Source organism: Arthrobacter sp. sptzw42 (assembly GCF_059089685.1).
This window is the reverse complement of sequence record NZ_JBNHEX010000006.1, coordinates 1-57671: the sequence shown is the minus strand read 5'-3', so window position 1 is coordinate 57671 and position 57671 is coordinate 1. Positions and strand designations below refer to the sequence as shown.

Below are 57671 nucleotides of genomic sequence, written 5' to 3'. Positions count from 1 at the left end.
GCCCTCCGCAGGGACGGGCAGCCCCCTTCCCAAGGAGCTGGCAGCGGCCCTCAAGCGCGACAGCTCCGGCCTGGTGGCCGCCGTCGTGCAGCAGTTCGATACCAACGAGGTGCTCATGCTGGGCTGGATGGATGACGAGGCACTGCACCGCACCATGACCAGCGGCCGCGTCACCTTCTACTCCCGTTCCCGCCAGGAGTACTGGCGCAAGGGAGACACCTCCGGGCACGTGCAGTGGGTTAAGTCCCTGGCCATGGACTGCGACGGCGATGCGCTGCTGGTGCGCGTGGACCAGGTCGGTGCCGCCTGCCACACCGGCACCCGCACCTGCTTCGACGGCAGGGACCTCGCAGTCACAACAGGCCAGGCAGTCTGACCTTCATCCGCACGCTGCTGCGGAGCGCGGGGGAGGGCTGGCCAACCCCGCAAGCACACCAACAGGCGCCGGCTCGGCCGGCCCCTACTAGAACAGGCGGAACAGCATAACCATGCAGGACCTTGGAATCATCACCCCGGGCCTTGAGGAGTTCCGGGAACTTGCCGCCCACAGCCGCGTCATCCCCGTGCGCCTCAAGGTACTTGCCGACGCCGAGACCCCCATCGGTTTGTACCGGAAGCTCGCGCAGGGTCAGCCCGGAACGTTCCTGATGGAGTCCGCTGCAGTGGGCGGTGCATGGTCCCGTTACTCCTTCATCGGCGCGAGGTCCCGGGCAACACTGACCACCAAGGACGGAAACGCGCACTGGCTGGGCGAGCCCCCGGCAGGCGTCCCGGTGGAGGGCAGCCCAGTGGATGCTGTCCGTGACACCATCGAGGCGCTCCGCACCGAAAGGTTCGACGGCCTGCCGCCCTTCACCTCCGGCCTGGTGGGCTTCCTCGGCTGGGAAACAGTGCGGCACTGGGAACGCCTGGTGAGCCCGCCCGAGGATGACCTGCAGCTGCCGGAAATGGCGCTGAACCTCGTCACGGACATGGCCGTGCACGACAACGTGGACGGCACGGTGCTGCTGATCGCCAACGCCATCAACTTCGATGACAGCTCCGAGCGCGTGGACGAGGCCTGGCACGACGCCGTGGCGCGGGTCAAGGCCCTCCTGGCCAAAGTCAGCACGCCCGTGGCGCAGCCCGTCTCCGTGCTTGCGCCGGCCGCGCTGGACTTTGCCTCCAGCGTTCAGGAGCGCTGGGACGAAGCCGAGTATTTGGCCGCCCTGGACCGCGGCAAGGAAGCCATCGTTGACGGCGAGGTGTTCCAGGTGGTGATTTCCCGCCGCTTCGAGATGGAGTGCCAAGCTTCCGCACTGGACGTCTACCGGGTGCTGCGCAACACCAACCCCAGTCCCTACATGTACATCTTCAGCCTTGAGGATGCCGAGGGCCGGGAGTACTCCATCGTCGGGTCCTCGCCGGAGGCCCTCGTCACCGTCACCGGCGAAGAAGTCATCACGCACCCCATCGCAGGATCCCGCCCGCGCGGCAGGACGGTGGAGGCGGATAAAGCACTCGCTGAGGAGCTCCTGGCGGACCAGAAGGAACGCGCCGAACACCTGATGCTCGTGGACCTTTCCCGCAACGACCTTTCCAAGGTATGCGTGGCCGGGACCGTTGACGTCACGCAGTTTATGGAGGTGGAGCGTTTCAGCCACATCATGCACCTCGTCTCCACGGTGGTGGGCCAGCTCTCACCGCGAGCTAAGGCGTACGACGTCCTGAGGGCCACGTTCCCGGCCGGGACACTGTCCGGAGCGCCGAAACCCCGCGCCCTGCGGCTCCTCGACGAGCTCGAACCGCACCGCCGCGGCATCTACGGCGGCGTTGTGGGATACCTCGACTTCGCCGGGGACATGGACATGGCCATCGCCATCCGCTCGGCCCTGCTCCGCGGCGGACGGGCTTATGTCCAGGCCGGCGGCGGCATCGTGGCCGACTCGGTCAACCCGACGGAAGCCCTCGAAACCGTGAACAAGGCCGCGGCGCCGCTGCGGGCCGTGCACACCGCGGGCTCCCTGCAGAACATTTCCGCCGATTCATTGCCGGGCAGGACAGAATCCTGATGCAGGACCAGGACCAGGACAAAGGCCAGGCAGCAGGGCAGCCAACCGGCCGGAAGCCCTCCGGCACCCGGGCCTGGGCACGCAAGTCCACGCTGGTGCTGCTCGTAGCCGTCCTGGCGCTGGCCGTTTTCGGCACCACCACCCAAACGTGGATGACTGTCACGCTGGACCCCAACCAGGTGGGCCAGGCCGGCGCCGCGCAAACGGCACTTGAGGTCCAGGGCAGCAAGGCCGCCACCGCCGTTACCGCGCTGGCCCTGGTAGCCCTGGCGGGCGGGCTCGCCGCAGCAATCGCAGGCAGGATCGCCCGGTTGATCATCGCCGGCATCATCGTCCTCGCATCGGCAGGGATTGTTGCCGCCGCGGCCACCGTTCTGGCCAATCCGCTGGCCGCAGCCCAGGGGGCCATCGCGGCCGCCACCGGGATTACAGGCAGCAAGGCGGAGGTGGCCGTCACCGCTTTCCCGGTGTTCGCCGTCGTTACCGGCTGTCTGCTGGCCCTGGCAGCCCTGCTCATCATTCCCGCCGGGCGGCACTGGAAAACCAGGACCAAGTACGACGCACCTGCCGCGGGCAGCACCGCCGCCGCGGCAGGTCCGGTGGACGAAATTGACAGCTGGGACCGGCTTTCCCGTGGCGATGACCCTACCTAAGCCGGTGCAACGCCGTCCGGCGCACGCGGGCAGGCCGCCGATACCCGGCCACCGGCCAATAAATGGCAGAATGTAAGCAGTATCCACCCTGAGGAGATTTTCCATGAGCAAAGCACCTGCATCCGTATCCAAGTCAGGCACCCGCACCGTGGCCCCCGGCGCCATTGACCACAGCCAGGAACTCGGCCACGGGAACAGCCCCGCGGCCTGGACCTGCGTCATCGTGATGCTGGTGGGCGCACTCATCGCTTCGATCGCCTTCGTGATCGCCAGCACTCCCATCTTCATCGCCGGCATCGGCGTGATGGTGATTGGCCTCATCCTCGGCTACATCATGCGCAAGGCAGGCTACGGCGTCGAAGGCAGCAAGCTGAAGAACTCCGGCCACTGATGGCAACTGTTCTCGATGACATCAATGCCGGTGTCAGGGAGGATATGGACGCGCGGAAACGCCAGGTTTCCCTCGCTGAACTGAAGGACCTGGCCCAGGCCGCGGCACCTGCCCGCGATGCCTGGGCTGCGCTCGGCGGGCCCTCCCCGTCCCGGGAACAGCTGAAGGTCATTGCGGAGATCAAACGCCGCAGCCCCTCCAAGGGCCACCTCGCCGCCATCGGCGATCCGGCGTCCCTAGCGAAGCAGTATGCCGACGGCGGCGCCTCCGTTATCAGCGTGCTCACCGAACAGCGCCGCTTCAACGGCGCACTCGCAGACCTGGACGCCGTGCGTGCCGCGGTTGACGTTCCGTTGCTGCGCAAGGATTTCACGCTCGACGAGTACCAGATCTGGGAAGCGCGCGCACACGGGGCCGACCTGATCCTGCTGATCGTGGCAGCGCTCTCCGACGCACAGCTCGCCGAGTTCTCCGCGCTTAGCCACGAGCTGGGCATGAACGTCCTCGTGGAGACCCACACCGAGGAGGAAATCGAGCGGGCCGTCGCAGCCCGCGCGCGCATCATCGGCGTCAACGTGCGGAACCTGAAGACGCTCGACGTCGACCGGTCCGTTTTCGCCTCCCTGGCAGGCCAAATTCCCGCCGAAGCCCTCGTGGTGGCCGAATCGGGGGTCCGCGGCGTGGACGACGTCACGCACTACGCCGCCAGCGGCGCCAACGCAGTCCTCGTGGGCGAGGCGTTGGTCAGCCACTCCACCCCGCGTGAGCGGATTGCTGAATTCACGGCGGCAGGGGCCGCCGCCATCGCTGCCCGCCGCTGACCGGAGCGCCCCTGCACACCCTGTGGGCAGGGGCTGTTTGCCGCCCGGCGTATTCTGTTCCGGCACCGCTGCCGGAACCTCACACACTTACTGAATGAACAACTTCGAACAGGACGGGTCTGATGGTTGACGCACCCTCAGCGAACGCTGACAACAATGCCGCGGAAGCATTCCTGCAGGGCGGCTCCCTCAAGCATGCTCCGGGACCCTACTTCGGCAGCTACGGCGGACGCTGGATGCCGGAGTCCCTGATCGCCGCCTTGGACGAACTTGAGGAAACCTTCGACAAGGCGAAAGACGATCCCGAGTTCCGGGCCCAGATCACGGACCTGAACAAGAACTACTCCGGGCGTCCCTCACTGCTGACCGAAGCCAAGCGCTTCTCGGAGCATGCCGGGGGAGTCCGGATCTTCCTCAAGCGCGAGGACCTCAACCACACCGGTTCGCACAAGATCAACAACGTCCTGGGCCAGGCGCTGCTGGCCAAGCGCATGGGCAAGACCCGCGTCATCGCCGAAACCGGTGCCGGCCAGCACGGGGTGGCCAGCGCCACCGCCGCCGCCCTGATGGGCCTGGAATGCGTGGTGTACATGGGCGCGGAGGACTGCCGGCGCCAGGCGTTGAACGTAGCCCGCATGGAGCTCCTCGGTGCCACCGTCATTCCGGTCACCAGCGGCTCGCAGACCCTCAAGGACGCCATCAACGAGGCCCTCCGGGACTGGGTGGCCAACGTGGACCACACCCACTACCTGCTCGGCACTGCTGCCGGCGCACACCCCTTCCCCGCAATGGTCCGCTACTTCCATGAAGTGATCGGTGAGGAAGCCCGTGCCCAGATCCTGGAACAGGAGGGCAGGCTCCCTGACGCCGTCTGCGCCTGCATCGGCGGCGGCTCCAACGCCATCGGCATCTTCCACGGCTTCCTTGACGACCCGTCCGTGAAGATTTACGGCTTCGAGGCCGGAGGCGACGGCGTCGAAACGGGCAGGCATGCCGCCACCATCACGCTAGGCAAGCCCGGGGTCCTGCACGGCGCCCGCTCCTACCTCATGCAGGACGACGACGGCCAGACCATCGAGTCCCACTCCATCTCCGCCGGCCTGGACTACCCGGGCGTCGGCCCGGAGCACTCCTACCTTGCCGACATCGGACGGGTCAGCTACGAGCCCATCACGGACAGCGAAGCCATGGACGCCTTCAAGCTCCTGTGCCGCACCGAAGGCATCATCCCGGCCATCGAGTCCTCCCACGCGCTGGCCGGCGCCATCAAGGTGGGGCAGCGGCTTGCTGCCGAAGCCGCAGCCGGCGGCGGGACTGCGGAGGACAAGATCGTGATCGTGAACCTCTCCGGCCGCGGCGACAAGGATGTGGCCACCGCAGCCGAATGGTTCGATCTGTTGGACAAGGACTCCGCCGAGGCGGAAATCGGCAAAGAGGGGGAGCAGCTGTGACCACTGCACAGACCATCAGCAAGTCAGCGGCGGCCATCGACAAGGCCCGCGCGGAAGGCCGCGCCGCGCTCATCGGCTACCTTCCCGCCGGGTACCCCAGCGTGGAGCAGACCATCGCCGCCGGCATAGCCCTGGCGGAGAACGGTGCCGACCTCATCGAAATCGGCATCCCCTACTCCGACCCCGTCATGGACGGCCAGGTTATCCAGGCCGCCACCACCGAGGCGCTGGCCAAGGGCTTCACCGTGCGCCAGGTCTTTGACGTGGTGGCAGGCATCACCAGCAAAACCGACGCTGCCGTCCTGGTGATGACCTACTGGAACCCGGTGGTCAGGATGGGCGTGGACGAGTTCTCCCGGCGCCTGTCCGAAGCCGGGGGAGCCGGGCTCATCACCCCGGACCTCATCCCGGACGAGGCAGCCGAATGGATGGAAGCTTCGGACAAGTACGGCCTGGACCGCGTGTTCCTGGTTGCGCCGTCCTCCACCACCGAGCGCATGCAGCGGACCGTTGACGCCAGCCGCGGCTTTGTCTACGCCGTGTCCATCATGGGCGTCACCGGCGCGCGGACCTCCGTCAGCACCGCGGCCAAGGACGTTGTGGCCGCCGCGCACGCCGCCGGCGCCCGACGGGTCTGTGTCGGGCTGGGCGTGTCCAACGCCGGGCAGGTCCGGGAGATCGCCGCCTACGCTGAAGGCGTCATCGTGGGCACGGCCATCGTGGCAGCCATCCGCGACGGCGGCGTGGACGCCGTCGCTGCCCTGACCAAAGACCTCAGCACCGGACTGACCAGGGAAGAAGCCTAACCTCATGCAGACGCTCCTTTCCGCGGCCGCGATGGTGCCCGCCAGCATCCCCAGCCCTGACTGGTCCGGCTTCGACATTCCCCTGCCCTGGGGGACGCTGCGCATCCACGCTTACGCGCTGTGCATCCTGGCAGGCATCGTGGTGGGCCTGTGGCTGACCTCGGCCCGCTGGGCCAGGCGGGGCGCACCGGAAGGCAGCGTCTGGGACATCGTTGTTTGGGCGATTCCCTTCGGCATCATCGGCGGCCGCCTCTACCATGTGGTGTCCTCACCGGACGCGTACTTCGGCCCCGGCTTCGACGGCACCGGGGACCTCTCCCTGATCCCGCAGATCCAGCGGGGCGGGCTCGGCATCTGGGGCGCCGTTGTCCTGGGCGTCGTGGGCGCGTGGATCGGCTGCCGCCGCAGCGGCGTCAAGCTCAGCGCCTTCCTGGACGCCGCAGCACCCGGGCTGCTGCTGGCCCAGGCCGTGGGGCGCTGGGGCAACTACTTCAACCAGGAACTGTTTGGCGGCCCCACCACCCTGCCGTGGGGGCTGCAAGTCGACGCCGACAACGCCAACTTCCCTGCAGGAGTCCCCGCCGACACCCTGTTCCACCCCACGTTCCTCTACGAATCGCTGTGGAACCTGGCCGGCGTCGTGATCCTCCTTGCCCTGGACCGGAAGTTCAACTTCCGCCGCAGCAGGCTGTTCTGGCTTTACGCGATGTACTACACCCTGGGCCGGGTCTGGATCGAAGCCATGCGGATCGACGACGCCGAGCAGATCTCCCTCTTCGGCATCACCACCCGGCTGAACGTCTGGACCAGCATCTTCGTTTTCCTGGCCGCCCTTGCCGCGTTCATCCTGCTGGGAAGAAAGAAGCGGACGGAATCGGAGAGCGTGTACCTGCCGGGCCGGGAGCCGGTGGAAGACCTGGACGGCCGGCCGAACGCCGGTGCAGTGACAGCCGCGGGCAGTCCAGTCCGTGATACGGACTCCGTTGTCTCAGATAGTGAATCGCGTGATAATCTCCCTGATAACCAAAGCGGTTCCCGGCATGCTTCCGTCCCCGCGGAACAAGCCAAGGCTGCGCCGGCGGGCCGCAAGCCCGGACAGGACGCAACCGCTGCCGGAAGTTCCGGCAGCACGGCCACAGGAACCGCGCCGGAAGCCGGCACTACCAAGTAGCGCGCAGGCCAGGCAGGGCAGCGGAGCCACCGCTCGAAGCGCCCAATCACCACAGCGTCGTGGCAGCGGGGCCACCCTGGACAGCATAGAGCTGCTGTCCGGTGTTGCCCGGGGCAGGGGCCTGCTTAACTGTTAGTTCAGCAGGCCACGCTGACCTACAATTTCCAGTAATCAACACTTTGTTGTGCCCATAACCGCGGCGCCGCACGAGTGGGGCCAACGTTGTCCCTTCCATACGCACGATCAGGAGGAAGGACGTCTCCCATGACCCAAACTCTTCACACTCCCAGCTGGTCTGAACCGGATCAGCCGGAGGCTGCCATGTCGCCGTTCAAGCGTTTCGCAGCCCTCCCGGAGGCAAGCGGGCTGTACAACCCGGAGCAGGAGAAGGACGCCTGCGGTCTTGCGATCATCGCCACCCTCCGCGGCGAGCCCGGCTATGACATCGTGGACGCCGCCCTCACCGCCCTGCGCAACCTCGAACACCGTGGTGCCGTGGGCGCGGACGAAGGCACCGGTGACGGTGCCGGGCTCCTGATGCAGATCCCGGATGAGTTCTTCCGCGCGGTCACCGAGTTCGAACTTCCCGCCCCCGGCCAGTACGTGGCCGGTACCGCTTTCCTCCCCGCCGAACAGCGGGAGGCCGACGCCGCCAAGGCAGGCATCGAGGGCCTCGCCGCTGACGAGGGCCTCAAGGTCCTCGGCTGGCGTGAGGTGCCCATCGTCGCCGACCTCGTCGGTGCCATGGCACGCGCCTGCATGCCCTACTTCTCCCAGCCCTTCCTGGCGTCCGCCACCGGCGAAGAACTGGACCGCAACGAGCTGGACTCCCGCGCCTGGCGGATCCGCAAGCGCGCGCAGAACAAGTTCGGCGTGTACTTCCCGTCCCTGTCCTCCCGGACCATCGTGTACAAGGGCATGCTCACCACCGCCCAGCTCGAGCCGTTCTACCCGGACCTCTCGGACAAGCGCTTCAAGACCAAGCTCGCGATCGTCCACTCGCGCTTCTCCACCAACACCTTCCCGTCCTGGCCTCTGGCCCAGCCGTTCCGCACCATCGCCCACAACGGTGAGATCAACACCGTCAAGGGCAACCGGAACTGGATGCGCGCCCGCCAGTCCCAGCTCGCCAACCCGCTGCTGGGGGACTCGCCGGAAGAGCTGTACCCCATCTGCACCCCCGGGGCCTCCGACTCCGCGTCCTTCGATGAGGTGGCCGAGCTGCTGTGGCTTTCCGGCCGCCCCATCACGCACTCGATCATGATGATGATCCCCGAGGCGTGGGAAAACCACGCCACCATGGACCCGGCACGGCGTGCGTTCTACGAGTACCACTCGCTGCTGATGGAGCCTTGGGACGGTCCGGCGGCTGTGTCCTTCACCGACGGCAACCTCGTCGGCGCCACCCTGGACCGCAATGGCCTGCGCCCCGGCCGCTACTGGATCACCGAGGACGGCCTGATCGTCTTCGCCTCCGAGGTGGGCGTCATCGACGTCGAGCCCTCCAAGGTGGTCAAGAAGGGCCGGGTGTCCCCGGGCAAGATGTTCCTGGTGGACACCGGGTCCGGCCGCATCATCGACGACGAAGAGGTCAAGGCCGAAGTCGCTGCCGCCAACCCGTGGGCGGAATGGGTCAAGGACAACCTGATCGACCTCAACGACCTTCCCGAGCGCGAGCACGTGGTCCACACGGCCGCGTCCGTGAACATCCGCCAGCGCACCTTCGGGTACACCACCGAAGAGCTGAAGATCCTGCTCGGCCCGATGGCCCGCACCGGCGCTGAGCCGCTGGGCGCCATGGGATCGGACACCCCGGTTGCCGTGCTGTCCAAGCGTCCGCGCCTGCTCTTCGACTACTTCGTGCAGTCCTTCGCGCAGGTCACCAACCCGCCGCTGGACGCCATCCGCGAAGAGCTGGTCACCTCGCTGACCTGTGCCATCGGCCCCAACGGCAACCTCCTGGACACCAAGCAGGTCCGCCAGCCCCAGATCCAGCTGCCGTTCCCGGTGATCAACAACGACCAGCTCGCCAAGATCGCCAACATGGAGGACGCCGAAGGCTTCCGCGTAGCCATGAAGGTCCGCGGGCTTTACCGCCCCGAAGGCGGCGAGAACGCCCTCCGCGCCCGGCTCACAGAAATCTGCGAGCAGGTCTCCGGCGCCATCAACCGCGGTGTCCAGTACATCGTGCTCTCCGACCGTGACTCCAATGCGCAGTGGGCGCCCATCCCGTCCCTGCTGCTGGTCAGTGCCGTACACCACCACCTGCTGCGCAGCGCCAACCGCACCAAGACCGCTCTGGTGGTCGAGGCGGGCGACGTCCGCGAGACGCACCACGTGGCGGTCTTGATCGGCTACGGCGCCTCCGCTGTCAACCCTTACCTGGCCATGGAATCCGTGGAGCAGCTGATTGCTGCCGGCGACGTCACCGGCGTCACCCCGCAGGACGGCGTCTACAACCTGATCAAGGGCCTGGGCAAGGGCGTCCTGAAGATCATGTCCAAGATGGGCATCTCCACGGTCGCGTCCTACACCGGCGCCCAGACGTTCGAAGCGCTCGGCCTGGGCCAGGAGCTGGTGGACGAATTCTTCGCCGGCACGCACTCGCAGCTTGGCGGCGTAGGCCTGGACGTTATTGCCGCCGAAGTCTCGGCGCGCCACCAGATGGCGTACCCCGAGGGCGGCATTGAGCAGCCGCACCGCCCGCTTCTGGGCGGCGGCGAATACCAGTGGCGCCGCGACGGCGAGCCCCACCTGTTCAACCCGGAGACTGTCTTCCGGCTGCAGCACGCCACGCGTGAGCGCCGCTACGACATCTTCAAGGCCTACACCAGGGGAGTGGACGATCAGTCCACCAACCTGATGACCCTCCGCGGCCTGCTCAAGTTCAAGAACGAGCGTCCTGCCGTTCCCCTCGAGGAAGTGGAGCCGGTCTCCAGCATCGTCAAGCGGTTCTCCACGGGTGCCATGAGCTACGGCTCCATCTCCCAGGAGGCCCACGAGACGCTGGCCATCGCCATGAACCAGCTGGGCGGCAAGTCCAACACCGGTGAGGGCGGGGAGGACGTGGAGCGCCTGCTCGATCCCAAGCGCCGTTCCGCGGTCAAACAGATCGCTTCCGGCCGCTTCGGCGTCACCAGCCTGTACCTGACCAACGCCGATGACATCCAGATCAAGATGGCGCAGGGTGCCAAGCCCGGCGAAGGCGGCCAGCTGATGGCGCAGAAGGTCTACCCGTGGGTGGCCCGCACCCGCCACTCAACACCCGGCGTCGGGCTGATCTCCCCGCCCCCGCACCACGACATCTACTCCATCGAGGACCTCGCCCAGCTCATTTACGATGCCAAGCGCGCCAACCCCTCGGCCCGGGTACACGTCAAGCTCGTGTCGGAAGTGGGGATCGGCACCGTGGCGTCCGGCGTGACCAAGGCGAAGGCCGACGTCGTACTCGTCTCCGGCCACGACGGCGGAACGGGCGCCTCGCCGCTGAACTCGCTCAAGCACGCCGGTGTCCCGTGGGAGCTCGGCCTGGCCGAGACGCAGCAGACGCTGATGCTTAACGGCCTGCGCGACCGCGTGGTGGTGCAGGTGGACGGCCAGCTCAAGACCGGCCGCGACGTTGTGATCGCCGCTTTGCTGGGCGGCGAGGAGTTCGGCTTCGCCACCGCCCCGCTCGTGGTGGAGGGCTGCATCATGATGCGCGTCTGCCACCTGGACACCTGCCCCGTGGGCGTGGCCACCCAGAACCCGGAACTGCGGGCACGCTTCAGCGGCAAGCCCGAATTCGTGGTCAACTTCTTCGAGTTCCTCGCCGAGGAAGTCCGCGAAATCCTGGCAGAGCTGGGCTTCCGCAGCCTCGAAGAGGCCATCGGCCACGCCGAGGTCCTGGACACCCGCGAAGCCGTCAACCACTGGAAGGCCGACGGCCTGGACCTGGATCCGATCCTGCACGGGCTGGAGTTCGACGACGACGCCCCGCTGCGGAACATGACCGGCCAGAACCATGAGCTGGACAAGCACTTCGACCAGCGGCTGATCACCATGGCCACGGAAGCCCTGACGGACCGCAGCCCGGTGAAGATCTCGGTGGACGTGATCAACACTGACCGCTCCGTGGGCACCATGCTGGGCCACATGGTCACCAAGACCTTCAGCACGGACGTCCTGGCCACGGACACCATCGATGTCACCCTCAGCGGCACCGCCGGCCAGTCCCTAGGCGCCTTCCTGCCCGCAGGCATCACGCTGCGGCTGTTCGGTGACTCCAACGACTACGTGGGCAAGGGCCTGTCCGGCGGACGCATCATCGTCCGGCCGGACCGTACCAATGTGTTCAAGGCGGAGACCAACGTCATCGCCGGCAACGTGATCGGGTACGGCGCGACGAGTGGTGAAATGTTCCTGCGGGGCCAGGTGGGCGAACGCTTCCTGGTCCGCAACTCGGGTGCCACCGCCGTCGTCGAAGGCATCGGTGACCACGGCTGCGAGTACATGACCGGCGGCCAGACGCTGATCATCGGCCGCACCGGGCGCAACTTCGGCGCCGGCATGTCCGGCGGCACCGCCTACGTCCTCGACCTGGACACTGCCCGGGTCAACAAGGACGCACTGCAGTCCGGCGAACTCCAGCTCCGCGGGCTGGACGCCGAGGACCGCGACATCGTGCACGGCCTCCTGGTCAAGCACGTTGAAGAAACAGACTCCCAGCTGGCTGCGCGGCTCCTCGAGAATTTCGATGACACCGCTGCCCGCATCACCAAGGTGCTGCCGCGCGATTACGCGGCTGTGCTGCAAACCCGCCTCAACGCCATTGAAGAGGGCCTGGACCCCGACGGCGAAGAAGTGTGGTCCCGAATCCTGGAGGTAACCGGTGGCTGATCCACGCGGATTTCTGAAAGTACGCCAGCGTGAAACCCAGCCCCGGCGTCCCGTTCCCGTCCGCATCATGGACTGGAAGGAAGTATACGAGGCGCAGGAAAAGGGCACCCTGAAGGCCCAGGCCGGCCGCTGCATGGACTGCGGCGTCCCGTTCTGCCACCAGGGCTGCCCGCTGGGCAACCTCATTCCCGAGTGGAACGACCTCATGTGGCGGGACAAGGGCGAGGAAGCCATCGAGCGGCTCCACGCCACGAACAACTTCCCGGAGTTCACCGGCCGGCTGTGCCCCGCCCCGTGCGAGGCGTCCTGCGTGCTGGGCATCAACCAGCCTGCAGTAACCATCAAGCAGGTGGAAGTTTCCATCATCGATGAGGCCTGGGACAACGGCTGGGTCAGCCCGCTGCCGCCGGCACGCCTGACCGGAAAGACCGTTGCCGTCGTCGGCTCCGGACCTGCCGGCCTTGCGGTCGCTCAGCAGCTGACGCGCGTGGGCCACACCGTGGCCGTGTACGAGCGGGACGAGAAAATCGGCGGCCTGCTGCGCTACGGCATCCCTGACTTCAAGATGGAAAAAGAGCAGGTGGACCGCCGCGTCGAGCAGATGAAGGCGGAAGGAACCCGTTTCCGCACCGGTGTAACGGTGGGGACGGACGTGACCTGGGAGCAGCTGCGCAGGCGCTACGACGCCGTCGTGGTTTGCACCGGCGCTACGGTGCCCCGTGACCTGCCCATCCCGGGCCGGGACCTCGAGGGCGTCCACTTCGCGATGGACTTCCTGGTGCCGGCAAACCGTGTAGTAGCGGGGGAGACGGTGGAAAACCAGATCCACGCCCAGGGCAAGCACGTGGTGATCCTTGGCGGCGGCGACACCGGAGCAGACTGCCTCGGCACCGCCCACCGCCACGGTGCTGCCTCGGTGACCACCCTGGCCATCGGCAAGCAGCCCCCTGCTGAACGCGCGGGCCACCAGCCGTGGCCAACGTTCCCCACGCTGTTCGAGGTGGCCAGCGCCCACGAGGAAGGCGGCGAACGCACCTACCTCGCTTCCACGGTTGAGTTTGTTGGCGAAAACGGCCAGCTGACCGGAGTCAAGGTGGCCGAGACGGAGTTTGTTGACGGCAAGCGCCTACCCAAGGCCGGCACGGAGCGGATCATTCCCGCGGACCTGGTCTTCCTGTCCCTCGGGTTCACCGGTGCTGAGCCTGCCGGGATCACCGAACAGGTGAAGGCTGAATTCGACGGCCGCGGCAACGTGTCCCGCGACGGCTACTACATGACCAACACCGAAGGCGTATTCGTGGCCGGCGACGCCGGGCGCGGCCAGTCACTGATCGTCTGGGCCATCGCCGAAGGACGCGCCGCCGCAGCGGCAGTGGACAAGTTCCTGATGGGCAGCACCATCCTGCCGGCTCCCGTGGCGCCAACCGACAGGGCCATCGCCGTCCTCTAGCGCAGCATCAAGGGTTCACCTCCACGACGACTTAACCAATGCAAGTGACCAATAGGGTAGGTATATGAGACGCGCAAAAATTGTGGCTACGTTCGGCCCGGCAATTGCCAGCTACGAAAACACGCTCGCGGTGCTGGAGGCCGGCGTTGACGTCGCCCGCATGAACATGAGCCATGGTGACTACACCGTGCACGACAACACCTACGAGAACGTCCGGAAGGCTGCCGCCGATCTCGGCAAGGCCGTGGCCATCATGGCTGACCTGCAGGGGCCCAAGATCCGTTTGGGCCGGTTCGTTGACGGCCCGCACGCCCTGGCCGTTGGCGACACCTTCACCATCACCACGGAGGACGTTCCCGGCACCAAGGACATCTGCTCCACCACGCTGAAGAGCCTCACCGAGGACGTCAACGTGGGCGATGCCCTGCTGATCGACGACGGCAAAGTGGCCCTGCGTGCCACAGCCGTTGACGACGTCAAGGTTGTTGCCGAGGTGACAGTGGGCGGCATGGTGTCCAACAACAAGGGCATCAACCTGCCCGGCGTTGCCGTCAACGTCCCCGCCCTGAGCGAAAAGGATGAAGACGACCTCCGCTGGGCCATGCGCCGCGGTGTTGACCTGGTTGCCCTTTCCTTCGTGCGTGACGCCTCAGACATCACCCGGGTGCACGAGATCATGGACGAAGAAGGCCGCCGGGTGCCGGTCATCGCCAAGATCGAAAAGCCCCAGGCCGTGGAGCAGCTTTCGGAGATCATCGACGCGTTCGATGCCATCATGGTGGCCCGTGGCGACCTGGGCGTGGAACTGCCGCTGGAGGAAGTGCCGATCGTCCAGAAGCGTGCCATCGAACTGGCCCGCCGCTGGGCCAAGCCGGTCATCGTGGCAACCCAGGTCCTGGAATCCATGATCGACAACCCCCGCCCCACCCGGGCCGAGGCCTCCGACTGCGCCAACGCCGTCCTGGATGGTGCCGACGCCGTCATGCTCTCGGGTGAGACCAGCGTGGGCAAGTACCCGATCGAGACCGTCAAGGTGATGGCCCGGATCATCGAGTCCACCGAGGTCCACGGCCTTGAGCGCGTACCCCCGCTGGGGACGAAGCCCAAGACCCGCGGCGGTGCAATCACCCGTGCCGCCGTCGAGATCGCCGACCAGCTGGACGCCAAGTACATCTGTGCGTTCACCCAGTCCGGCGACTCCGCCCGCCGCCTCTCCCGCCTGCGCCCCATCAAGCCGGTCTTCGCGTTCACTCCGGTGGAGCAGGTCTGGAACCAGCTCGCGCTGACCTGGGGGATTCAGCCGGTGCTGGTCCAGATGGTGGACCACACGGATGAGATGACCGCGCAAGTGGACCGCAGCCTTCTGGAGATGGAACTCGTCGAAGATGGCGACCTGGTGGTCATCGCCGCCGGTTCCCCTCCCGGAAAAGCCGGCTCCACCAACTCGCTGAAGGTGCACAAGGTGGGCGACCTCGCTGACACCGCCCGTGTTGGTGAAGCGGTCAGCAACAAGGAAAAGCTCGGCCCCTGGCCGGAAAAGAAAAAGAAGGCCTAGGCTTTCGAGCAGCGAAAAGGACCCCTGCCGGTTGGCAGGGGTCCTTTTCGCTGGCTTCGTTGGTTGGGCCTGCTGGAACCAAAAGGCCCAACCCTTTGGCTGCTAGTTGACCTGGTTGATGATGGTTTCGGCGACCTCGCGCATGCTGAGGCGGCGGTCCATCGAGGTTTTCTGGATCCAGCGGAAGGCTTCGGGTTCGGTGAGGCCCATCTTGGTGGTGAGCAGGCTCTTGGCGCGCTCCACGAGCTTGCGGGTGGCGAACTGCTCCTGGAGGTCGGAGACTTCGCTCTCGAGTGCCTTGATCTCCTCGTGGCGGGAGAGTGCGATTTCGAGTGCCGGGATAAGGTCGGCAGGGGTGAAGGGCTTCACGACGTAAGCCATGGCCCCGGCGTCGCGGGCCCGCTCCACCAGTTCCTTCTGGCTGAAGGCGGTCAGCAGGACCACGGGGGCGATGCGGGCCTTGACGATCTTCTCCGCTGCTGAGATACCGTCCATGACGGGCATCTTGACGTCCATCAGGACCAGGTCCGGCTTCAGTTCCTCGGCAAGCTGCACAGCCTTTTCGCCGTTGTCCGCTTCGCCGATGACGTCATAGCCTTCGCCGCGCAGGATTTCGATGATGTCGAGGCGGATGAGGGTTTCATCCTCGGCCACAACGACGCGGCGCGCCGGCTGGGACGTGGGTTTTGACTCCGTCTGTTCAGTCACGGGATCTCCTTGGAAAGGTACGGCGGGGACACCACTATCTTAGGTGCGCCCGGTCCCGTACTTGATCTGCATGGTCAGTTGCGGCGACGGCGGCGCGATTCTGGAATTCAGCCTATCTGCATGTAGAGTAATTCCGCGTACGTGAAGCGATCGCGTTGCTCACAATCAGCTGTGGGCGTACCGTTTTACTTCATGTATTCCGCGCCCGAGTGGCGGAATTGGCAGACGCGCCGCACTCAAAATGCGGTATCGAAAGGTGTGTGGGTTCGAGTCCCACCTCGGGCACAGTGTTATCGCAGGTCAAGGGCTATTTGCCTTCCTACTGTTGACAAAGCTTGACATTCGCGGATCGTGTCTTCTGATTTTTCCGTCCGTTCGGATGTAGGGCGCGCGCGGGGCGCCGTCGCCGACCGTGGCACCACGATTGGCTGCCGAAGATCGAGGAATGGGTCGAAAAAACCATGGGTCGGATCCGTGCCGATGTCGTTGATGACAAGGTCGTAGCGATGGGCTACCGGGTGTCGGACGGTTCCACGCGCCGTGCCGTCTCGCAGGTCAAGGAGGAGTACCTGCGCGGGAAGAAGCGGCTTCACCGTCCTTGGATCAGCGAGCCGGGTGCCTGGCTGCAGTACGATTTCGGCGACGGGCAGGTCATTGACGGGCCCGGACGGTGCTGTTCCTGACTTGGTGCAGGTTCCGCATCGTGATCCCGTTGCGGGACCGGACGCGCCGCGCGTTTCCTCGGCTCTGGACCGGTCCTTTCGGCTGCTCGGCAGGACGCCGACGTATGTGCTGACCGATAACGAGAAAACCGTCACCACCATGCATGTGGCCGGGGTGCCGGTCCGTATTTAGCAGACCCTGGCGTTCGCCAAGCACTACTCCGTCGACGTGCTCACCTGCCAGCCGGCGAATCCGGCATTCAAGGGCGGCGTCGCGTCGTCCGTGTAGATCGCCAAGACACATCTGGTGCCAAAGACACCGACTTGCGAAACGCATACGACTCGTTCGTCGGCTCGAGGCGGCTTGTACAGTGTTCGTGGACCAGCTCAACGGCCGCGAGCACCGCGCCACCCGCCACCGCCCGATTGATATGCTCGCGCAAAGGAGGTTGCAGTGGTGGATCTCCGTTTCAGCTTCCAGCTCGACAGGGGCGGGTTGTGAGCTGGACTCCTGTCGGCGAAACCAGTGGGCCCAGCAGAGATTACCGCCCTATTTGGAGTATGCACATTGCACTGACCGGGTGGTTGCCGTCGTGGCATCCACTCGTCCGTACCTTCCGAAAGCGAACGTCCTCGAGGGGGGCAGTGCTGTGATCGCGCCTTCAAGCCCCGTAGGTAGGATTTCGTTGCTGGTGTTCGCGCGCTTACATTGCTCTAAAATCCGACGAGTTGACTAGTACAGTTTGAACAACGCTGGGCGATACCACGGCGGCCCAAGATCTAAACCTGCCGCAGTTCAAGAAGGGATGGCGAAGGTCAGCATGCCGTTGCAGTGGGTGGAGAAACGTTTCTGGTTTCAAAGCGGGCCAGAGTCCCCGAATATTGACGGCTTTCTGCCCGATCCTTCGCACACGTTTTCAGGCGTCGAGCTCGGTACTGACATACTCGGCCTTGGGGACCTGCTCGATATCCGCAACCTAGCCTTGCTCGGACCCCCGGGCTCAGGAAAATCCAAGTTCCTGAGAAGGCATCGACCGCTGATAGCCCCTGAGAGCGCCGCCACTGCCTACTTTCTGGATCTAGCAACCATTGGATCAGAAGATCGGCTGGTACGTGAACTTCGCAATGCACTTCCGACGGCTGATACATCAGACCAGACTGGCGAAATCTGCCTGTTGTTGGATTCTTTCGATGAAGCCCAGCAACGCATCCCCCATTTGGCGTCAATGCTGATGGCGGAGCTCGACGAGTTCCCTGAGGATAAACTCTGGCTGCGAATTGGATGCCGAACGTCCGAATGGCCTTCACACATGGATGCCTGGATGAAGGAACGTGCGGATGCACAAGTCGTCGAGTTTGCTCCGTTTCGCCGCAATGATGCCAAGCAGGCCGTAGCAGCACTAGAGGACCCAGAAGCCTTCATTCAGGCAATTGAAAGCCGCGGATTAGCACCGTTGGCAGCAATGCCGCTCTCACTTGAACTCCTTTTGAGGAGTTATGAAAGCGTGGGCGAAATCCCTGGTAGCCGGGTACAGGCCTATGCAGCAGGACTCCTGGCCATGTGCGATGAACACAGCCCGCAACGCCGCGTTGGGCGCGCGGTTGGGGCTCTTCCCTCAGAAGTCCTAACTGCAGGTGAGTCTGCTGCCGCGTGTATGCTCTTCGCCGGACGGGAACGCCTTTGGACAGGACCGGTCTCGGATGCAGATGTCACTGATCTTTCTGTGGATGAACTTGGAAGATTCGCGACAGGGGAGGGGCGGGCGCGGACATTTACAGTCGACACTTTAGAACAACTTTGGCGCTCAGCCCTGTTCCAAGGGGCCGGCGCAGGCGGCCAGAGATGGGCGCACACGACATTTCCAGAATTCCTCACGGCACGCTGGTGCATTAACCGCAGCTTGCATCGAGCGCAGATCAAGGCACTGTTGTTTGCTCCAGATGGGAAGATTTTCCCGCGAATGCGGCGCTTGTCCGCTTGGCTCATCTCAATGGAGTCCTCTTCCTTCGCCTGGATCTGTGAAGAGGATCCCGAATCCGTTGCCGGCGAAATTGACGTTCCCGACGACCAGCTTCGCTCGACTGTCGTCAAGGCCTTGCTAGAGCATGTCAGAACGGGATTCTTCATTCGCGACTGGGGAACGGACTACGCCAATCTTCGCCATCCCGGGCTAGGGCAGCAGCTTCGCCCGTTCTTTAAAGCGGTAGAAGATGAAGTCCGACTCGTAGCGATACAGCTTGCGGCTGACGGTCATGCAACTGACGTCCAGGACGATCTACTTGCCCTTGCCGTCGATCCTTCGGAACCTGAATATCTGCGTTACAGAAGCATCATTGCGCTTCGTGACTTGGACTGGCACGGACACGAGCTAGCAAGTCTGTTGGAGAAGCCCAGCATCTTGGGTGAGGACAGCCGGCGAGAATTGAGGGGGGCTATCCTTGACGCCTCGTGGCCTCACAATATGTCTACACCCCAAGCATTAAGGCATATTAATGTACCGGCAACGCCGTGGTTCATGGGTCACTATTCCCTTGCGATCCATCGAATTGCCGGAGGACTTACAGGGCACGACGTTGAGGCGGCGGCTGCTTGGTTGGACTTACCCTTGGCAGCTGACGAGTGGTTTTCAGAACTCAGGAATGCTGCTCTTGCTTTATGCGCAGACTATATGCACGTCGATGAGGCCCGGACTTCAGCAGTTTCAGCCGTCCTCAGGAATCTACGGCTATACCAACCCGCATTTGGGTCGTTAGGGCTTTCCTGTGCCTGGCCGGATGAACGGCGGCGGGCCTTGTTGCTCGCTGTGATACATGATGCATCCGAAGACGAACTATTCTCACTGCTATCCGAGGGGAGGCGTGAGGGGCTGCTGCATATCGAGGACTTCCCTTGGCTGGTCGAGCAACTCGACCAAGCTGACGATAATCTATCGCCAAATTTGCTGATCCTCCTAACCCACATGTTCAATCCCGATCGTTTCGACCACGCCAATTGCTTGGCCAGCCTGCCGCGAGAACACAAGTTGGTAGCAGGACCCCTGGCGAACTGGTGTGAGGTGATAGTGCTTGGTTCTCCTCGCGCCCAAGAGCTCAGGGAAGCGTGGAACCGCCTTTACAAGTCACCAACCCGGGCGGAGCTCTCAACCGACGCCGAGGACGATCAGATAGAAGAATGGATTACCTCAAACCTGAACAAATTTGAGGCCGGGGAACTTGCAGCCTACGCACAAGCACTAGAACTGGTCACGGTCCCGCCCGGAGCGCGACACTACCGGGCCCCGTTTCAGCCGGACCTCACAAAGCACCCGAGATGGAATGCTTTGAACCAGACCACTCGTGAACGATTGATTGCTGGTGCACCGGGATATCTTGCGAAAGCGAGGTGCCAACCAGACATTTGGGAAGACTCTGAACTTCGTTCGAGCGTCGGAGACGCCGCTTACAGGGCATTGATTCTATTGCTGCGTTCTGGAAATGAACTGGACCAGCTTTCAGAACAGACGTGGAAAGAATGGGCTCCCGCGATCATCAGTTGGCGTCCTTCGATAAATGGTGCCTCATCGGAGGATCACGAGATCCTTGTTTCCAAGGCTAAACCTTACGCTCTGCGGGTTCTTGTTCGGGCGTTGCTTGTGATTATCGACGATACTGCCAAACACGGACGTCTTCCCTTCGTTCGTGAGGAATGTGACCTGCTTTGGGACGAGGAACTTGCTGCAGCACTGACCACTATGCTCGATAAAGGCCTGTCAAGCGCGACAAGTGAGATTGCAAGCATACTAATGAAGCACGATCGCGGCCGTGCCCGGCCGATACTGACTGCTTGGGCACAACTAGAGAACGGTGCCGAGTCGAGAGCGATATTGGCGATGGAGATTCTTCTCGCCCTTGACGCAGCGACCTCCTGGCCGATCATCAAAAATGCACTAGAACAGCGGCCCGAAACAGCCCGCGCTGCCGTGCTCAATCTGGCGGACCGGGATAAGAATCACCTGGATCTGACCGATGAGCAGCTTGGCTACTTTCATGTTTGGATGGAACTGAACTTTCCGCGGGAAGAGGACCCGGAGACGCAAGGGGCACATACCGTTACTCCAAGGGAACAAGCCGGCAGATGGCGCGACCGCCTCATGGAGATACTTGTTGAGCGGGGAACACCTGAGTCGGTTCAGGCATTACGGGACTTTGCCGGGCAGAAGCCCGAGGAGTCCTGGCGCCAAGGTGTGCTTGCTCGCGCCTTGCGTTCTCATCGCGAATCGAGGTGGCAACCAATCGACTTGGATGTGCTCTCCCAACTTAGCCGTGACAGTGTCAAGCGGCTAGCACGAACAAGCCAGGAACTCCGGGAGATCGTCCTCGAAGCCCTCGCCGCGATTCAGGAAAGACTCATAGGAGAAACACCTGAATCTCATCTGCTATGGGACACCCGTGTTATGCGTCCAAAATCAGAGGATGAAGCGAGCGATTATCTGCTGCACCGACTACGCGACCTACTGGGGCAGGTCGTTGTAAACCGAGAGGTCCAAGTGCGGCGTAATTCTCGCAGCGGGATCCCCGAGCGCACAGATCTTCTCATCGAAGCGCCTACTGCCTCCGGCGAACCATCATTGAAAGTAGTGATCGAAACCAAAGGGGCGTGGAGCAACGAACTCTATACTGCAATTCCGAACCAGCTTATTGGCCGGTACATGAGAGATTTCCGGCCAGCCGAGGGCATATACCTCGTTCTTTGGCCGGATGTGGATTCATGGTCATCTACCCAAGGGAATGAGGACAGACGGCGATTGATGAACTTGAACCGAGGGGAGACGGAAGCTGTCCTCGATCAACAGGCCGAGCGGGGATCCGCCGAAGGCCGTCAGGTACGGGTAAAGCATTTGGATATCTCTTATAGACGCCCAGCAGCTTGACAGCTGAAAGCCCGCTTCGAATCTTCACCGCGAATGACTTACGACAGCAAGACCACCGTGGGGCTTTGCTAATTCGTTTCTTGCGAACTAGAGGCCTACTTCGACTCCGTCAGGATCACCCGAAGGCCATTATCCGGGTGGTAAGTCCATGTGGCTGAGAACTTGTCCCACGACGCTTTCTGCATGCCGTCTAAGGCGCGGGTCGCACTAATTTGACTGAAGACACTATCCGGCATTGCAACAGCGGTGAAAACACATTTAAAGTCTGTGTCGCGGAGGCCGGTGACTTTGAGGATGTTGGCGTAGGTGGGGTCCTCGGGTGCGCCTTTCATTGTCATCGTATGGTCTGAATCCCCGAGCGTGGCGTATTCACTGAAGACACTGCTGTCGCGCCTGCAGGAATGGCGCGCCTGGTGAATTAGAGACTCGGCAGGGGCGGAAGTTGTAGCATTGGAGGCTGTTGGGCTTGATGCTTCCGAGGTCCCTCCACAGCCTGCTAGCGCCAACATCACAAGCGGGACCGCCAACGCGTAGCGCTTCCTGGGATATGCCTTCACGCGCTTACGGCGAACACAGCCTGGGCTGCATAGTGGATTGAAATGCATTGCGTTCAAAGTTCCCCCGGGTCTGTCGATGTCGAAACAACGTCAGGCTAACCGTCTAGGCAAGAGTCGCGCGGGTTCCTGCATAAATCCTGAGCGACTCTTTCGGTATTCGACGCGCAAGCTCTGCGAGAGCTTAGCCCAGCCGCCGTTACCGACGGCGCCGCCGAGCGGGGGTGGCTCTTTGCCGTTTCCATTGGGACCGGGTGCGGGACAATGGCGTGCCCCATCATGATCCGTTGGGGAAGGTGCAGTTTGAAGCGGCACCCCTTCAGGGGGCCACCCCAAGGCGGCGCTAATCTCACAGATGGCACTTAGGGTGAGCCGCCAGCCCGAGGCGGGCCCGCTCTTGCCGGTCGAGGCGGCGTGTTACTTTGAGCGTCTGTGCAGTAAAAAGTCGTCCTCGATCTTGAGCACCAGTGACACCATCATGCGGAGAAGCTGCATGTAGGATGTCCGGTGAGCGGACTCGTCGCGGGGGTCCGCGTTGGTGCCGTGGAGGTACCTATTGCGCAAGTCGTGGCCGTCGCCGAACTCACTCCTGTTCAGGAAGAAGTTGAAGTAGCTCGCTTCGGCCGAAGTGAGGAGCGTCGAACCGAACTCGAGCCATCCTTTGTCCACCAGGGATACCGCGGCCGATTCCTCGAACCCATAGTGACCGAAGGGGCCTGCTCCATACTTGTGGACGTCCTGCAGGACTCGGATCATCGGCAGGGAACTGAAACAGATCACGCCATCGTCGAGCGACATGAGGCCTTCCGCGATCAGCCAGTCGACCGGCTCTACCTGGTAGTGGAGCAGATCCGTGTAACGGACCTCGTGAGTCAGGACCAGCTCCACGAACGTCCTGGCCCGAAGCTCATTGTTGACGTAGGTGATCCTCGATTGGTCATTGAACAGAAGATGGAGCGCGGCGTCGCAGTCCCGGCTTTCGGCGCGGCTCAGGTGCTTCCGGTCGACCAGGCTGGGGATATTTCCCCAGGGGCGAGGGGCCGACGTCATCTGCAGGAGCTCGCGGTCAAGTTCGCCATCCTCGCAATAGAGTGTGAATTGCTTGGTGACGCTCTCCATCTCCGCGCAAATATGCCGGCAGCGTTCGAGGTATGTGCTGCTCGAGGTGGAAGGCGCATAGTCGAACCCAGCGGCATCGAACGCCTCGGCGAGGTACTCGCGAAAGTACCAAGCGATCACATCTTCGACTTCGACGCCCTCTCGTTGGAGAAAGTCGTAGTAGGCCTCGGTGCCGAGAATGGTCAGGCAGTCGCGGTGAGCGAAAGCGCCTCCTCGACGGTAGGCGTCCTTTCCTGACACGCGCAGCCCCTCCAGGGTGCCGATCTGGCTCCTGAAGGAAGGGAGGGCTAGCAGCCCGCGTCCTTCCGAGTACCCCACCATGTCCCAGAAGTTCGCGAGAACGTGCAGCGACTCCATCGACGACTTCAGGTGCAGGCCGCCGAACGTGCGCTGACGGAGGGTTCTGGTGTCCTTCCGTTCCACGCGGTCCAGGACGGGCTCCCGCTGCTCCGGGTCGATTCCCACGGCGTACCCTGTGCTCATGGACGTGTGCGTCTTGTCCTCGAACAAGGCCCGAACGAGGTCGGCCTTACGACGCCGTGCCGCCAGGCGGATTTTGGGGGTGATGCCGTGCTCCAGCTTGTCCTGCGCGTTCGCGATGGCCTCGACGTAGTTGAGATGTGGCGATTCGCTGTCGATGTAGCTCTGCAGGATCTGTTGCGAGTCGGCGGTAGTCAGGCTTTTCGGCAGGGCGCATGCATCGGAGGAGTCCATGATCAGATGGCTTTTCACCAGTAGCTCACCGCACCTGGCGTCGGCAAGCAGCGCATCGCGCAGCCTTCCGTCATGGGCCTCCACGAACTGCTTGTCCCCGAGCATCGCCCACAGCGGAATACCCGCCCCGACAAGCGCGTCAAAGAGCGCCTGTCCTCCCACGTTCTTCGCTACCTTGTACCTGCCGATGAGCGCCAACACGTCCTGCGTGTACTCTCGGTCTAGATCGTCCAGGTGCTCGTTGATGCTCAAGCTGTCGAGCTTCGAAAAGAAGGCGGCGACCTGTCCGCGAAGCACCCGGGCCGCCGTTGGGAGCGTGTCACGCTCCTCCGGGGTCAGCGTCCTAGGCAGGACGCCGAGCCTCTCGAACTCGAGCGCGTTGTAGACCTCGAGAGCGTCATTCATCGAAGCAATGACCTGCTCGCCGGACTGCGCCCGGATCAGGGCCGCGGCCTCATCGACAAGCACGAAGTTGGCCGGTTCGTGCGGACCATAGAACTTGAGCCTGTCGCGGTGTGGTGGGTCTTCCATGCAATGAGGTTATCGGCATCGTCCCACAAACGAGTGCTATCTGGCGGTCTCGGCTTCAGACCTGCGCGTCGACCGGATCCGTGTGATCGCCCCACGAGGTCTCGCCCTTTGCGCCATCGCCCCCGCTCGGCGACACCTGGAGCCGGCTGCTCGTCGGGATCGATGAACTTCACTCAGCCGTTCAGGGAGAGGCTCGCGACCAGCCCCACGGCACCGGTCAGGATCTTGTTTGAGTCTCCTCAGCCGCGAGGCTTGGAGGAGACTCCTTGCTCCGCGAGCAGGCGCAGGAACATGGACTTGGCAGTACACTTTTCGCGAGCTATGACCCTGCTCGTCGCGCCGGTTTGGTAGCGACCGACCAGCTGATCGAGCGCGTCGGGCATGAAGTGGTTGCTCAGGCGGTAGCGCTGACTGGGGTGAACGAGCTTTATCCCAGGACGATGCGGCTTCCCATCCATAGAATCCCCTTTCGCGGGGGAGGGTCCCGCTCATGGCGGTTTCGATTCCAACTGTGGAACATTTGCTTTACTAACCGACACGATTCATACATCTCAGGCGAATGACAATTCAGGCGGCAGAATGAACAGCATGCGTCTCAAATCAGTCAGAGTCCAGCTCTTCCGCAACGTCGTCGACAGTGAGGAAATCGATATTGACCCTCAAGTCACCTGTTTTGTGGGAAAGAACGAAAGTGGTAAGACCGCCCTTCTTAACGCTCTGTACCGCCTGAACCCGGTTCACACGTCGACTACGTTCCAGGCGAGCAAGGACTACCCACGTTGGCGCCTTTCCAAAGACAGGAAAGCAGGCGATATCGATGATGCTGTGCCGGTTGCGGCTGTCTTTCATATCGAAGAGGCTGATCGGGATGCAGTTGTGGATGCATTTGGCGAGGGTGTGCTTACAGCCAATACTTTCGCGATCAGCAAGTCCTACGGTGGTGATTCCACCTTTGAATGCTCTGTCGATCATGAACGAGCCTTGAAGAATGTCCTCGAGACGCTGGAGACCCCCCAGGTGCTACGAGAGGTATTCGCAGGCGAAGGCTTGGCGGGCGTCAAGAAGTTGGCTGGCGGATTGGAGCCACCGGAAAACGGAGACTGGAGCGCAGAGGATCTGGCAAGCCTTGTGAAGGAAGCGGCCGCGGTTCTGAATGGGAATAATACGCGAGGTGCAGTAGCAGCGCTTCTTGAAGGGCGTTTACCAAGGTTTTTCTATTTTTCTGATTACCAAGCGCTTCCTGGTCGCATCGATATCGCCCAGCTCCAAGGTGCCGATATTCCCGGTGAAACCGGTATCCAAACAGCGAGAGCGCTACTCAAGCTGGCCTCAACTGACGCTGCGTCGCTCACTGAGGAAGAGTTTGAGGACCGCAAAGCTGAACTCGAAGCAGTGAGCAACGAACTGACTGAGGAAGTATTGGAGTTCTGGAAACAAAACACTGACTTGTCCGTAGAGATCGATCTCGACAAGAAAACCATCCCCAACGGCTACAACGGCCAGACCGCCGTCGCTCAATTCCTTGATGTGCGGGTGAGGGATGCCCGCCATGGTTTCACCAATAATTTCGATCAGCGGTCCAGCGGCTTCAAATGGTTTTTCAGCTTCCTCGCTGCGTTTAGCGAATTCGAGGACTACGAACACGGTGTAGTCGTCCTTCTCGACGAGCCGGCTCTCACCCTGCACGGACGAGCTCAAGCGGACTTTCTGCGCTACATTGATGAAAGGCTTGCCACAAGCGCCCAGGTCATATTCACTACTCACTCGCCGTTCATGGTGGATCCCGCCAAACTCGACAGGGTGAGGATCATTGAAGACAAGGGGGCAAAGCGAGGATCCGTGGCAACACGCGAAACCTTGGCTGTGGGAGTCGATTCCTTGTTCCCTCTTCAGGCTGCGCTGGGCTATGACATAGCCCAAAATCTCTTTATAGGCCCAAACAATCTAGTAGTCGAGGGGACAAGTGACTACACGTATCTCTCGTTGCTGACAGATCATCTACAGTCCCTCAACAGAGAAGGCCTTGACGCCAAATGGCGAATACTCCCGGCGGGGGGAGCCGCGAACATACCGTCGTTCGTAGCCCTGATCGGCCAGGGATTAGATGTGACAACGCTCGTTGATGGTGGGCCGTCTGCCCAAACCAAACTGCACAATCTTGCCGACCGAGGACTTCTTGAGAAGAAACGCATCTTCGTAACGGATCAATTCACCGACGGTGTCTCACCCTCGGACATTGAGGACTTGTTCGACGAAAAGGACTACATCCACCTCTATAACCTTGCTTTTGGTGTGAAGCTCACGGAGAAGGGAACTCCAGGAACGGACAAGATAGTGGCTAGAATCAGCAGGGCGAACAACAAACCGTTTGTGGACCATGGCCGGCCTGCTGACTACTTACTCCGTCACAAGCTGGTACAACTACCAAAACTGAGTGAAACCACCTTGAGCCGCTTTGAGAACCTCTTCAAATCGATCAACAAGACGCTCAACTAGTTCCGAGACGAGTAGTACGGGGGATTGGCCGAGGAGGACTGATCTACAAGTCGTCTGCCCTCGCGTCCAAGTAGTCTGCGCGGGTGGCTCCTTAGCGCACCCGCGTCTCGACTCGCCTCTTTACCCTGGTGGGGTGATGATGTCAACCGCAAGGTGCCTGTCTCTCAGCGATTTCCTTTCATCACGCCTTCGGACAGCCGGAACGGTTTGCTTTCAGCCAATTAGGCGGAGGACTGCCTTGCCGTGAGTGTTGGCCGTCCAGCAACCCCTCCAGTGCCCGGCGGCCCTAACACGCCTCGGCGGCAATGCCGAACACTGCTCTAAGCCGAGTGCTCGTGCGCGATTCATGTCGGTGCTATCCAGTAACATCAACCGGTGAATGAATTTGTGAAGTGGCTGGGCGAGCAGTTCAGCAATATCCTTGCAGTTTTCGGCATTGCTTTGGCGTTTCTTGTTCCGTGGTGGCTGAATTCGAAGATCAAGCCTGTCTGGCAACTGCGGAGCCATACTCCCATCCTGTCTGCCGTTGGCGGCACAGCCGTGCAGATTACCAATCACAAAGGATGGCAGGCGGAGTACCCCTTTCTGAGCGTGATCAGGTTCGGCAACCGTGGTAAAGGCGAACTCAAGGCTGCCTCGTATGACGGTCCGGTCAGAGTGAAGTTCAAGGGAACGATCTTGGGGGCGTCTATTCATGATCCACTGAAGATCAATACCCGAACGGAGCTTGCCTTCACGGACAAGGAGCTTGAGTTCAAGCCCTTTTTGCTCAAGAAGGATGAGTGGCTTGAGGTCCAGGTGCTTAGTGATGGAGGGCGCAACTTGCCCGAACTGACTGCTCGCATGGAAGGACACAAACGCCAGGTCGAGGAGATCGCGAAAAAGCGGTATGAGTTTTGGCTGCTGACTCAGATCGTGTCTGGGGTCATGGCGATCGTGACCTACTTCATGTTCACTGCCGGTGAGTCGGAAGGCGCACGAGCAGTTTCGATGGTGTCCTTTTGGATGGCATTGATCGTGTTTGGGATCGCTAAATATCAGAAGTCAAAAGGTCCGCGCTGGAAGAAAGAGCCCAAAGAACTCCACCACTCGCTCTCCGCGTAGCCCCAAAAACATGGGAAAGCCAATTCCCCTGACGAGTAAGTCAGTAATGGCAGGTGCACCCCGGGTGAACTAACTACAATGTAGAAGCCGACTTCTTTGTAGTTTTTCGGGCATCAACAAAGACTGGAATAATTCTAACCCCGGTATCATCTGAAAGTTTCTCGCAGCTATCCTCTACTCGCTTGCGTTGGTGCGGCTTAAAATCTTCGTCAGTGAAGCCAATCGCTAAGTAAACTCCGAAAGAGATGCGCTCAGACTTGAGATACTGGGGTAGTTGCTTTTCCGCACCCGAATAAAACTTGGAGCTTTTAATATATTTCACTTCAAGAAGGACGCGGTTTGACCATCCTTGAGAGAACTTGAAGTCCACTGGGCCTCTGCCTGTATCCACTTCTCGGCTCATGTCAACGTCGGCAATCTCACAGCTGCTACGCCACATCGAATCCGCGGCCACTTGGCATATTTTTTCTTCCCGATGCGTTCCATCATCGTTCCATAAAAGCCTCCAAGCTTCAGTTTCTTCGACTGCATGCTTATACGCCTCAGCCAAGTCCTGGACCCACCCTTCAAATGCACTTTGCTCGTTGGGCTGAACTTTGAGTTTCTGGCGATCAGCATCCTTCACAAAAGAGGCAACGTTGTTCTCGAATCTCCGCGCCTCCTTTTCTATGAGAGTATTGACAGCTTCGATAACCTTCGGCCGCATAGCATTGAGTGTTTGGCCAAACATCTGAGGGAGGTCGCGATCTGCGAACTGTCGCGAGAAAAAGGCGGTGTTTAGTACGTCAGGAAGAGGCAGGCCCCCGATCGCGTCAGGTTTGTTCACTATCCTCGCGCACTCTAGGAGGGTATTCTGAAGGTTCTCGAATCCCTTTTCGCCCGGCACGGCAGAGTAGGGGAAACCCGACCGTGTGGCGGCGCCTGACGCCAGGAAGCGCAACAGCTCATAAATGGAATGCAGGCGCAGTATATGAACGCGTAGGCTGCGAATCAGGGTTCGGTCACCAGTCGTGCGACGACCACCCCACAGTACATGGACCCGGAGATTGCCTCCTCCGGGAACGGTCGTATCGTGGCTTGCGAGTTGAATATGGGTACCCTTGACTTTCTCGCCCCACATCCACTCGGGGACCGTACAGTCGAGCCCTGGTGCCTCCACTACGGCGGTAACCCACCCAGAGCCCACAAGACCATCGCTGGCTCGTTCTGTGGACGTCTGCCTTGCGTAGTGTTGTGCCAGCGGCTTGCCGAGCCTAATAAGGGGGTTCTCCTCGGAGCGAAGACGGACAGGCAGGGCCGCGCCGGCGCTTACGAGCTGAACCAACGGGCCAATTTCAAGCTGCTTATTCCGCGGATACACTACGTCGTAAACGCCCGACGGGTTGATCTGGAGCGCGATATCGACGTCCAAGAGCGCAGTCGATTTTTCAAGGCCGCGCCACGCTCGTTTTCGGATGGAGTGCACGCGATTTTCGACACTGAGGCGATTTAGGGCGTGGACGTTGGACGGCGGAAAGGTCAAAGTTCGATCAAGGTTCCCGAACGAAGACTCATATGTCCAAGGCTGACTCGCGGGCGTCGTCCGTGCTTGTATGCGGCCCATCCCTCGAATAAAGCTTCTCCCGTCCCAAACGGCCGGAAGCCGCAGTGCACCTAGCGTGTGGGAATCTGAGACAAATTGGCGGGCGTCTAGGAGGGGTACGCGGTAGGTAGCAAGCACCGCTGGAGTCTACCGCGTGCCGTGAATTTGACGCACTTCTCCTTTGCGCGAGGTCGGGGAGAAGGCTGGTCGGAACCACGACGCCCACGAGGAGTACGTCTACTCCGGTGGTAACGGTCCTGGGACGTCTATACGAACAATCTACGGGAGTTGATCTGGGGGATCAAACGCTATGGGCACGGACGACGTGAACGATCTCCGGAGGTGATCGGAAGGTAGGTATTGATGCGCCCCTATTGATTTGCCCCTATTGGTAGGGAAATCCTGTGATGAAGCCCTGGCTACGGTGATAGGTATCCTTGGGACGAGTGGGAGCGACTACAGGAGCACCCGTCAATCGTGGATGACACTTAGTGCTGTACAGCGACGAGACTATGAAAGCCACAATTGCCATCAACCGTGCTCGGCTCCCATGCCTGACCCCCAGGAAGGTGTGCGGATTGTCTACAGTGCTGACACATGCGACAGGCTTATCCAATTCAGACTTTAGTTCGCTGAGGCGCTCAAAACTGGAGCGGCGTGGGCCAAATTTAAGTGTTGACAATGTCAACAAATTCAACGGCGGACTAAGTGGTACTGCCTCCGAACTGCCTCGGTTTCCGCATTTTTCCGGGGGAGCCCAGTGTTTGCAAGGGCCGGAATGCAGTTCGAGTCCCACCTCGGGCACGCAAACCCCCTCGTCAAAGGGGGTTTTTGCTTTTAGCGTCTTGACATGGCTTATGGTGGCGTCCCTTTGACGCTAGGTGTGCGGGTTGTAGCCGGGCCGCCGCGGTGGCCTATTCAGGTGTGTGCGTGGCGGGATGAAGACCCTGGCTAGTGGGTCTTCCGCCTGCTGGGGTTGAGTTCATGCGGTTTCTCGTTCCGGTATATCGGGTTGGTCGGGTGTGGCCAACACGTATTCATGGCTCGGGCTTTGCGGTCACAACATGACTTCGTCGAGTTGGGGGCGCATCGTCTTGGAGGGCTCCCCGAACATGCCCGGGAGCCGTATGAGCTCGGTTTGTCTGCCAAAGGAGGTGTGGACACTGTCCACACTTACGTCTGCTTTGTTTGATAGCCGGGCGGAAGACTGACGTAGCGAATTTAATGGTCACTGTTGGTGCCTGGTCTCCTGACAGCGCAGGAAAGCCGCCTAGCAGCAGCCAGAAGGACAACAGCGAAGCCGGCTCCTGGGGTTCAAGAGCGTGGGGGAGGAGCGCTCCATGGCGGACGGACAGGAGTGGACCGCTAACTGGCACCTTGAGTGTCTGGACAGAGGGCAGTTACTCCCGGTGCTGCCGCCCTCCAACCTGGCACTTCACCGTGCTGTTCCGCCGATTGGTCCGCTCTGATACTCGACGACCTGATGGATCAAATTAAGATTAGGCTCAACCAGATGTGTTCAAGTCTTAAGGTTTTGGTGGAACATCCTCTGGGTGGGTCGCGAGGGGGTTTACCTCTGCGGCATCGAGCAGGCCGGCCGTGCCGTTGTTGCTAACCAGGTCTTGCAGGGCGATGGCGGGGCGCGCCGGGGCATCAAAGGTCACTTTTCCCTTAGTTGAAATAGTCCCAAGTGAGACACGTTGTTGATACGCCGTCGTTCTCTGGAACCGCTGCGAAGCAAGGGGCTCCAGACGGCAGACAGGTCGGTTCTCCTGTCTCGATAAAGGATCCTTTAATGAACAACCCTCTTCAGGTCGCTCGTGGATCTAGTCGGAGGGTTCAGGAACATCATTGAGGTAGGTTGAGCGACGCGTTCTCGAAGAGGGATGGTCATGATGCGGGCTATGCTGTGCAGGCTCGATATTGGGCACCACTTGATGGCGCAGGGTCGCCTGAGGGTGGGTTCCGTCGCGTTGTACTGGGTGTGGCAAGTACAACGGCTATATCCCCAGCCGGCGGGGCACCTCGTACCAACTTAGAAGTTGATTTTTCGCTTTTCAGTCAAGCCATCGCTGAACGTTACTTCAACTGGCACTCCGTGATCCGAAGCATCTTGCAGTTCGTTTCCGGGTAGCCAGAAGGCGAAGTGACCTTTCGCTACGGTTGCGAGCACCTTGGTGCCGTCGGCGCTTGTGTAGGACGTCGCTGCGACATCAGTTCCTACGCGACCTGCCGCCATCGAGATGTGGTTGTCCGCGTTGGTACCGGTCCCAAGTTGAGTAACAGCGATACCTCGGGCAGGCAGGGTAGTGGCATTCGTTGGTTTTCCAACCGTGCCGAAGGACCCCTTGTTGAACCAGGATGCTGTGGCGTCGGTGGTGCAGCTCGCTTCGAAACCGTCACCGCCGGTGAGGATGACTGTCACCCAGGCTCCGCGCCGCTCAGCAATGGCTACTTCCGCTGCTGCAAGGTCGGTCCTGTACATTCCGTCGCCTACACGTTGGGTAGATCCGCGGCAGTCCGAGACGGCATTGTCGCGTTCTAAGCCGATCAGTGTCCCGGGTGCTGCTGTCCATGTCGCGAAGGCTGGGTCACCTCCTGAGATTGCCGGCACGATGAGCAAACCGGCGGTGACTGCAGCGGCCAGACCTCCCAGAGAGACGGCTCGTCGCAAGCGCTTGACCTTGGGTCTGGTCGGGCAGTAGCTAACCCCCGAACTGCTGCTGGAACCAGTGGAAGCTGGCGGGGAGCTAAGTATGCGTGTGAGGTCGGCTTCAGCCCGGCCGGCGTTTGGCAGCGGGCTTTGCGCTGCGGCATCGAGGGAGCGAAGAAGCGGGTCGAGATGCTGATCGGTTTTCATAGTGTTGACGCCTTTTCGGGTGTTGCCGCCGACATCTCGGAAGCCTGATGGGGGAGGTGGTCAAGGAGGAGCCGCAAGGCTCGTCTGGCGCGGGTCAATCTCAGGCGGAAAGCCACAGGTGAGATGCCGAGGACTTTGGCCGCTTGCGGCGCGGCAAGGTTCTCGAAGACAGCGAGTCCGAGAGCTTCTTGATGTACTTCAGAAAGAAGCGCCCAGGCGCGGCTCACGTCTATGCGGCTGCTGACCAGATCGGCATGAGAGTTGCTGCCGCCTACTGCTGTTGTTTCAGCGAGCCGAACGCCTAATGCCTGACGTCGTTGGTCTCCTCGCTGTGCGTTCAACAACAGATTCCGTGCTATCCCGAAAACCCAGGCCCGGGCGTCACACTCTTCCGCTGGCGCTTCCGAGAAGCGCCTTCAGACCACAAGAAATGCCTCAGCCACTACGTCCTCAGCATAAGCCGCGTCCGTTCGACGCTGGACGAACTTGAGCAGTTCGCTATATGAGGATTCGTATAGTAACCGAAAGGCGTCAGCCCTGTCAGGGGCCCTCGATAAATGGTTCATACCTATACCTGTCCGCCACCTGCCCATGTGTGTCGCGAATAGCTCGACCTTTCTGACAATCGGTTATCAGGGCGCGGATTGTCCAACTCGGTCTCACATAGGTGTGCCTCAATAATGACCGTTTCTGACCAGCTGTCGGTACGCGCCTCCGTTAGACAACCGGCAGCCCTATCGGACAATAAGCAACAGCGAGCAGGCACTCTGGGGCAAGTAACCACATATCGGTCATTGATTAGACCGTAGTGTCTACTTCAACAACCGAAGTAACAAATACGAGATTCCGGGGAAGGAACCGCATGGGCAAGGCAGCAGCAGTGGTCTGGCAGGCCGTCCACTCTGAGAGGCGACGGCTCGCCGCGGATCTCTCCGGCCTGTCCGACGAACAATGGCTCTTGCCCTCCCTCTGCCCAGGTTGGGATGTCCACGATGTCCTGGCCCACCTTGTAGACACGGCTCGAACCAGCCGGCTCTCATTCGTCCGTGACCTCCTGATGGCACGCATGGACTTCGATCGCGCCAACGTCAGAGGCATCGCCCGAGAGAAACGGCAGGACCCGCAGGACACCATCAACGCATTCAAGGACGCCGCCAACCTCACACGGACGCCGCCGGCTAACCTCGCAACTCGCCTGGTCGAGGCCATCGTGCACGGTGAGGACATTCGCCGGCCTTTGGGCATCGCTGGAAGTTACCCGGAACGTGCCGTCGTTCAGGCCCTCACCTACCAGCTGCGCACCCCCGTATCCTTTGGCGGAGGACGCGAGCGTGCCGCAGGACTCCGACTGATCAATCGGAGGTCCGGGGCGGCCTGGGGCCAGGGTGACGACGTCGAAGCCGATCCACTTGATTTGCTGCTAGCGGTCTCCGGGCGCCCCGTGAACCCGGAGAGCCTCAAAGGCAGCGGGACATCCCGCCTTGCCGCCGCAGCCACACCAGCTGCACATGAACCGGGTCAATGACGAGAACTGTCCGAAGCGATATGGCGAGATGGCAGAACGGTCACCCATCATCTAAGCGTCACTCACGATCTAGTAATAAGAACGCGAGCCGCTGCTCCGGGGTCCACACGTACGTATCATCGCAGCAGTAACCCCTCAACCATGTCTGTCCGTCGATTACGCGGAGGTAGAACCCCTTGGGGTACTCAACGTCACCGCTCACGGGCTCGGACGCGATGTGAATCGCTCCGGCCGGTCCGTGGCCTGCGGATAGGACTGGGTCCGGTGAGTTCGCTTGGTTTACCAGCGCCAAGCGGAGGTAAGGTCCGGCCACCAAGGGGTAGAGTTCAAGTCCATGATTCCTTGCAGCCGCGAAGACCTGGGACAGGACGGCACCATTTTCGAAACCAAGCTGCTCTACGGTTCGCTCTACAATTCGTAGCGTTTCGCCCGCCGGGTCATCGAACGTGGAGTGAGCCAGCAGCGTCTCTGCATGAGCATCGAGTTGGACACCCGCATCGGACAGAACCCGAACAAGTTTCGTTCGCGATTGCCCGCCTGCCTGGACAATGAGCCCGCCGATCTTCGCTGTATTCGCCATGAAGTTTTTCTCCGTTATCTGCAGCCGGACAGGACCACAGTCGGTTGATGATGTCACGTCGTGGGCGCATGCCCGTAAGCGGATCCCTATCTGGTTATGATCCCCGTACTTCGAAGCCGCATCGGCATGTTTTCCCATGTCAGATGCGTATAGCAGTTTTGACGGTACGGGCGCGAACACACCACAGTAGAACCTATGCACAAATTTTCCGCTTCTTTCAATGGTGGACTATTGCGGCTTCACTGGGCTCCCGGGACCTTCATTACCTACGAGATCGCTGTTCAGGCCGCTCGTGTATTGGAGAAGCTGGGTGGCGGGCAGAATCTGCCGCTTCTCGTGGACATTGCGGGCGTGACAGGGTTGGCCGCGGAGGCAAGAGCCGGCATGAATGCCTATCGGGGCTTTTCCATCATCGCGCTCCTGGGAGATCACCCCGTGGGTACCGTTCTTGCAGCCTTCGCTAAGCAGTCACTGACTCCCACCGCGTACTTCACCGATGAAGAAAGCGCACTGCGCTGGCTCGCTCAGCAAAACGGGCGCAATTACTGGACAGCGTCAACAGGGACCCCTGACGCGTCCGAGCGGCCAGGACATGACGTCGAGCAAAGCTTTCCCGAGCACGACCAATAAGGAGGAGTCGAGCCCCGCGCGGCGATCCCCCAACCCTCTTGTGAGAGTGTCGTCTTTACTATTGCCCTATGAGCAGTAAGCCCCACACCGTCGATGCCGTCCGTACTGAAATCGTTTCCGCGATTGCCGAGGTTCGCGCCGCCGCTAGGTTGGGCCAGGACGAGCAGCGAGCTCATACCGCTGACTGGCTCGATGAGTTGTTCGCCGGCGTCTCCGATCGGTGTGGTCTCCGAGAAGCATCAGCACAGGGACCCACCCTTTATCGCGGCGGCATGGGCTCGTTCAGAGACGTGGGTTATGCCGCTGCAGGACACGCCGTTGACCGTCTTCACACCGCCTTGCGGCGCGGCCGGTCATGGTTCCTGCGTAAGTCCTGACCGACAAATTCTGCCGAGCCGAGGTGTTGACGGAACGACGGCTGCACCCTAGGTTTGGCTTGGAAGGTTATCGAAAGTCGATAACAAATATGGGGGATTCATGAGGAACACAAACAGCGAACCGCTGGCCTGGGGCGCTAAGCGGGTCATGTCCAAGGGGGATGCAACAGCCATCATGGTTGCCTCGGCAGGGGCCGCAGTCGTCATGACCATCATTACTGTTGCCGGGGTCATCGGTTCGTTTGCTGGGCCGGTAACCCTGACACTTCCCCTGTCCACCGCGTCGCAGTCTCCCGCCGGCCTCCGCCTGGGCGCTGTAGCCCACTACACCTCAGTCGAGGCGACCATCCCGTCGATGCCTGACGCTGAGGCGGCTTTGCTGGCCTGGGCCGACGCCCTGAACCTTGTAGGAATCCTGTCCGTCCTGGCACTGCTGTTCCTGCTCGCGCTCCGCCTGCGGACGGAAAACCTCTTCACCCGGGCGACGGCTGAAATCATCGGAGCCTGCGGCATCGTCCTGGCGGCCGCCGGTACCGTGGGGCAATACCTTGACCAGGCTGCCCGGGGCCGGCTGGCCGAAATCATCGGGGTCAACCAGCGTGCAGTAGAGGAGACCGTCATCTTCACCGGCCAGATCAACCTCACACCCCTGGTTGCCGGGGTGGCATTGTCGCTCGTGGCCGCTGCCTTCCGCTACGGGCGCCGCCTGCAGGCCGACACCGAAGGCCTGGTGTGACGGCAGGAGTAGAAGAATCCGGAATCCACTGCCGCCTTGATGAGCTCCTGGCGGCCAGAGGGATGACACTGACGGAGCTGAGCAAGCGCGTAGGTGTGACCCTGGTGAACCTTTCGGTCCTCAAGAACGACCGGGCGAAGGCCATCCGATTCTCCACACTGACAGCAGTCTGCAACGCCCTGGAGTGCGAAGTGGGGGAGCTTCTCGTCACCCAGAAGTGAGCATTAGGCCCGCTCTACCGGGGAGCGGGTACCCGAACCCCGCGGGCTGCAACAAAAGCCTCGACACCAATGACATGTTTTTCCATCAACCCCTGATCGGGCGCTGGCTTCTGCAACAGGATCGGCACCTGATACCCGGCCGCCCAGTCCTTGGCGCCGGGTCCGAGAACGTCATCAATCCACACCGTCGAGTCCCATGCAGCGTCACCGGCTGCCTCCATCCGCTCCAACCACCGGGTCACCGACCTCAGCTTAGGCGTCGGTTCGGCCTCGTCGCCGGGCCGCACCAGCAGCGTCACCCGCAGCGGTTCGACGTCCAGCTCGATCTGTTGCTCCAGCCCGGCCGTGGCATCCGCCGGCCAACTCGACACCCCTGCGATCCGGCCACACCTGGCCACCCTTTGAACCAGGGCCTTCCTCCCGCAGGCTAACTTCAGCTCCGTGCGTCCACCGGGACCCGGACGGCTCTCCGGGTTGAGTACACCGTCGATGTCCAGCAGGATGATCGGCTTCATAGCCCGACACTAGCTGTCCACCCCGCACAGCGGTAGGGGCAACACCGCACCCCGTCTGCCCTCGAAGCTGCACCTACACCGGGCAGTCCGGCGGCAAGGGTTTCAACCCTGTTAGACAGTCCTACTGCCCTGCGGTTGGCGAGCCGCTCTGTCGACTGCGACACACGCAAAGGTGACAAGTACCGCTGCGGAAATGCGGCCACTTACCGCTGCGATTCACAGGAGCTCCGACAGTCATCGACGAGTAACTCCTCCCGTCTTGATAAAGGATCCTATGATGAAACCCGGACTTATTCTCTGGCTCAGTAGTTGTGAATGTTGGCATAGAGCGGAGACCAGGTTCGTTCTCAACTGACATTCGTGGGCTGCGGATGCTGCCGCCCGCAGGTCGCTGATGACTTCATCTCGCCATGCCAGGGCCGAGGGCAACAGTCGTGCATCAGCGCCGCTGCCGCTTCGAGGTCGTGGGCGTTCAGAGCGGCTATTAGCCTATCGACGACTTCACTCATGGGTTCGTCCCGCCCTCTTCCTTCACGCTCCGCACAGCATTCCGCCCGCTAGGATTCCCAGGTGACAAGTTCCTCGAGGCCGCATTGCTCAACCAGTCACTAGCCGCGCGCTGCCGCAAGACCTCGTGTCCGGATCAGGAGTCTCCACACTTCAACTATGGGCGCTGGCGCCCGGCGCGTCCATGGCCAGGTGCGCGGCGCATCACGTTCTGGATCTCCGCATAACCGGCGAGGTAGCAGGGCCCGCTACATCGCACCACCAGCTGACAGGACCCATGATGGATGTGGCCTTGGTGTCGCTGGTCAGGTAGTGGGCGACGGTGTGTGCGTAGGGGAGTTCTTGGCCGGACTGGCAGGGGAGATCGATTCGCAGGGTCGAGCCGATGCTGTTGCCGTTCATGGTGATGCAGCAATACACAGCTTCCACTCATCCATCGGAATGCGAAGAGCAGGCAGCATGACCGGGAGGGTGTGGGGCGAAAAGAAGGTGTTGACTTTGCGTGGTTGAACCGTGCGCCCGTCGCTTCCGTCCGGGGATATTCACATGACGTGGCCAGCTGTGACCATGACGAGCCCAAGGCGATTCCATCGTTGTACCAGGATGCCGGGACCTAGGTAATAAAAAGGGTTGTTCCCAGGGCTGGCCCGTGCGGTTAGGGTGATCACGGGCGGTGCCGATGAGGGGTCGCCCGGTTGGGTGACCAGGCGCCAGTAATGGAGCTGATTCTAGATTCGATTCTTGGGAGGAAGCATGACCAGTCCAGAGCAGGATCCAAACCAGCAGGAAGGCCCCGCGGACGGTGGCGCGGACGGCGTCCCCGGCATGCACGACGGTGGTGCCGATGGTGGTGCCGATGGTGGTGCCGATGGTGGTGCCGACGGCGGTGCCAATGGTGGTGCCGACGGCGGAGCCGACGGCGGTGCTGACGGCGGTGCTGACGGCGGAGCCGACGGCGGTGCTGACGGCGGTGCCGATGGGGGAGCCGCGGAACGGGGCATCTAAGTTTTGAGCACCACCCGCACGGACTTCCAGGATCCCGACGCCTTGGAAAGCGGCGGGGTCCTGGAGACACACCTGATCAAAATTGGGCGTGAAAGGTTCGCCGACGACGTCTGGGGGCGCGCGGCGCTGCTCACGCGTGGCGCAGGCGACTTCTCCGATCTGTTCTCTGCTGAGGCCGTCGACGAACTGGTCTCTCGCCGTGGACTGCGCACACCTTTTCTCCGCGTTGCCAAGGGCGGCTCTACATTTCCCGACTCGTCATTCACCTCACCCGCCGGCGTCGGCGCCACCATCGCTGACCAGCTCGACGACACGGCGCTTTGGCGCAAATTCGCCGACGGCGCCACACTCGTACTGCAGGCACTGCACCGCACATGGGAGCCGGTCAGCCACCTCAGCAGCAGACTAAGCACGGAGCTTGGACATCCGGTGCAGGCCAATGCCTACATCACGCCGCCTCAGAACCGTGGGTTCGACGCTCACTACGACGTGCACGACGTCTTCGTCCTGCAGATCGAGGGGACAAAGCGCTGGATCATCCATGAGCCGATTCACACGGACCCGTTGCGTGATCAGCCCTGGACCGATCGCCGCTCCAGCGTGACAGAGGCCGCCAAAGGCGAGGCGTATATCGACACCGTGCTTGAGCCGGGGGATGTCCTCTACCTGCCGCGGGGCTGGTTGCATGCCGCGCAGGCGCAGGGCGAGGTCTCCATCCACCTCACGCTTGGAATCCACAGCTGGACCCGCTACGCATTGGCCGAACAACTCGCCCAGGCCGCACTCGCAGCGCTGTGCGACGATCCTGAGATGCGCCGTTCATTGCCGTTGGGCGTCGACGGACCAAACGGTGAGATCGACATGGTCCGTGGCCGATTGGCGGCTGCCCTCGCCGAGGCTGATACCACTGCGTTGTTCCACCGCACCCGGCGAGGACAGGGACGTCCCGCGCCGCTGGGACCGCTGGCCCAGCTCGCGGCTGTCAAAAGCCTGAGCCCCACGTCGGTGGTGCGGCTTCGCGATGCACTGGAAGCACGGCTGGAGGGACCGCGCCTGTCCACACGCGTGGGTTGGCTGGACTTCCCGGAGGCCGATCTGCCATCTGTGATGTGCGCGCTGGACGGGGAGGTTCACACCGCGGGTGATCTCGGCGTCGAGCTTGTTGAAAGACTGTTGCGCGCGGGGGTCCTCGTTCCCGTTGAACAATGATACAGACAGCGAGTTCGCCACAGTGGCGGCCACAGAGCGCTTTTTCTGCTCTGAAGGCGCCCGCCTGCGCGGTGATCCTATTGCAGGCACAGGGTCGCATGGCCTCGTCTGGGTCCTCATCGAGTACCGGGGCGGGTGGCCGCTCAATGGCTTCGAGGGGCTTGATCTCGAGCCTGGGATCAAAGCACTCTTGCTCTCCGCCGCGAAAGCGGCGCGGGCGCGGGTGCTGCTGGTGCGACGGCCCGGCCCACGCCGCCGTGAGGGTCAGAGCCATTGGGCAGTACTGCGGCATGAGGATTCGGGCGCCTATCGTCAGCACTGGGGAACGTGGGGCAAGGATGGCGATCTGGCGGAGGTTGCCAGAGCCCTCAGCCTTCCCGGGACGCTCGGCTATCCGCCTGTCATCCTGGTCTGCACTCACAGCCAACATGACCAATGCTGTGCTGTGTGGGGACGGCCCGTTGGACGTGTGCTGAGTGAGCGGTGGCCGGAGCTGGTGTGGGAATGTTCGCATGTAGGAGGTGACAGGTTCGCAGCGAACGTAGTGGTTGCTCCTGACGGTGTCTACTACGGAAATTTGGACGTGGACTCATCCGTCGCCACGATCGAAGAACACCTCGCGGGCCGTATCCATGCGGAGCATCTACGTGGGTACACAGATCTCGTCCCAGCACAGCAGGCCGCTGTGGCGGCCACGCTCAGTCGTTTCGGCCCGGCCGGCCGGAATGACTACAAGGTGGTTGAGACCTCCCGCAACGGTGATCACTGGCGGATCCGTATTACCGGATCGCCTCCTCACCCCGCGCGCATCGACATCGAACTGCGTGCTCGCCGCGGCCCGCGATCCCGGCTGACCTGCCGCGGACCGGCGATGAGTTCGGCCATGGTTTACGAGCTCATTTCAATACGCGCGGTCTAAAGGACGGGTTTACCGAAGTCAGTATCTTTATCGGCAAGCCGACGAAGGTTCCAAACGATCCTGCGGACCTGGGGGTCGAGCACCGCCGATTTATTGATTTCACCGACGCGCTGCATTGCTGGCGGACAGTCCGCCGAGCTGCCGCTTTGGGACTGGCGGCAGAACTGGCCGCCGCGGCAGCAGTAAACCGCATTCACGCGCCGTGGCAGGGCGGGCAAGCCGACTGCTGTTAGACACAGGAATGCTCGTCGGCGGCGATGGGTGGGCTGAGGATCCCTTGTTCCAACGACGTGTTCGAGCCGTTGCGATGCTTGGTCGACGACGCGCGGCTGCTGTACGGCCTCCACCTGCTGGAGATTGTCGATGCGTACCAGGGCTGTTGACCAGGATGTGCTCGACGACGTCCTGCCGCTGCTGCGCACCGCCCCTTTCACCAGCCCTGCCTGAGGCGTAACGTCTATTCCGCCGGGAACGGTTGCAGCCGTCAGAGGAGCGGTCATGGCTGGATGGAATGCAGACACAGCGGCGGGGCCTGTGGGGGCGGGAACGGTAACGCTGGTGGAAGGCTCGTCTTTCTGCATCTCGGCCGCCAATGGCGACATCCACCCGGAACTTCCCCACGGCGTGTTCCACGAGGACACCCGGATTTTGTCCGGGTGGAGCATGACGGTGAACGGCCAGCCGCTCGAGCCGCTGGCCGCGGAAACGAAGGAACCCTACCGGGCACTCTTCATCGGCCGCGTTCCGCGCGGGGACGGATACGCGGACAGCCCTCTGATCGTGGAGCGCCTGCGGGAAGTGGCTGCCGGCGTGGTTGAAGAAATCACCATTCGCAACTACTCCGGAGACCCGGTGGAGTGTGACATCTCCGTCGGCGTCGATTCGGACTTCGCGGACCTGTTCGAGGTAAAGGAGGCGAGGGTCCAGCGGCGCTGGGAGGTCGTCCGTGGAGCCGACGGCGATTCCCTGATTATCAGCGCTGCCTGGCAGGACCTGCGGAATGCTGTCCTGGTGCGGGGACGCGGGGCCGTAGCCACCGCCGGCGCGCTCACGTACCAAGCGACGGTAGCCGGTTACGGCCACTGGGGCACGCGGCTGAGCGTCGCACCGGCCGGGCAGCGCAACGTTTCGCGCCCTGTCCGGCATGGCACCTCACCGAGCGACCGGCGGCACCAGGAGTGGGTCGCGAAGATTCCCAGGCTGCAGATGACCAACCGGTCCATAGAGCGGACGCTGCGGCGCAGTTACGACGACCTCGGCGCACTTCGGATCGAGGACCCTGCGCATCCGGAGCGGATTGTGGTGGCCGCGGGAGCACCGTGGTTCATGACGCTGTTTGGGCGTGACTCTCTGTGGGCTTCCGAAATGGCCCTTCCTGTGGACCCGTCACTGGCTCTTGGCACCTTGCAGACCCTGGCTGACCGCCAGGGCAAGGTGGTGGACCCGGTGAGTGAGGAGGAACCCGGGAAGATTCTTCACGAGGTACGGCTGGGGGTGTCTTCCGGGCTGGCTCTGGGCGGCAAGTCGGTCTACTACGGCAGCGTGGACGCCACTCCCCAGTTTGTGATGACCCTGGCCTCAGTCAGCCGGTGGGGCTTCGCGAAGGACACCATCGCAGCCCTCCTGCCCAACGCGGACCGCGCACTGGACTGGGTCCGGAACTACGGCGACAAGGACGGAGACGGCTTCGTCGAGTACTCCCGCCTCAACGACCAGGGCCTGCTCAACCAGGGTTGGAAGGACTCGTGGGACGGCATCAATTTCGCCGACGGCACCCTAGCGGAGCCGCCCATAGCACTTTGTGAGGTGCAGGCGATGGTGTACTCCGCGCTGCTGTCACGGGCGTGGATGGCGTACGACGGCGGCGACGCGCCTTTGGCGGCGCAGCTCACCGAAGAGGCGGCGGCGCTGAAGAAGAAGTTTAACGAAGCGTTCTGGCTGCCGGAACGCGGCTACTTCGCTGTCGCGCTGGACGGCAGGAAGCGCCAGGTGAATGCCTGTGCCTCAAACATGGGCCAGTGCCTGTGGCACGGCATAGTTGACGATGACAAGGTGCCGCTGGTGGCCGAGCGGCTGATGTCACCGGAGATGTTCAGTGGATGGGGCGTCCGGACCCTTGCCACGGATATGGGTGCCTACAACCCGGCAAGCTACCACAACGGGTCTGTCTGGCCGCATGACAACGCGATCACCGCGGCGGGCCTCATGCGCTACGGATTCGTGGAGGAGGCGCAACGGATCGCTACAGCCCTGCTTGAAGCGGCGGACTACTCCGACGGGCGGCTCCCGGAACTGTTCTGCGGTTTCAGCCGGGAACAGGTGGCTGAACCGGTGCCGTACCCCACCGCCTGCTCACCCCAGGCGTGGGCGGCAACCACCCCCATCATGCTGATCACCAACCTGATGCGCTACGACGCCCACGTTTCGCGGGGCGGCTTCTGGATGGATCCAGCCCTGCCGGAGTCCTACGGGGACCTGCACATTACCAACGCACCACTCGCCGGCAGCCGGATCACCATTGACATCACCCACTCGGGGCCGTCGGTGCAGGGCCTGCCGGAGGGCATCACATTCCATCATGAACACCGGCCGTGGCTGACCGAGCTTATTTCGCAGGCCGGACTGGACGTCAAAGGCTAAAGCGCCCAGCCGGCGTCGTCACACAAGCGGCGGAGCGGGCGCGGAGGTACTGCCCACCGCGGCCCCAACGTCGATCGCCACCACCGGTCATCGATTCAGCTGGAAACCGCTGTACGAAACGAGGAGGAGTGACCATGGGCCCAGTTCCGGCCTAGTCCTTCCGCTGCTCCAATAATTCGTGATTGCAGTGCAGCAACAACTCGTGTCTGTAGTGAAGGCCTATCCAAGGAGATGCTGCATAGTCGTCAATGCCAAAAGCCTGCGCAAAAAGTGCGTCTTCAGCGCCAAGACCCTGATTGGGCCTACCTGGTGGAAGTGCTGTCTGAGCCCCGCTATGGACTGCTGTTCGACGTCTGGGCATGGTCTCTCTTCTCATCTTCGAAGGTGCGTTCGGTCAGAAGGCGCGGAGGATGTCTTCGACGCGTTGTTTGGCGTCGCCGAAGAGCATTTGGGAGTTGTCGCGGTAGAACAGGGGGTTCTGGACGCCGGCGTAGCCGGCGGCCATGGAGCGTTTGAACACGATGACGTTCTCGGCTTCCCAGACTTTGAGGACGGGCATCCCGGCGATGGGGCTTCCCGGGTCTTCGGCGGCGGCGGGATTGACGGTGTCGTTCGCGCCGATGACCAGGACCACGGAGGTGTCGCCGAGGTCGTCGTTGATTTCGTCCATTTCCAGGACAATGTCGTACGGGACTTTGGCTTCGGCAAGGAGGACGTTCATGTGCCCGGGCAGGCGCCCGGCGACCGGGTGAATGCCGAACCGGACGTCTACGCCTTTTTCGCGGAGCTGGTTGGCCAGTTCAGCGACGGGGTACTGGGCCTGGGCGACGGCCATGCCATAACCGGGGGTGATGACGACGGACGAGGCGTTGGTGAGCATTTCCGCGGTGGCTTCGGCAGTGATTTCCCGGTGCTCGCCCTGGTCCGTGTCCCCTTTGCTGGCTGGGGCGGCGATGCCGAAGCCGCCGGCTATCACGGAGATGAAGGACCGGTTCATGGCCTTGCACATGATGTAGGAAAGGTATGCACCGGAGGAGCCGACCAGGGCGCCGGTGATGATGAGCAGGTCGTTGTTCAGCAGGAAGCCGGCGGCGGCGGCGGCCCAGCCGGAGTAGCTGTTGAGCATGGACACGACCACGGGCATGTCGCCGCCGCCGATGGAGGCCACGAGGTGCCAGCCGAGCCCCAGGGCCAGGGCCGTGACAACGATGAGCAGCCAGAGCTGGGAGTCGTTGACGTACCAGACCGTCAGGACGATGAACACAACGAGGGCGCCGAGGTTGATGGCGTTTTTGCCTGGCAGCATCAGGGGTGAGGATTTCATCCGGGCGGAAAGTTTCAGGAACGCCACGATGGAGCCGGTGAACGTGACAGCGCCGATGAACACGCCGATGAACACCTCGGCGTGGTGGATCGCCATCAGGTCTGAAGACAACGCAGGGGCTTCGAGGTGGCCGTTCCACCCCACGAGCACGGCGGCGAGGCCGACGAAGCTGTGCAGCAGGGCGATGAGTTCGGGCATGCCGGTCATTTCGACCACCCGGGCGCGCCAGAGTCCGATGGCCCCGCCGACCAGAACCGCGGCGACCAGCAGGCCCAGGCCGGTCAGGGCGTGGCCGGTGCCCCAGGCGTCCTGGAGTGTCAGCCAGATGGTGGCGGCGAGGGCGATGACCATGCCGGTGATGCCGTAGGCGACCCCCGCGCGGGCCTTCTCGTGTTTGCTCAGCCCGGCGAGGCTGAGGATGAACAGCAGGGCCGCGACGATGTAGGCCGCCCCCGCGATGGAGTCGGCGGTCAACGGACCGGAGACGGTGTCAGTCACGGTAAGGCTCCTCGTCAGTGTTGCTGCTGTTGCGGTGGCGGCGCTCATGAACGGACCTTCCCGGCGGAGAACATGGCGAGCATGCGCCGGGTGACGGCGAAGCCGCCGAAAATGTTAATGCTGGCCAGCAGCACCGCGACGGCGGCGAGCACTTGCATCACGATGTTCTCGGAGGTGACCTGCAGCAGGGCACCGACCACGATGATTCCGGAGATCGCATTAGTTACTGACATCAGCGGGGTGTGCAGGGCGTGGTGGACTTTCCCGATCACATAGAACCCGACCACGATCGAGAGCATCAAAACCGTGAAGTGCTGCGGCAGCGGCGCCGGGGCAACCGCGTTGACCAGGAACAGCGCGGCGATCCCCGCGGCGAACAGCCCGGCCTTACCGGCCGGGCTGAGGCCCTGTTTCTTCTTCGGCCCAGGACTTTCGGCAACCTCAGCCTGGGTCTTGGCCGCCGGTGCGGCGGAGACCTGAACCGGCGGTGGCGGCCACGTCTTCTCGCCCTCGCGCACCACCGTCACCGACCGCTGCACCACATCCGCAAAATCGAGCCGCAGCTGACCGTCCTTGTCCGGGGTCAGGAGCTTTAGCAGGTTCACCAGGTTTGTCCCGTACAGCTGGGACGCCTGCGCCGGAAGACGCGCCGGAAGATCCGTATACCCCAGGATCACCACACCGTTCTCCGTTACCACCCGCTCCCCAGCGACGGAGCCTTCCACATTCCCGCCCTGCCCGGCAGCCATATCCACGATGACACTGCCGGATTTCATCGCTGCCACATCGTTCGCCGTGAGCAGCTTCGGAGCGGGCCGACCCGGGATCAGGGCCGTGGTGATGACGATGTCGACATCAGCCGCCTGCTCGGTGTAGATTTCGGCTGCGCGCCTGTTGTACGCCTCGGACGTTGCTTTTGCATACCCGTCAGAGGACTTCATCTCCTCCTCTACCTCAACCTTGAGGTAAGTACCACCAATGGACTTCACCTGATCCGCCACCTCAGGCCGCGGATCAGTAGCGCGAACGATCGCGCCCAGGCTGCTGGCAGCGCCAATTGCCGCCAAGCCGGCGACACCGGCTCCGGCGACGAGGACCTTCGCCGGCGGGACCTTGCCCGCTGCGGTGACCTGCCCAGTGAAAAACCGGCCGAACTCATGCGCGGCCTCAATGACGGCACGATACCCGGCGATGTTCGCCATCGAACTGAGGACATCCATCGACTGCGCCCGCGAGATCCGCGGCACCGCATCCAAAGCCAAAGCGGTGATTGGACGGGCCGCCAACGCCTCCACCAACTCCGGCCGCAACCCCGGGCTAAGCATCCCGATAAGAGTGGCACCGTCAGCGAGGCGGGCGATCTCATCCTCGGTGGGCGGATTGACCCGCAGCACAACGTCGCTGCCCCACGCCTCGTCAGCCCCAACAAGCAAGGCACCCGCATCGACATACGCATCGTCCCGGAAGGAAGCGGACTCACCCGCGCCCTTCTCGACCACAACGTCGTAGCCCAAACCCAACAACTGTTTCACGGTGACAGGCGTTGCCGCCACCCTCGTTTCGCGGCCCAACTCGGCCACGATGCCTATACGCGTCACTGTTTTCTCTCTCTAAGATGTGGTGCCTGGGAAGTTGCGTCGCCGGGGACAGCAGTTGCTCCACTAAGGCACGGGCAGTGCAGAACGACTGAGATGCTGTTCCTTCAGAAGTCCGCCCGGTGCCACTAATTGATCGGTGTGGCCGGTTGTTCGCCGCTGAGAAGGGCGAGCGCGTTGTCTGCGGCGAGCATCGCCATCGCGGTGCGCGTTTCGACAGTAGCGGAGCCGAGGTGGGGCACGAGCGCCACGTTCTCAAGCTCAAGCAATCCAGGGTGCACGTCGGGCTCTTTCTCGAAAACATCGAGACCGGCGCCCGCGATTTGTCCCTCGCGGAGGGCAGAAGCGAGGGCTGCTTCGTCAACGATCGGTCCGCGCGCCGTGTTGACAAGGTACGCCGTGCTCTTCATCGCCGCGAGTTGCTGGACGCCGATCAGGTGATGCGTGGCCGGCCCGTAGGGGCAGTGCAGGGAGACGACGTCGGAGATGGCCAGCAACTCAGCGAGATCGACCCGCCGGGCACCCAGGTTGGCTGCGGTCGCGGGGTCGATCTCACTGCGGGACTGGTAGACGATTTCCATTCCGAAGGCTTTGGCCCGGCGGGCAGTCGCCCGGCCGATGCCGCCCATACCGACGACGCCGAGGGTCTTGCCTTGCAGGCTGCTGCCGAGCAGGAAAAACATGCCCCACTTCCAGGCCTGGCCGGAGCGGATGAGCCGTTCCCCCTCACCGAGCCGGCGGGTCGCCGAAAGGATGAGGCCGAACGCGATGTCGGCCGTGGCCTCCGTGAGCACACCCGGTGTGTTGGTGGCGACGACGCCCCGCTCGGTGCAGGCGGGCACGTCGATGTTGTCGTACCCCACGGCAACGTTCGCGACGACCTTGAGTTGTGGGCCGGCGGCGTCGAGCAGTTCGGCGTCAATGCGTTCGGTCAGCAGGCTCACCACGGCATCGGCACCCTCTACCCGGCGCAGCAGCTCCTCGCGGCCGATCGACTCCGGACCCTCCCAGGCATCGACTTCGTGCTCGGTACGCAGCTTCTCAAGTGCGGCTTCGGGTACCCGTCCCGTGACGACGACCCGGCTCATGCCGTCTCGATCCACTTGCGCAGGCGGCCGAGGCCATCGTGGATATCGGTGACGTCGATGCCCGAGTAGGCGAGCCGGATGTACTGCCGCTCTTCGCCGGGCTGGCGGCGGCCGAAATGCTCACGCGTGCAGAAGGAGACGCCGGTTTCGTACAGCGCTGCGGAAGCGAAATCGCCGACTGCCGTATACCCCATGCGCTCCATGGCCTCGGTGACATCGGGGAACAGGTAGAACGTCGACTGCGGCACCGCGACATGTACGCCGGAGATGTCGTTGACAAGTTCACATGCGGCATCCCGGCGCCCGCGCAGGATGTCGAGCATCTGCTGCACGGGTTCCTGGCTGCCGCGCAGCGCTTCGATGCCGGCCCACTGCACGTAGTGCGTCGTGCACGACTCATCGTTGGTGTTAAGTGTGCTGAGGATTTTGGCGATCTCGATTGGGGCGACGGCACAGCCCAGGCGGGATCCGGTCATGGCGAACTTCTTGCTGAAGGTGTACAGGATCACGGTGCGCTCCGCCATGCCGGGAAGCGACGCGATCGAGCTCGAGAGACCCTCGTAGCGCGTCTCGAAGTACGCCTCATCGGAGAGTACCCAGAGGTCGTGCTCCTGCGCGAGCTGGGCGATTGCCTCCCGCTCAGCAGCGGTCGACTCGGCCGAGATGGGGTTCTGCAGGTCGTTGTAGATGATTGCGACAGTATTGGGTGTGATTGATGCGCGGACCTGGTCGAGATCGATCGCGAAGCCCTGGGGCGTGGGCAGGTAACGGTAAGGCACGGCAGTGCCACCGAGGTACTCGATCTGTGATTCGTAGATCGGGAAGCCGGGGTTCGGGTAGAGCACTTCCTGGCCAGGGTTCATGACCGCCTGCAGGAACTTGGTGATAACGGGCTTGCCTCCCGTCATCACCACGACGTTGTCCGGGGAGAACTCAATACCTCGGCGGGTTCCGATATCTTCTGCAAGGGCCTCCCGCAACTGCGGTATGCCCGGGCCGGGGCAATAGCCGGTATGGCCGTCGGCGATCGCCCGGTTCATGGCTTCGACGATATGCGGGGCGGTAGGGATGTTGATGTCGCCCAGGTGGAAGGGGTATACGGGGTTCCCCCTCGCTTTCCAGGCGGCGGCCGCTTGGGCGACGCTGAAGGCGGTTTCAGTGCCCAGCCGTTCGAGCCGGTGCGCGAGTTGTTTCATTCTGTCTTACTCCTCATTGAGTGGACGATCGATCCTTCAGCAAACCAACTGTTATAGAACTTATATATCAGTTGCCAGCAATAAATATACCGTTGATGTTTCCCAACGGGAAGGTTACCTTTCGAAGGCGTTGATCCTTGGTTCCCAGAACAGTTCGGGACGCTTGGTTACCTGCCGCTTTCCGCCGTCGTACTCCAGTGCGTCGGGTGGGGCGCGCTCCCGCAGGCGCTGATCCTGCCCATACTGCAGGCCGTCTGCGGCCTGCAGTATGAAAAGGGAAGGTTGCCGGGCGCCTGCCTGAATGTGGCCCCCGCCTTAGGGCGGTCCAGGGCGGCGGGTGCGGCTGCGGTTAGCGGACGCCGAGATCGCTGTCGACGTACGAACCCGGGCCTTTTCGGTACCGTCTGGCAATTGCAGCTAGCATCCAGCTGCAGCCAAACGGTCACCGGACCCGACGATTTGAGCCGGACGTCAACATGTTTTTTCCCCTTGCAGCTAAGGCGCAGAATCGTTTCCTGACCGTTGCTACAGCTCCTGCGATTACCTGCTAATGCAGGGAGAGTGGATATGCCTGGGTGGCCCGGGCCAAGAAGGCCCGAACCACCGGAGTAGGGCGGCGGGTTTCTGCCCGCCGCCCCACTCTTTGTCTTACAACCAGTCTTTCTTAGCTACCGGTCTGCTCCTTCCGTCCGCCCTGTCAGGCCCCCGGTGCCGCAGCTACTTGAAGGCTTCCGCAGTGGCACTCGTGGTCCCGCCGGCGTCAGGTTCCGCGTTTCCGTCCTCCGCATGGGCTGCGGTTACCTGCTCGCTGTCCACCAGGTGACCGTCGTTCATTTTCGCCTCCCCGCGGGTCTTGGTAAGGCTTGCAAGTGTGGCGACGGCGATGGTGGCTGCGATGAACAGCAGCGAGAACCAGATGGGGATTTCGGGCGCCCAAAGGAGCGGCTCCCCGCCGTTAACGAAGGACAGCTCGTTGACGTGCAGTGCGTGGAAGACGAGTTTCACGCCAATGAACGCCAGGATGACGGCGAGTCCCTGCGCGAGGTAGACCAGGCGTTCGAGCAGTCCGCCGATGAGGAAGAAGAGCTGGCGTAGACCCATCAGCGCAAAGGCGTTGGCCGTAAAGACGATGTACGCCTCGTTGGTCAGGCCGTAGATCGCGGGGATGGAGTCGACGGCGAAGATGAGGTCCACGAAGCCGATCGCGATGATGGTCAGCAGCATCGGTGTGGCGAACCGCGTGCCGCCCTTCTTCACGGTGAGCTTGTCCTGGTGGTACTCATCGGTCACCGGCAGGATGCGGCGCACGAGCCGCATGAACCTGCCGTCAGCCGGGTTGGAGTCATGGCTGCCGAACGCCTGCTTGTAGGCCAGAACGAGCAGCAGGGCGCCAAAAATGTAGAAAATCCACGAAAAGTTTGCAATGAGTCCCGCGCCGATGGCGATGAACCCGCCTCGGAGGACCAAGGCAATGACGATCCCGATCATCAGCACTTTTTGCTGGTACTTCTTCGGTACCGCGAAGCCGGCCATGACGATGAGGAAGACGAAGAGGTTGTCAATCGACAGGGCCTTCTCGGTGAGATAGCCCGCGAAATACTCGCCGCCGAACGTCCAGCCCGAGACCAGTCCGATGCCGGCGCCGAACAACAGGGCGAGCCCGATGTAGAAGGCGGACCAGCGCGCGGATTCGGCGATGGTCGGTTCGTGGGGTTTGCGCACGTGCGCGAAGAACTCGTAGACGAAGAAGAGGACAGTCACGGCAATAGTGATTAACCAGATTAGGGGTGTGACCTGCATGGTGGGCACTCCAAAGGGTAGGCGTCGGACATAGGCGCCAAGGTCTCCTCCGCCCGGACATAACCGGAACCGACGACCCGGGATGCATTGCTGCATCCGTAGTGACGGGTCAATCGCGACGGGAGTACTCCCCTTGATACAAAAATGCTAACGCACAGGCACCTGCTAGCTCCACCCGCCCGGTCACCGTCGGTGCCGCTTCAGCGGTCCCGCCGGCACCTGAGGCAATATCAGAGGCCGGCTGCCTTGGCCAGCAGGATTGTTTTTTGCTGTTCGTTGGCGGTGAAGGCGGCTGCCTGCAGCAGTTCGGTTTTGGCTTCAGCCGTTCTTCCCAGCCTGGTGAGCAGTTCTCCCCTGATGCTGGGCAGGAGGTGTGAGCGGCGGAGGGCCCCCTCGGCGGCGAGGCGGTCCACGATTTCAAGGGCGGCAGCAGGTCCGGTGGCCATGGAAACCGCTACGGCGTGGTTAAGTTCGACGACGGGGCCCGGCGCCAGGCGTCCGAGGGCTTCGTAGAGCAGCACAATTTTGTGCCAGTCGGTTTCTTCGAAGCTGCGGGCGGTTGCGTGGCATTGAGCGATGGCAGCCTGCAGGCAGTAGTTTCCCCTTCCGCGGCCGAGCGCGTCGGCACGTGCCAGGGATGCACGGCCGCGGCCGATCTGGGTCCTGTCCCAGCGTGCTCTGTCCTGTCTGCAAGCAGGATTGGGCTGCCGTCGGGGTTGACGCGCGCCGCGAACCGGGACGCCTGGAACTCCATTAAGGCAAGGAGTCCGTGAACTTCGGGCTCCCGCGGCAGCAGGCCGGCCAGGACGCGGCCCAGGCGCAGCGCTTCGTTGGCAACTTCGGTGCGGATCCATCGGTCACCGGTTGTTGCGGCGTAACCTTCCGTGAAGATGAGGTACAGCACGGCAAGCACCGCGCTCAGGCGGGCGTTCCACTCGTTGGGCTCAGGCGTGTCAAAGGGGACCTGCGCGGCTGCGAGAGTCTTTTTGGCCCGGACGATGCGCTGCTGGACGGTGGCGACGGGTACGAGCAGCATCCGTGCGATTTCCTCGGTGGTCAGGCCACCGACGGTTCGCAGCGTCAAGGCGACCTGCCCCTCGCGGGAAAGCACGGGGTGGCAGGCGATGAAGACGAGCCGGAGCACATCATCCGGGATCGGCTGCCACTGGTCCTCGGTCATCTCCGTGAGGTCGTGGGCGATGGCGCGGTAGCGTTCGTTGAGCCGCTCCCGGCGGCGCCAGGCATCTATCGCCTTGCGTTTGGCTATGGCCGTGAGCCAGGCGCCCGGGTTCTCCGGGACGCCAGACTCGGGCCATTGCCTCAGGGCGTCGATCAGGGCTTCTTGAGCGAGGTCTTCCGCCAGACCGACGTCGCCGGTCACCTTGGCCAGTGTTGCAACGATCCGCGCGCTTTCGATCCGCCACACCGCGTCCAGGGTCCGCTGGAGCACGGGTGCTGAGGTGGTGACGTGCTTGTCGGCCATGGGGTCAGGGCTGGTTGAGTTCCTCGCGCCAGCCGGCCTCCTTCTGAAGGAACTCGTTGTCGGAGAAGTCTTCGAAGTCGCTCATATCGGTCACGCGGCGGACTTCGAGTTTGCTGCCCGGGCCAAGGGGGCACCGGCTGGCCCACTGGACCGCTTCTTCCTTGCTGGCGGTCTGGATAATCCAAAAGCCATTGAACAGCTCGTGGGTTTCCCCATAGGGACCGTCCGTTACGATGGGTTGCTCGGCCGAGAAGTCGACAACAAACGCTTCGCTCATGTCATCGGAAAGCCCTTCACCGGCCAGCAGCACCCCGGCGTTCATCAGCGATTCGTTGTAGGCGCCCATCGCGTTGATGATCTGTTCGATATCGGCGATTTCGTATGCCTTTTTTGCCTCATCGGTAGCGCGCATTATCAGCATGAACTTCACTGTTCTTCTCCTTCGTGTTGAGGACACCTGATGCGTCCTTCTACTATCGCGTCGAATAGGCGGACACCGGATCGACAAGGACCAGAAGAATTTTATTCAAAGATTCTTCACGGCAAAGCTTTGCCCGGAACGTGTTTATTGTCAGAAACTGCGCTTATTGCCCTGATAGCTGGCAGTCGTTTATCCCTTGGCGGAAAAGAACGCGCTTTCTGCAGGCTTTGGACGAGGTGGGCTACAGCGGACCGGTGAACATAGAAAGTTTCACTGCAGATAATGCCGCCATCGCCGTCGCCGCCTCGATCTGGCGGCCGCTCGCACCGAGCCAGGACGAGTTGGCCGCCAGCGGCCTGGCTTTCCTCCGCGGCGTAGAAGTTCAGTCCCGCGGTGACGTGCCCGAGGGACTCCGTTGAAGCTGACCCAGGGCGAGCAACGGAAACAGGAGCACAGACAGCATTCCCGCACCCACCAGCGCGGACGCAACGCCGCTTGGGATGAGCCCCTCGTCCCGGCCTATGGCTGTCACCGCCACGACAATGGGCAACCCCGTTGCCCCGAACAGCATGATGGCACGCTTGCCGGCGGGGGTTGAGCCAGGGGGAGCGGCCAGCAGCGACGGCAGACCTCGGATGATGAGCAGGAGGACCAGGAACAAGGGGACCAACGCGAGGGCGGCAGGGTTACCGGTAAGCGCCCTCAGGTCGAAGTCGATGCCCGTATTGATAAAGAAGACCGGCACCAGAAACCCGAACGCGATGGCGTCGATTTTCATTTCAATGACATGCCGGTCGTGTTCGGGAGCCCTCGCGATGGCGACCTTCCAGAGGACTCCGGCGGCGAACGCGCCCAGCAGCATGTCCAGCCCCAACACCATACTCAACACAACGAGCACGCTGAGAATGAGCATGATGGACCGGACGGCGAACTGGCCGCTGGTGTGCAGGGTCTTGGTGACCTGGGAGTGGAGCAGGGAGTGCCGCGCGCGGGAGGCAAAATAAATTGCCAGCCCCGTGAGGATAACAAACCCGACCAGGACCGCCGTTGCCGGTCCCAGCTCCCTCCCACTGAAGAACAGCGAGATGGCCACCAGGGGACCGAACTCCCCGGCAGCACCCAAAGCAGTAACCGCGACACCAAGACGCGTCCTGGACTCGCCGGCGTCGCGAAGGATGGGCAGCAGCGTGCCTAAGGCAGTCGAACACAAGGCGACTCCAATAATCACCGCAGCTTCCGGCGCGGGAGCCACAAGTAGACCCGTCCCAACGCCGGCCGCCAGTGAAACAACCCAGCCAAGGGCTGCACGGTTCGCGGGGCGGCCTCGTATCACAGCGAAATCAATCTCATTACCGGCAACGAAGAAGAGCATGGCCAGCCCAAAGTCAGCCAGCGTATCGGTGAACTGGCTGGACTGGATCCACCCCAACAGACTGGGACCAAGCAGGATACCGAGGACAATCTCAAACACCACGATCGGTACCTTGACTACGCGGTCAAGGAAACGGGCCGCAAGGGGCGCTGCCACAGCAAGCAGGGCAATCAGAACCAATGATGTGGACAGGCCAGGCATCAGCGGTACCTCCGGTACCTCGGCTGCTGTGAAGGAAAGGTAACCCAAAGCTACCGCCACCATCAGCGACGGCGCCATGCTGGTCTGGGACGGTGCCTGCCCGACGCTGAACTTCCAGCCGATATTCAGCAGAAAGTAGCCGGCCAAACCCCTGCCCGCGCCCCCGCCCGCGTGTCCGCAGTGAGTGGCGTCACGCAATATGCAGGGGGACCGGAGCAGCGGATACGGTCTTCTGATGCGAAAACAGAAGAAACATGTCGCTGCCTCCCTGACCGTCCTCGTCCTGGCCGGCGGATTGCTGACCGCCGGTTCCGCTTCGGCGGGCGCCTTTTCCTGGCCCTTTGACTGGCCCTCGTGGACTGCCGCCGGTGTGCAGTCCCCGTCATCCATTGGTGCCGCGTCGGCTTCCGCGGCTCCATCGGCCGCGGCCAAACCCACCGCCAATGCTTCTGCGTCGGCCGCTCCAGCACCAGCGCCCGCAACGTCGTCTCCCGCTGCGGCCCCGGCAGCAGCTCCCGAACCCCCAGCGGCGCCTGTGGTTGCACCTCCGGCTCCAGCCCCGGCCGCCCCGGCCGCCCCGGTTAAAGCACCGGTTGCCGCTCCGGCCCCGGCCCCGGCCCCCGCTCCGGCCCGGCCGGCTCCGGCCGCACCGGCGCCCGCACCCGCCCCGGCTATGCCTGCCCCGGCAGCGCCTGCCGCAACGGGTACCTCATCCAACGCCGTCGCCCAGCGCTCCTTCGCGCTTGTCAATGAGTACCGCGCAGCCAACGGCCTTGCCGCGCTGCGGTACAACGCGGGACTGGAAACCGTAGCCCAGAACTGGTCAAACACCATGAAGGCGGACATCGACGCCCAGGGCCGCTCCGGCTTCCGGCACAATCCTGACGCATCCAGCCAGATCCCGTCCGGCTGGACCCGTACCGCGGAAAATATTGCAGTGAACGCTGACGCCGACGCGCTCTTCGCTGCGTGGAAGGCCTCTCCTGGACATAACGCCAATATGCTCAACGCCAGCCTGACGGACTTCGGTTTTGGTTCAGCCAGGCTCTCCGCCGGCTCACCCTACGGGGCGCAGCTGGTGGCGACCCAGAACTTCGCCACCTACGCGAGGTAGGCCAACGCATCCTGCCCGGCGGTAGAACCCGGGGGATGCCCGCACAGATACAAGGAACGACGGCGGTATACCGCCGTCGTTCCTTGTATCTGTGGGCTTTCCTGCACCGCTAACAGCGTTCGACGGCGGCCGAAAGGTATGCATCTACCTGCCGCCTGAGGGGGCGGCGGCAGGTAGGATCGGCCGCATGGAGTCCATCGTTATGTACAGCCTCGCTGAGGGCGTTGACCTATCACGGGTTGTGGAAGCCTACCCCCGCCATCAGGCCTATTTCGAGGCGTTCCACGCAAACGGCGGCGGGCTGCTTGCGTTGGGTCCCTTCCTGACACCGGATCCGGCCGGGTCGTCCATGGGAATCTTGTCCTCACGGGCGGATGCCGAAAGGTTCATCGAGGATGATCCGTTTGTGGTCGAGGGGCTGGCTGTCCCACGGATCCTTGAATGGGACCCGGTGCGCTTCGCCTAGCACCCCGGAATCCGACTGCTTATAAACCGCTTCAGCGGCAAACAGCGGCAGCGGCAGTCCCGAACCCGCGTACCCCTTGAGTGCCCGCTCATGGCAGGGATAGCATGGCCCGCACCTGCCATCAAAGGAGACGGTCATGGCTGAGACAGAGGCGCCCTCGGCGGGCCTGATGGTTGACTTCATCATTTCCCTGGACGGGTATGCCTCGGCCGATGGATGGCCCGGGTGGTGGGGTCTGGAGGGGCCGGAATATCTTGCGTGGCTCGAGCAGGAGGGGCAGAAGGACTACACCTTCCTGATGGGCGCGAACACCTACCGGCTGATGTCCGGCATGTCGGAAGAAGCCGCAGCCAACAGCTCGGGTTTCTCAGAGGAGGAGGGGGCCAGCCTCTCCGGCCTGGCCGCCGTGCCCAAGATTGTCTTCTCCTCCACCCTGCAGGCGCCACTCGCCTGGCCGAACTCGGAGCTGATCGCCGGGGACGCTGTGGAGGCCGTGAGGGAAATGAAGCGGACCGGGGACAGGCCCTTGAGCACCCTCGGCAGCATCAGCCTTTGCCGTTCCCTCCTGGCCGCCGGTTTGGTGGACAGGTTCCGGCTGGTCGTCTTCCCTGTTATCACCGGCAGAACAGGGCAGGAGCGGATTTACGACGGCTACCCGGACGTCTCGCTGGAGATGGTGGACAGCAGGACGTTTGACGGCCGCCTCCAGTTGCTCGAGTACGTTCCTACCGTGATTGACGGGCCGCCAGGCAGGAGCCGGGCCTGAGGGCAGGCCAGCGAACCAAAAAAGTTCTACAGTTTGCATCCACAGAGGCTGCTGCTCCGGTAGTAGAGGTGTCCGCACAAGCACAGCCCGTCCCCCGGGCGTCCCTCTGAGGAGTTTGAAATGCGCAACAAGATTTTCCCTGCCGGAGCACTCTCATTCGCGGCCGTACTGGCCTTGGCGGGCCCGGCACAGGCCGGCGGCTGGCACCACCACGGCGAAGACCCGTCAAAACTCTCGGTCCTGCACGGTGTTCCCGGCCTGACCGTGGACGTATGGGTGGATGGTAACCGCACCCTGGACGACTTCACGCCCGGAAGTCTGGCCGGCCCGCTGGAACTCTCGGCCGGCGACTACGAAATCGCCATCACGGCAGCAGACGCCACCAGCGCCAACAATCCGGTGATCGGGCCCGTTACTGTCGAACTCGACGAAGGGGAAAACTATACGGCGGTGGCCCACCTCAACGCTGACGGCGCCCCCACAGCGACGCTCTTCACCAATGACACCAAGGCCCCCCGCAACAACGCGAAGGGCAAACTCACGGTGAGGCACGTAGCAGCGGCGCCCTCCGTTGACGTCCTGGCAGGGGGAACCGCAGTGATTGAGGAGCTCAGCAATCCTGACGAAGCCACCCTGAAGCTGAAGGCCGGAACCATCTCGGCTTCCGTTGCCGCTGCCGGGACCACCAACCCCGTGATCGGACCGGCCAACATCACCGTGGAGGGCGGCAAGAACACCATCGTGTACGCCTGGGGCAGCCTTGCTGACGGTACTTTGGCCACCGCGGTCCAGGTGGTCGACTCCGAGAAGGGGCGCAGCCGCCACTGACTCCATGACACCGGCGTGCGGGGCAGCAGCGCCCACACTTATCATCCTTCGCAGCGGGGGGTTACCTTCCCCTGCTCCCCTCCTGCGTTTTTCTGTCCCCCCCCCCCCCCCCCCCCTCTTTCCAAAAAAAACCCCCCCCCCCCAGATTTCCAAGAGTGACTGGAGTTCAGACGTGTGCTCTTTCGATC

At 62.5% G+C, this 57671-nt stretch carries 43 protein-coding genes, 1 tRNA gene and 2 pseudogenes (1 of these 46 running past the window's edge); 30 read left to right on the top strand and 16 right to left on the bottom strand.

Annotation, left to right across the window (positions count from 1 at the left end; translation table 11 throughout):
• The 11 genes from hisI to pyk form a co-directional block, all read left to right on the top strand.
• Window positions 1-376 carry the 3' portion of a phosphoribosyl-AMP cyclohydrolase gene (gene hisI, locus AC5RT4_RS09620; RefSeq protein ID WP_494039530.1) on the top strand. It extends 77 nt beyond the left edge of the window, so only the last 376 of its 453 coding nucleotides appear in the window; the start codon falls outside the window, past its left edge; the stop codon is at window positions 374-376.
• Window positions 377-488: 112 nt separating this feature from the next.
• Entirely contained in the window at window positions 489-2051 is a 1563-nt protein-coding gene (locus AC5RT4_RS09615) for an anthranilate synthase component I (protein WP_494105586.1), read from the top strand.
• Window positions 2051-2704 (top strand): Trp biosynthesis-associated membrane protein, encoded by a 654-nt coding sequence (locus AC5RT4_RS09610; RefSeq protein WP_494105585.1) that lies wholly within the window; start codon window positions 2051-2053, stop codon window positions 2702-2704. Before AC5RT4_RS09615 ends, AC5RT4_RS09610 begins: the two co-directional genes overlap by 1 nt.
• Before the next feature lie 103 nt (window positions 2705-2807).
• Window positions 2808-3095: an HGxxPAAW family protein gene (locus AC5RT4_RS09605; protein ID WP_494039533.1), complete on the top strand. Its 288-nt coding sequence runs from the start codon at window positions 2808-2810 to the stop codon at window positions 3093-3095.
• Window positions 3095-3916 carry an indole-3-glycerol phosphate synthase TrpC gene (gene trpC, locus AC5RT4_RS09600; RefSeq protein WP_494105584.1) on the top strand — a complete coding sequence of 274 codons (822 nt, stop codon included), beginning with the start codon at window positions 3095-3097 and terminating at the stop codon, window positions 3914-3916. The genes AC5RT4_RS09605 and trpC overlap by 1 nt, the downstream gene beginning before the upstream one ends.
• Window positions 3917-4038: 122 nt before the next feature.
• The gene (trpB, locus tag AC5RT4_RS09595; RefSeq protein ID WP_494105583.1) at window positions 4039-5367 is read left to right on the top strand and encodes a tryptophan synthase subunit beta; all 1329 of its coding nucleotides are present in this window, start codon (window positions 4039-4041) and stop codon (window positions 5365-5367) included.
• The gene (gene trpA / locus AC5RT4_RS09590; protein WP_494105582.1) at window positions 5364-6173 is read left to right on the top strand and encodes a tryptophan synthase subunit alpha; all 810 of its coding nucleotides are present in this window, start codon (window positions 5364-5366) and stop codon (window positions 6171-6173) included. The genes trpB and trpA overlap by 4 nt, the downstream gene beginning before the upstream one ends.
• 4 nt (window positions 6174-6177) lie before the next feature.
• Window positions 6178-7344 (top strand): prolipoprotein diacylglyceryl transferase, encoded by a 1167-nt coding sequence (gene lgt, locus AC5RT4_RS09585; RefSeq protein ID WP_494105581.1) that lies wholly within the window; start codon window positions 6178-6180, stop codon window positions 7342-7344.
• A 264-nt stretch (window positions 7345-7608) separates the two neighbouring features.
• On the top strand, window positions 7609-12222 hold the full coding sequence (gltB, locus tag AC5RT4_RS09580; protein WP_494039538.1) for a glutamate synthase large subunit: 4614 nt from the start codon (window positions 7609-7611) through the stop codon (window positions 12220-12222).
• Window positions 12215-13672, top strand: coding sequence for a glutamate synthase subunit beta (locus AC5RT4_RS09575; protein ID WP_494105580.1), 1458 nt, complete (start codon window positions 12215-12217; stop codon window positions 13670-13672). Before gltB ends, AC5RT4_RS09575 begins: the two co-directional genes overlap by 8 nt.
• Window positions 13673-13736: 64 nt before the next feature.
• Entirely contained in the window at window positions 13737-15227 is a 1491-nt protein-coding gene (gene pyk, locus AC5RT4_RS09570; protein ID WP_494105579.1) for a pyruvate kinase, read from the top strand.
• A 102-nt stretch (window positions 15228-15329) separates the two neighbouring features.
• On the opposite strand, the gene AC5RT4_RS09565 is transcribed toward pyk, so the two are convergent.
• Window positions 15330-15935 carry an ANTAR domain-containing response regulator gene (locus AC5RT4_RS09565; protein WP_163163231.1) on the bottom strand — a complete coding sequence of 202 codons (606 nt, stop codon included), beginning with the start codon at window positions 15933-15935 and terminating at the stop codon, window positions 15330-15332.
• Window positions 15936-16138: 203 nt separating this feature from the next.
• Here AC5RT4_RS09565 and AC5RT4_RS09560 point away from each other — a divergent pair.
• From AC5RT4_RS09560 to AC5RT4_RS09550, 3 genes and pseudogenes are all read left to right on the top strand, one after another.
• A tRNA-Leu gene (locus AC5RT4_RS09560) sits at window positions 16139-16220 on the top strand.
• Between the two features lie 140 nt (window positions 16221-16360).
• Window positions 16361-17040: pseudogene (locus AC5RT4_RS09555) on the top strand (transposase); the annotation flags it as partial.
• 363 nt (window positions 17041-17403) lie between these two features.
• Window positions 17404-21507, top strand: a complete 4104-nt coding sequence (locus AC5RT4_RS09550; RefSeq protein WP_494105578.1) for an NACHT domain-containing protein — start codon at window positions 17404-17406, stop codon at window positions 21505-21507.
• A 95-nt stretch (window positions 21508-21602) separates the two neighbouring features.
• Here AC5RT4_RS09550 and AC5RT4_RS09545 read toward each other — a convergent pair whose 3' ends face one another.
• Window positions 21603-21839, bottom strand: a complete 237-nt coding sequence (locus AC5RT4_RS09545) for a hypothetical protein (protein WP_494105577.1) — start codon at window positions 21837-21839, stop codon at window positions 21603-21605.
• Between the two features lie 639 nt (window positions 21840-22478).
• The gene (locus AC5RT4_RS09540) at window positions 22479-24425 is read right to left on the bottom strand and encodes a hypothetical protein (protein WP_494105576.1); all 1947 of its coding nucleotides are present in this window, start codon (window positions 24423-24425) and stop codon (window positions 22479-22481) included.
• A gap of 588 nt (window positions 24426-25013) precedes the next feature.
• Between AC5RT4_RS09540 and AC5RT4_RS09535 the strand changes: the two genes are divergently transcribed.
• Together AC5RT4_RS09535 and AC5RT4_RS09530 are read left to right on the top strand one after the other, a co-directional pair.
• Window positions 25014-26921 (top strand): AAA family ATPase, encoded by a 1908-nt coding sequence (locus AC5RT4_RS09535; RefSeq protein WP_494105575.1) that lies wholly within the window; start codon window positions 25014-25016, stop codon window positions 26919-26921.
• Window positions 26922-27296: 375 nt separating this feature from the next.
• Window positions 27297-28025, top strand: a complete 729-nt coding sequence (locus tag AC5RT4_RS09530; RefSeq protein WP_494105574.1) for a hypothetical protein — start codon at window positions 27297-27299, stop codon at window positions 28023-28025.
• A gap of 73 nt (window positions 28026-28098) precedes the next feature.
• Here the strand turns inward: AC5RT4_RS09530 and AC5RT4_RS09525 are convergent, their stop codons facing one another.
• Both AC5RT4_RS09525 and AC5RT4_RS09520 read right to left on the bottom strand, forming a co-directional pair.
• Window positions 28099-29745 (bottom strand): DUF8371 domain-containing protein, encoded by a 1647-nt coding sequence (locus AC5RT4_RS09525; RefSeq protein ID WP_494105573.1) that lies wholly within the window; start codon window positions 29743-29745, stop codon window positions 28099-28101.
• A gap of 1897 nt (window positions 29746-31642) precedes the next feature.
• Window positions 31643-32092 (bottom strand): hypothetical protein, encoded by a 450-nt coding sequence (locus AC5RT4_RS09520; protein ID WP_494105572.1) that lies wholly within the window; start codon window positions 32090-32092, stop codon window positions 31643-31645.
• Between the two features lie 1237 nt (window positions 32093-33329).
• Between AC5RT4_RS09520 and AC5RT4_RS09515 the strand changes: the two genes are divergently transcribed.
• Window positions 33330-33992 carry a maleylpyruvate isomerase family mycothiol-dependent enzyme gene (locus AC5RT4_RS09515; RefSeq protein ID WP_494039542.1) on the top strand — a complete coding sequence of 221 codons (663 nt, stop codon included), beginning with the start codon at window positions 33330-33332 and terminating at the stop codon, window positions 33990-33992.
• A 58-nt stretch (window positions 33993-34050) separates the two neighbouring features.
• Here the strand turns inward: AC5RT4_RS09515 and AC5RT4_RS09510 are convergent, their stop codons facing one another.
• Window positions 34051-34710 carry a hypothetical protein gene (locus AC5RT4_RS09510; RefSeq protein WP_494105571.1) on the bottom strand — a complete coding sequence of 220 codons (660 nt, stop codon included), beginning with the start codon at window positions 34708-34710 and terminating at the stop codon, window positions 34051-34053.
• Window positions 34711-34767: 57 nt separating this feature from the next.
• Here AC5RT4_RS09510 and AC5RT4_RS09505 point away from each other — a divergent pair, with 57 nt between their 5' ends.
• From AC5RT4_RS09505 to AC5RT4_RS09490, 4 genes are all read left to right on the top strand, one after another.
• Window positions 34768-35202 carry a DUF7793 family protein gene (locus AC5RT4_RS09505; RefSeq protein ID WP_494105570.1) on the top strand — a complete coding sequence of 145 codons (435 nt, stop codon included), beginning with the start codon at window positions 34768-34770 and terminating at the stop codon, window positions 35200-35202.
• Between the two features lie 68 nt (window positions 35203-35270).
• Entirely contained in the window at window positions 35271-35579 is a 309-nt protein-coding gene (locus tag AC5RT4_RS09500) for a hypothetical protein (protein ID WP_494039545.1), read from the top strand.
• A gap of 100 nt (window positions 35580-35679) precedes the next feature.
• Entirely contained in the window at window positions 35680-36315 is a 636-nt protein-coding gene (locus tag AC5RT4_RS09495; protein WP_494105569.1) for a hypothetical protein, read from the top strand.
• Window positions 36312-36536 carry a helix-turn-helix domain-containing protein gene (locus AC5RT4_RS09490; RefSeq protein WP_494105568.1) on the top strand — a complete coding sequence of 75 codons (225 nt, stop codon included), beginning with the start codon at window positions 36312-36314 and terminating at the stop codon, window positions 36534-36536. The genes AC5RT4_RS09495 and AC5RT4_RS09490 overlap by 4 nt, the downstream gene beginning before the upstream one ends.
• 14 nt (window positions 36537-36550) lie before the next feature.
• Here the strand turns inward: AC5RT4_RS09490 and AC5RT4_RS09485 are convergent, their stop codons facing one another.
• On the bottom strand, window positions 36551-37051 hold the full coding sequence (locus tag AC5RT4_RS09485; protein ID WP_494039548.1) for an HAD domain-containing protein: 501 nt from the start codon (window positions 37049-37051) through the stop codon (window positions 36551-36553).
• A gap of 1260 nt (window positions 37052-38311) precedes the next feature.
• Between AC5RT4_RS09485 and AC5RT4_RS09480 the strand changes: the two genes are divergently transcribed.
• From AC5RT4_RS09480 to AC5RT4_RS09470, 3 genes are read left to right on the top strand one after another with little or no spacing between them, the layout of a single operon-like run.
• Window positions 38312-38563 (top strand): BatC protein, encoded by a 252-nt coding sequence (locus AC5RT4_RS09480; RefSeq protein WP_494105567.1) that lies wholly within the window; start codon window positions 38312-38314, stop codon window positions 38561-38563.
• A 3-nt stretch (window positions 38564-38566) separates the two neighbouring features.
• Window positions 38567-39772, top strand: a complete 1206-nt coding sequence (locus tag AC5RT4_RS09475) for a cupin domain-containing protein (protein ID WP_494105566.1) — start codon at window positions 38567-38569, stop codon at window positions 39770-39772.
• Window positions 39762-40691, top strand: a complete 930-nt coding sequence (locus AC5RT4_RS09470) for a sucrase ferredoxin (protein WP_494039551.1) — start codon at window positions 39762-39764, stop codon at window positions 40689-40691. The genes AC5RT4_RS09475 and AC5RT4_RS09470 overlap by 11 nt, the downstream gene beginning before the upstream one ends.
• Here AC5RT4_RS09470 and AC5RT4_RS09465 read toward each other — a convergent pair.
• Window positions 40688-41191, bottom strand: coding sequence for a hypothetical protein (locus AC5RT4_RS09465; protein WP_494039552.1), 504 nt, complete (start codon window positions 41189-41191; stop codon window positions 40688-40690). The genes AC5RT4_RS09470 and AC5RT4_RS09465 overlap by 4 nt on opposite strands.
• Between AC5RT4_RS09465 and AC5RT4_RS09460 the strand changes: the two genes are divergently transcribed.
• Entirely contained in the window at window positions 41190-43331 is a 2142-nt protein-coding gene (locus tag AC5RT4_RS09460) for an amylo-alpha-1,6-glucosidase (RefSeq protein ID WP_494105565.1), read from the top strand. The genes AC5RT4_RS09465 and AC5RT4_RS09460 overlap by 2 nt on opposite strands.
• A gap of 394 nt (window positions 43332-43725) precedes the next feature.
• On the opposite strand, the gene pntB is transcribed toward AC5RT4_RS09460, so the two are convergent.
• The 7 genes and pseudogenes from pntB to AC5RT4_RS09425 form a co-directional block, all read right to left on the bottom strand.
• Complete coding sequence (gene pntB / locus AC5RT4_RS09455) at window positions 43726-45201, bottom strand: Re/Si-specific NAD(P)(+) transhydrogenase subunit beta (RefSeq protein WP_494105564.1); 1476 nt, start codon at window positions 45199-45201, stop codon at window positions 43726-43728.
• Complete coding sequence (locus tag AC5RT4_RS09450) at window positions 45198-46751, bottom strand: Re/Si-specific NAD(P)(+) transhydrogenase subunit alpha (RefSeq protein WP_494105563.1); 1554 nt, start codon at window positions 46749-46751, stop codon at window positions 45198-45200. Before AC5RT4_RS09450 ends, pntB begins: the two co-directional genes overlap by 4 nt.
• A 125-nt stretch (window positions 46752-46876) precedes the next feature.
• Complete coding sequence (locus AC5RT4_RS09445) at window positions 46877-47836, bottom strand: 2-hydroxyacid dehydrogenase (protein ID WP_494105562.1); 960 nt, start codon at window positions 47834-47836, stop codon at window positions 46877-46879.
• Window positions 47833-49032, bottom strand: a complete 1200-nt coding sequence (locus tag AC5RT4_RS09440) for a pyridoxal phosphate-dependent aminotransferase (RefSeq protein ID WP_494105561.1) — start codon at window positions 49030-49032, stop codon at window positions 47833-47835. Before AC5RT4_RS09440 ends, AC5RT4_RS09445 begins: the two co-directional genes overlap by 4 nt.
• A gap of 717 nt (window positions 49033-49749) precedes the next feature.
• On the bottom strand, window positions 49750-50832 hold the full coding sequence (locus AC5RT4_RS09435; RefSeq protein ID WP_494105560.1) for a TerC family protein: 1083 nt from the start codon (window positions 50830-50832) through the stop codon (window positions 49750-49752).
• 230 nt (window positions 50833-51062) lie between these two features.
• Window positions 51063-52315, bottom strand: a pseudogene (locus tag AC5RT4_RS09430) (RNA polymerase sigma factor).
• A 4-nt stretch (window positions 52316-52319) separates the two neighbouring features.
• Complete coding sequence (locus AC5RT4_RS09425) at window positions 52320-52745, bottom strand: YciI family protein (protein ID WP_494039560.1); 426 nt, start codon at window positions 52743-52745, stop codon at window positions 52320-52322.
• Window positions 52746-52990: 245 nt separating this feature from the next.
• Here AC5RT4_RS09425 and AC5RT4_RS09420 point away from each other — a divergent pair, with 245 nt between their 5' ends.
• Window positions 52991-53155: a hypothetical protein gene (locus AC5RT4_RS09420; RefSeq protein WP_494039561.1), complete on the top strand. Its 165-nt coding sequence runs from the start codon at window positions 52991-52993 to the stop codon at window positions 53153-53155.
• Here the strand turns inward: AC5RT4_RS09420 and AC5RT4_RS09415 are convergent.
• The gene (locus AC5RT4_RS09415) at window positions 53119-54456 is read right to left on the bottom strand and encodes a cation:proton antiporter (RefSeq protein ID WP_494105559.1); all 1338 of its coding nucleotides are present in this window, start codon (window positions 54454-54456) and stop codon (window positions 53119-53121) included. The two genes, AC5RT4_RS09420 and AC5RT4_RS09415, sit on opposite strands and share 37 nt — an antisense overlap.
• A gap of 88 nt (window positions 54457-54544) precedes the next feature.
• Between AC5RT4_RS09415 and AC5RT4_RS09410 the strand changes: the two genes are divergently transcribed.
• From AC5RT4_RS09410 to AC5RT4_RS09395, 4 genes are all read left to right on the top strand, one after another.
• Window positions 54545-55423 carry a CAP domain-containing protein gene (locus AC5RT4_RS09410; RefSeq protein WP_494105558.1) on the top strand — a complete coding sequence of 293 codons (879 nt, stop codon included), beginning with the start codon at window positions 54545-54547 and terminating at the stop codon, window positions 55421-55423.
• 187 nt (window positions 55424-55610) lie between these two features.
• The gene (locus AC5RT4_RS09405; RefSeq protein WP_494105557.1) at window positions 55611-55889 is read left to right on the top strand and encodes a YciI family protein; all 279 of its coding nucleotides are present in this window, start codon (window positions 55611-55613) and stop codon (window positions 55887-55889) included.
• A 136-nt stretch (window positions 55890-56025) separates the two neighbouring features.
• Window positions 56026-56655 carry a dihydrofolate reductase family protein gene (locus tag AC5RT4_RS09400; RefSeq protein ID WP_494105556.1) on the top strand — a complete coding sequence of 210 codons (630 nt, stop codon included), beginning with the start codon at window positions 56026-56028 and terminating at the stop codon, window positions 56653-56655.
• A gap of 120 nt (window positions 56656-56775) precedes the next feature.
• Window positions 56776-57483, top strand: a complete 708-nt coding sequence (locus AC5RT4_RS09395) for a DUF4397 domain-containing protein (protein WP_494105555.1) — start codon at window positions 56776-56778, stop codon at window positions 57481-57483.
• The last annotated feature ends 188 nt before the right edge of the window (window positions 57484-57671 follow it).

Coding starts and splice junctions, on each gene's coding strand:
- AC5RT4_RS09445 (WP_494105562.1), bottom strand. CDS start 47,836: ATGAGCCGGGTCGTCGTCACGGGACGGGTACCCGAAGCCGCACTTGAG.
- AC5RT4_RS09510 (WP_494105571.1), bottom strand. CDS start 34,710: ATGGGAAAACATGCCGATGCGGCTTCGAAGTACGGGGATCATAACCAG.
- trpB (WP_494105583.1), top strand. CDS start 4,039: ATGGTTGACGCACCCTCAGCGAACGCTGACAACAATGCCGCGGAAGCA.
- AC5RT4_RS09540 (WP_494105576.1), bottom strand. CDS start 24,425: ATGGAAGACCCACCACACCGCGACAGGCTCAAGTTCTATGGTCCGCAC.
- AC5RT4_RS09460 (WP_494105565.1), top strand. CDS start 41,190: ATGGCTGGATGGAATGCAGACACAGCGGCGGGGCCTGTGGGGGCGGGA.
- AC5RT4_RS09535 (WP_494105575.1), top strand. CDS start 25,014: ATGCGTCTCAAATCAGTCAGAGTCCAGCTCTTCCGCAACGTCGTCGAC.
- pyk (WP_494105579.1), top strand. CDS start 13,737: ATGAGACGCGCAAAAATTGTGGCTACGTTCGGCCCGGCAATTGCCAGC.
- AC5RT4_RS09395 (WP_494105555.1), top strand. CDS start 56,776: ATGCGCAACAAGATTTTCCCTGCCGGAGCACTCTCATTCGCGGCCGTA.
- gltB (WP_494039538.1), top strand. CDS start 7,609: ATGACCCAAACTCTTCACACTCCCAGCTGGTCTGAACCGGATCAGCCG.
- AC5RT4_RS09515 (WP_494039542.1), top strand. CDS start 33,330: ATGGGCAAGGCAGCAGCAGTGGTCTGGCAGGCCGTCCACTCTGAGAGG.
- AC5RT4_RS09440 (WP_494105561.1), bottom strand. CDS start 49,032: ATGAAACAACTCGCGCACCGGCTCGAACGGCTGGGCACTGAAACCGCC.
- AC5RT4_RS09410 (WP_494105558.1), top strand. CDS start 54,545: ATGCGAAAACAGAAGAAACATGTCGCTGCCTCCCTGACCGTCCTCGTC.
- lgt (WP_494105581.1), top strand. CDS start 6,178: ATGCAGACGCTCCTTTCCGCGGCCGCGATGGTGCCCGCCAGCATCCCC.
- trpC (WP_494105584.1), top strand. CDS start 3,095: ATGGCAACTGTTCTCGATGACATCAATGCCGGTGTCAGGGAGGATATG.
- AC5RT4_RS09520 (WP_494105572.1), bottom strand. CDS start 32,092: ATGTACAGGACCGACCTTGCAGCAGCGGAAGTAGCCATTGCTGAGCGG.
- AC5RT4_RS09485 (WP_494039548.1), bottom strand. CDS start 37,051: ATGAAGCCGATCATCCTGCTGGACATCGACGGTGTACTCAACCCGGAG.
- AC5RT4_RS09550 (WP_494105578.1), top strand. CDS start 17,404: ATGGCGAAGGTCAGCATGCCGTTGCAGTGGGTGGAGAAACGTTTCTGG.
- pntB (WP_494105564.1), bottom strand. CDS start 45,201: ATGAGCGCCGCCACCGCAACAGCAGCAACACTGACGAGGAGCCTTACC.
- AC5RT4_RS09400 (WP_494105556.1), top strand. CDS start 56,026: ATGGCTGAGACAGAGGCGCCCTCGGCGGGCCTGATGGTTGACTTCATC.
- AC5RT4_RS09505 (WP_494105570.1), top strand. CDS start 34,768: ATGCACAAATTTTCCGCTTCTTTCAATGGTGGACTATTGCGGCTTCAC.
- AC5RT4_RS09465 (WP_494039552.1), bottom strand. CDS start 41,191: ATGACCGCTCCTCTGACGGCTGCAACCGTTCCCGGCGGAATAGACGTT.
- AC5RT4_RS09615 (WP_494105586.1), top strand. CDS start 489: ATGCAGGACCTTGGAATCATCACCCCGGGCCTTGAGGAGTTCCGGGAA.
- AC5RT4_RS09435 (WP_494105560.1), bottom strand. CDS start 50,832: ATGCAGGTCACACCCCTAATCTGGTTAATCACTATTGCCGTGACTGTC.
- AC5RT4_RS09545 (WP_494105577.1), bottom strand. CDS start 21,839: ATGAAAGGCGCACCCGAGGACCCCACCTACGCCAACATCCTCAAAGTC.
- AC5RT4_RS09495 (WP_494105569.1), top strand. CDS start 35,680: ATGAGGAACACAAACAGCGAACCGCTGGCCTGGGGCGCTAAGCGGGTC.
- AC5RT4_RS09480 (WP_494105567.1), top strand. CDS start 38,312: ATGACCAGTCCAGAGCAGGATCCAAACCAGCAGGAAGGCCCCGCGGAC.
- AC5RT4_RS09605 (WP_494039533.1), top strand. CDS start 2,808: ATGAGCAAAGCACCTGCATCCGTATCCAAGTCAGGCACCCGCACCGTG.
- AC5RT4_RS09610 (WP_494105585.1), top strand. CDS start 2,051: ATGCAGGACCAGGACCAGGACAAAGGCCAGGCAGCAGGGCAGCCAACC.
- AC5RT4_RS09500 (WP_494039545.1), top strand. CDS start 35,271: ATGAGCAGTAAGCCCCACACCGTCGATGCCGTCCGTACTGAAATCGTT.
- AC5RT4_RS09405 (WP_494105557.1), top strand. CDS start 55,611: ATGGAGTCCATCGTTATGTACAGCCTCGCTGAGGGCGTTGACCTATCA.